The sequence below is a fragment of the Algibacter amylolyticus genome (assembly GCF_014202225.1).
Classification (GTDB): Bacteria; Bacteroidota; Bacteroidia; order Flavobacteriales; family Flavobacteriaceae; genus Algibacter_B; species Algibacter_B amylolyticus.
On the sequence record NZ_JACHGE010000010.1, the window covers coordinates 113,949 to 171,619 of the forward strand.

At 33.2% G+C, this 57,671-nt stretch carries 59 protein-coding genes and 1 tRNA gene (1 of these 60 only partly in view); 34 read left to right on the top strand and 26 right to left on the bottom strand.

Annotated features, from left to right (window positions below):
* Window positions 1-76 carry the start of an aspartyl protease family protein gene (locus tag HNQ90_RS16180; protein WP_241678371.1) on the bottom strand. Its footprint begins 1,253 nt before the window's first position, so 76 of the gene's 1,329 nt are visible here — the first part of the coding sequence; it begins with the start codon at window positions 74-76; its stop codon lies beyond the left edge, outside the window.
* Window positions 77-194: 118 nt separating this feature from the next.
* Between HNQ90_RS16180 and HNQ90_RS16185 the strand changes: the two genes are divergently transcribed.
* From HNQ90_RS16185 to HNQ90_RS16200, 4 genes are all read left to right on the top strand, one after another.
* Entirely contained in the window at window positions 195-1,385 is a 1,191-nt protein-coding gene (locus HNQ90_RS16185; RefSeq protein ID WP_144116711.1) for a pyridoxal phosphate-dependent aminotransferase, read from the top strand.
* Window positions 1,385-2,398 carry a UDP-N-acetylmuramate dehydrogenase gene (gene murB / locus HNQ90_RS16190; protein WP_144116712.1) on the top strand — a complete coding sequence of 338 codons (1,014 nt, stop codon included), beginning with the start codon at window positions 1,385-1,387 and terminating at the stop codon, window positions 2,396-2,398. Before HNQ90_RS16185 ends, murB begins: the two co-directional genes overlap by 1 nt.
* A 68-nt stretch (window positions 2,399-2,466) precedes the next feature.
* Window positions 2,467-3,000 carry an RNA polymerase sigma factor gene (locus tag HNQ90_RS16195; protein WP_144116713.1) on the top strand — a complete coding sequence of 178 codons (534 nt, stop codon included), beginning with the start codon at window positions 2,467-2,469 and terminating at the stop codon, window positions 2,998-3,000.
* Between the two features lie 8 nt (window positions 3,001-3,008).
* Window positions 3,009-3,797 (top strand): anti-sigma factor, encoded by a 789-nt coding sequence (locus HNQ90_RS16200; RefSeq protein ID WP_144116714.1) that lies wholly within the window; start codon window positions 3,009-3,011, stop codon window positions 3,795-3,797.
* 86 nt (window positions 3,798-3,883) lie between these two features.
* On the opposite strand, the gene aqpZ is transcribed toward HNQ90_RS16200, so the two are convergent.
* Window positions 3,884-4,570: an aquaporin Z gene (gene aqpZ / locus HNQ90_RS16205; RefSeq protein ID WP_144116715.1), complete on the bottom strand. Its 687-nt coding sequence runs from the start codon at window positions 4,568-4,570 to the stop codon at window positions 3,884-3,886.
* 152 nt (window positions 4,571-4,722) lie between these two features.
* Between aqpZ and HNQ90_RS16210 the strand changes: the two genes are divergently transcribed.
* From HNQ90_RS16210 to HNQ90_RS16235, 6 genes are all read left to right on the top strand, one after another.
* Complete coding sequence (locus HNQ90_RS16210) at window positions 4,723-4,926, top strand: membrane or secreted protein (protein ID WP_144116716.1); 204 nt, start codon at window positions 4,723-4,725, stop codon at window positions 4,924-4,926.
* A gap of 6 nt (window positions 4,927-4,932) precedes the next feature.
* A complete protein-coding gene (locus HNQ90_RS16215) occupies window positions 4,933-6,045 on the top strand; it encodes a glycosyltransferase (protein ID WP_144116717.1) in 1,113 nt (370 codons plus the stop codon).
* Window positions 6,036-6,581, top strand: coding sequence for an RNA polymerase sigma factor (locus HNQ90_RS16220; protein WP_144116718.1), 546 nt, complete (start codon window positions 6,036-6,038; stop codon window positions 6,579-6,581). Before HNQ90_RS16215 ends, HNQ90_RS16220 begins: the two co-directional genes overlap by 10 nt.
* Before the next feature lie 168 nt (window positions 6,582-6,749).
* The gene (gene lipA / locus HNQ90_RS16225) at window positions 6,750-7,628 is read left to right on the top strand and encodes a lipoyl synthase (protein ID WP_144116719.1); all 879 of its coding nucleotides are present in this window, start codon (window positions 6,750-6,752) and stop codon (window positions 7,626-7,628) included.
* Between the two features lie 3 nt (window positions 7,629-7,631).
* Complete coding sequence (gene gap / locus HNQ90_RS16230) at window positions 7,632-8,648, top strand: type I glyceraldehyde-3-phosphate dehydrogenase (RefSeq protein WP_144116720.1); 1,017 nt, start codon at window positions 7,632-7,634, stop codon at window positions 8,646-8,648.
* Window positions 8,649-8,676: 28 nt separating this feature from the next.
* Window positions 8,677-10,917 (top strand): ATP-binding protein, encoded by a 2,241-nt coding sequence (locus HNQ90_RS16235; protein ID WP_144116721.1) that lies wholly within the window; start codon window positions 8,677-8,679, stop codon window positions 10,915-10,917.
* On the opposite strand, the gene lpxK is transcribed toward HNQ90_RS16235, so the two are convergent.
* Complete coding sequence (gene lpxK, locus HNQ90_RS16240) at window positions 10,907-11,905, bottom strand: tetraacyldisaccharide 4'-kinase (RefSeq protein ID WP_144116722.1); 999 nt, start codon at window positions 11,903-11,905, stop codon at window positions 10,907-10,909. The genes HNQ90_RS16235 and lpxK overlap by 11 nt on opposite strands.
* Window positions 11,906-12,030: 125 nt before the next feature.
* On the opposite strand from lpxK, the gene HNQ90_RS16245 reads away from it, so the two are divergent.
* The 4 genes from HNQ90_RS16245 (at window position 12,031) to HNQ90_RS16260 (ending at window position 17,094) form a co-directional block, all read left to right on the top strand.
* Window positions 12,031-13,125: a Nif3-like dinuclear metal center hexameric protein gene (locus HNQ90_RS16245; RefSeq protein ID WP_144116723.1), complete on the top strand. Its 1,095-nt coding sequence runs from the start codon at window positions 12,031-12,033 to the stop codon at window positions 13,123-13,125.
* Window positions 13,126-13,128: 3 nt separating this feature from the next.
* The gene (locus HNQ90_RS16250; protein WP_144116724.1) at window positions 13,129-13,908 is read left to right on the top strand and encodes a zinc ribbon domain-containing protein; all 780 of its coding nucleotides are present in this window, start codon (window positions 13,129-13,131) and stop codon (window positions 13,906-13,908) included.
* Window positions 13,909-14,185: 277 nt separating this feature from the next.
* Complete coding sequence (msrA, locus tag HNQ90_RS16255; protein ID WP_144116725.1) at window positions 14,186-14,842, top strand: peptide-methionine (S)-S-oxide reductase MsrA; 657 nt, start codon at window positions 14,186-14,188, stop codon at window positions 14,840-14,842.
* Window positions 14,843-15,078: 236 nt separating this feature from the next.
* Window positions 15,079-17,094 (top strand): T9SS type A sorting domain-containing protein, encoded by a 2,016-nt coding sequence (locus HNQ90_RS16260; RefSeq protein ID WP_144116726.1) that lies wholly within the window; start codon window positions 15,079-15,081, stop codon window positions 17,092-17,094.
* Between the two features lie 29 nt (window positions 17,095-17,123).
* Here HNQ90_RS16260 and HNQ90_RS16265 read toward each other — a convergent pair whose 3' ends face one another.
* Window positions 17,124-17,924, bottom strand: a complete 801-nt coding sequence (locus HNQ90_RS16265) for a class I SAM-dependent methyltransferase (protein ID WP_144116727.1) — start codon at window positions 17,922-17,924, stop codon at window positions 17,124-17,126.
* A 33-nt stretch (window positions 17,925-17,957) separates the two neighbouring features.
* On the opposite strand from HNQ90_RS16265, the gene HNQ90_RS16270 reads away from it, so the two are divergent.
* Window positions 17,958-18,599: a hypothetical protein gene (locus HNQ90_RS16270; RefSeq protein WP_144116728.1), complete on the top strand. Its 642-nt coding sequence runs from the start codon at window positions 17,958-17,960 to the stop codon at window positions 18,597-18,599.
* A 209-nt stretch (window positions 18,600-18,808) separates the two neighbouring features.
* Here the strand turns inward: HNQ90_RS16270 and HNQ90_RS16275 are convergent, their stop codons facing one another.
* A complete protein-coding gene (locus tag HNQ90_RS16275; protein ID WP_144116729.1) occupies window positions 18,809-19,231 on the bottom strand; it encodes a (4Fe-4S)-binding protein in 423 nt (140 codons plus the stop codon).
* A 116-nt stretch (window positions 19,232-19,347) separates the two neighbouring features.
* Here HNQ90_RS16275 and kynU point away from each other — a divergent pair, with 116 nt between their 5' ends.
* The 5 genes from kynU (at window position 19,348) to HNQ90_RS16300 (ending at window position 24,889) form a co-directional block, all read left to right on the top strand.
* Window positions 19,348-20,613: a kynureninase gene (kynU, locus tag HNQ90_RS16280; protein ID WP_144116730.1), complete on the top strand. Its 1,266-nt coding sequence runs from the start codon at window positions 19,348-19,350 to the stop codon at window positions 20,611-20,613.
* 101 nt (window positions 20,614-20,714) lie between these two features.
* Window positions 20,715-22,115 carry an FAD-dependent oxidoreductase gene (locus tag HNQ90_RS16285; protein WP_144116731.1) on the top strand — a complete coding sequence of 467 codons (1,401 nt, stop codon included), beginning with the start codon at window positions 20,715-20,717 and terminating at the stop codon, window positions 22,113-22,115.
* Between the two features lie 109 nt (window positions 22,116-22,224).
* Entirely contained in the window at window positions 22,225-23,007 is a 783-nt protein-coding gene (locus HNQ90_RS16290) for an SDR family oxidoreductase (RefSeq protein WP_144116732.1), read from the top strand.
* 222 nt (window positions 23,008-23,229) lie between these two features.
* Entirely contained in the window at window positions 23,230-23,763 is a 534-nt protein-coding gene (locus HNQ90_RS16295) for a 3-hydroxyanthranilate 3,4-dioxygenase (protein ID WP_144116733.1), read from the top strand.
* A 43-nt stretch (window positions 23,764-23,806) separates the two neighbouring features.
* Window positions 23,807-24,889: an amidohydrolase family protein gene (locus HNQ90_RS16300; protein WP_144116734.1), complete on the top strand. Its 1,083-nt coding sequence runs from the start codon at window positions 23,807-23,809 to the stop codon at window positions 24,887-24,889.
* Here HNQ90_RS16300 and HNQ90_RS16305 read toward each other — a convergent pair.
* Window positions 24,886-25,647, bottom strand: coding sequence for a LytR/AlgR family response regulator transcription factor (locus HNQ90_RS16305; RefSeq protein WP_144116735.1), 762 nt, complete (start codon window positions 25,645-25,647; stop codon window positions 24,886-24,888). The genes HNQ90_RS16300 and HNQ90_RS16305 overlap by 4 nt on opposite strands.
* A gap of 1 nt (window position 25,648) precedes the next feature.
* A complete protein-coding gene (locus HNQ90_RS16310; protein ID WP_144116736.1) occupies window positions 25,649-27,652 on the bottom strand; it encodes a sensor histidine kinase in 2,004 nt (667 codons plus the stop codon).
* Between the two features lie 159 nt (window positions 27,653-27,811).
* Here HNQ90_RS16310 and HNQ90_RS16315 point away from each other — a divergent pair, with 159 nt between their 5' ends.
* Entirely contained in the window at window positions 27,812-28,456 is a 645-nt protein-coding gene (locus tag HNQ90_RS16315) for an O-methyltransferase (RefSeq protein WP_144116737.1), read from the top strand.
* Between the two features lie 41 nt (window positions 28,457-28,497).
* On the opposite strand, the gene HNQ90_RS16320 is transcribed toward HNQ90_RS16315, so the two are convergent.
* The 7 genes from HNQ90_RS16320 to HNQ90_RS16350 form a co-directional block, all read right to left on the bottom strand.
* Complete coding sequence (locus HNQ90_RS16320; RefSeq protein WP_172625882.1) at window positions 28,498-30,750, bottom strand: response regulator; 2,253 nt, start codon at window positions 30,748-30,750, stop codon at window positions 28,498-28,500.
* A 161-nt stretch (window positions 30,751-30,911) separates the two neighbouring features.
* Window positions 30,912-31,199: a Sec-independent protein translocase subunit TatA/TatB gene (locus tag HNQ90_RS16325; RefSeq protein WP_144116739.1), complete on the bottom strand. Its 288-nt coding sequence runs from the start codon at window positions 31,197-31,199 to the stop codon at window positions 30,912-30,914.
* Between the two features lie 100 nt (window positions 31,200-31,299).
* Window positions 31,300-33,564, bottom strand: a complete 2,265-nt coding sequence (locus HNQ90_RS16330) for a M1 family metallopeptidase (RefSeq protein ID WP_144116740.1) — start codon at window positions 33,562-33,564, stop codon at window positions 31,300-31,302.
* 109 nt (window positions 33,565-33,673) lie between these two features.
* Window positions 33,674-34,177 carry a DUF6702 family protein gene (locus tag HNQ90_RS16335; RefSeq protein WP_144116741.1) on the bottom strand — a complete coding sequence of 168 codons (504 nt, stop codon included), beginning with the start codon at window positions 34,175-34,177 and terminating at the stop codon, window positions 33,674-33,676.
* A 61-nt stretch (window positions 34,178-34,238) separates the two neighbouring features.
* Window positions 34,239-35,045 carry a carboxypeptidase-like regulatory domain-containing protein gene (locus HNQ90_RS16340; RefSeq protein ID WP_221279894.1) on the bottom strand — a complete coding sequence of 269 codons (807 nt, stop codon included), beginning with the start codon at window positions 35,043-35,045 and terminating at the stop codon, window positions 34,239-34,241.
* Window positions 35,032-35,844: a carboxypeptidase-like regulatory domain-containing protein gene (locus HNQ90_RS16345; protein WP_144116742.1), complete on the bottom strand. Its 813-nt coding sequence runs from the start codon at window positions 35,842-35,844 to the stop codon at window positions 35,032-35,034. The genes HNQ90_RS16340 and HNQ90_RS16345 overlap by 14 nt, the downstream gene beginning before the upstream one ends.
* A gap of 91 nt (window positions 35,845-35,935) precedes the next feature.
* A complete protein-coding gene (locus tag HNQ90_RS16350) occupies window positions 35,936-36,736 on the bottom strand; it encodes a carboxypeptidase-like regulatory domain-containing protein (RefSeq protein WP_144116743.1) in 801 nt (266 codons plus the stop codon).
* A 110-nt stretch (window positions 36,737-36,846) separates the two neighbouring features.
* Here HNQ90_RS16350 and pepE point away from each other — a divergent pair, with 110 nt between their 5' ends.
* Window positions 36,847-37,554, top strand: a complete 708-nt coding sequence (gene pepE, locus HNQ90_RS16355; protein ID WP_144116744.1) for a dipeptidase PepE — start codon at window positions 36,847-36,849, stop codon at window positions 37,552-37,554.
* Between the two features lie 151 nt (window positions 37,555-37,705).
* On the opposite strand, the gene HNQ90_RS16360 is transcribed toward pepE, so the two are convergent.
* Both HNQ90_RS16360 and HNQ90_RS16365 read right to left on the bottom strand, forming a co-directional pair.
* Window positions 37,706-37,778, bottom strand: a tRNA-Gly gene (locus tag HNQ90_RS16360).
* Between the two features lie 54 nt (window positions 37,779-37,832).
* A complete protein-coding gene (locus HNQ90_RS16365; protein WP_144116745.1) occupies window positions 37,833-38,258 on the bottom strand; it encodes a GNAT family N-acetyltransferase in 426 nt (141 codons plus the stop codon).
* A 174-nt stretch (window positions 38,259-38,432) separates the two neighbouring features.
* On the opposite strand from HNQ90_RS16365, the gene HNQ90_RS18030 reads away from it, so the two are divergent.
* Entirely contained in the window at window positions 38,433-38,783 is a 351-nt protein-coding gene (locus HNQ90_RS18030) for a GNAT family N-acetyltransferase (protein ID WP_260847855.1), read from the top strand.
* An 81-nt stretch (window positions 38,784-38,864) separates the two neighbouring features.
* Window positions 38,865-39,632 (top strand): M48 family metalloprotease, encoded by a 768-nt coding sequence (locus HNQ90_RS16375; RefSeq protein ID WP_144116747.1) that lies wholly within the window; start codon window positions 38,865-38,867, stop codon window positions 39,630-39,632.
* Between the two features lie 124 nt (window positions 39,633-39,756).
* On the opposite strand, the gene HNQ90_RS16380 is transcribed toward HNQ90_RS16375, so the two are convergent.
* Window positions 39,757-40,164 carry an ankyrin repeat domain-containing protein gene (locus HNQ90_RS16380; RefSeq protein WP_144116748.1) on the bottom strand — a complete coding sequence of 136 codons (408 nt, stop codon included), beginning with the start codon at window positions 40,162-40,164 and terminating at the stop codon, window positions 39,757-39,759.
* A 253-nt stretch (window positions 40,165-40,417) separates the two neighbouring features.
* On the opposite strand from HNQ90_RS16380, the gene gpmI reads away from it, so the two are divergent.
* Genes gpmI through HNQ90_RS16410 form a run of 6 tightly spaced genes read left to right on the top strand, consistent with a single transcriptional unit; the run spans window position 40,418 to window position 45,170 of the window.
* On the top strand, window positions 40,418-41,932 hold the full coding sequence (gene gpmI, locus HNQ90_RS16385) for a 2,3-bisphosphoglycerate-independent phosphoglycerate mutase (protein WP_144116749.1): 1,515 nt from the start codon (window positions 40,418-40,420) through the stop codon (window positions 41,930-41,932).
* 28 nt (window positions 41,933-41,960) lie between these two features.
* Entirely contained in the window at window positions 41,961-42,365 is a 405-nt protein-coding gene (locus HNQ90_RS16390; protein WP_144116750.1) for a BT0820 family HAD-type phosphatase, read from the top strand.
* Window positions 42,366-42,404: 39 nt separating this feature from the next.
* Window positions 42,405-43,223 (top strand): type I methionyl aminopeptidase, encoded by an 819-nt coding sequence (gene map / locus HNQ90_RS16395; protein ID WP_144116751.1) that lies wholly within the window; start codon window positions 42,405-42,407, stop codon window positions 43,221-43,223.
* A gap of 5 nt (window positions 43,224-43,228) precedes the next feature.
* Window positions 43,229-44,008 carry a DUF3050 domain-containing protein gene (locus HNQ90_RS16400; protein WP_144116752.1) on the top strand — a complete coding sequence of 260 codons (780 nt, stop codon included), beginning with the start codon at window positions 43,229-43,231 and terminating at the stop codon, window positions 44,006-44,008.
* A 5-nt stretch (window positions 44,009-44,013) separates the two neighbouring features.
* A complete protein-coding gene (locus HNQ90_RS16405) occupies window positions 44,014-44,778 on the top strand; it encodes a class I SAM-dependent methyltransferase (protein ID WP_144116753.1) in 765 nt (254 codons plus the stop codon).
* 23 nt (window positions 44,779-44,801) lie between these two features.
* Window positions 44,802-45,170 (top strand): DUF423 domain-containing protein, encoded by a 369-nt coding sequence (locus tag HNQ90_RS16410; protein WP_144116754.1) that lies wholly within the window; start codon window positions 44,802-44,804, stop codon window positions 45,168-45,170.
* Window positions 45,171-45,177: 7 nt separating this feature from the next.
* On the opposite strand, the gene HNQ90_RS16415 is transcribed toward HNQ90_RS16410, so the two are convergent.
* Both HNQ90_RS16415 and HNQ90_RS16420 read right to left on the bottom strand, forming a co-directional pair.
* Window positions 45,178-46,152, bottom strand: a complete 975-nt coding sequence (locus HNQ90_RS16415; protein WP_144116755.1) for an FAD:protein FMN transferase — start codon at window positions 46,150-46,152, stop codon at window positions 45,178-45,180.
* Between the two features lie 19 nt (window positions 46,153-46,171).
* Window positions 46,172-46,549 (bottom strand): Na(+)-translocating NADH-quinone reductase subunit F, encoded by a 378-nt coding sequence (locus HNQ90_RS16420; RefSeq protein ID WP_144116756.1) that lies wholly within the window; start codon window positions 46,547-46,549, stop codon window positions 46,172-46,174.
* 586 nt (window positions 46,550-47,135) lie between these two features.
* Between HNQ90_RS16420 and HNQ90_RS16425 the strand changes: the two genes are divergently transcribed.
* Window positions 47,136-47,876 carry a tetratricopeptide repeat protein gene (locus HNQ90_RS16425; RefSeq protein WP_144116757.1) on the top strand — a complete coding sequence of 247 codons (741 nt, stop codon included), beginning with the start codon at window positions 47,136-47,138 and terminating at the stop codon, window positions 47,874-47,876.
* 64 nt (window positions 47,877-47,940) lie between these two features.
* Here HNQ90_RS16425 and HNQ90_RS16430 read toward each other — a convergent pair whose 3' ends face one another.
* Window positions 47,941-48,813 (bottom strand): DUF4846 domain-containing protein, encoded by an 873-nt coding sequence (locus HNQ90_RS16430; protein WP_241678372.1) that lies wholly within the window; start codon window positions 48,811-48,813, stop codon window positions 47,941-47,943.
* 108 nt (window positions 48,814-48,921) lie between these two features.
* Between HNQ90_RS16430 and HNQ90_RS16435 the strand changes: the two genes are divergently transcribed.
* Complete coding sequence (locus HNQ90_RS16435) at window positions 48,922-49,371, top strand: Na(+)-translocating NADH-quinone reductase subunit F (RefSeq protein WP_144116758.1); 450 nt, start codon at window positions 48,922-48,924, stop codon at window positions 49,369-49,371.
* 81 nt (window positions 49,372-49,452) lie between these two features.
* Here the strand turns inward: HNQ90_RS16435 and nqrF are convergent, their stop codons facing one another.
* From nqrF to HNQ90_RS16465, 6 genes are all read right to left on the bottom strand, one after another.
* Entirely contained in the window at window positions 49,453-50,760 is a 1,308-nt protein-coding gene (gene nqrF / locus HNQ90_RS16440; protein WP_144116759.1) for an NADH:ubiquinone reductase (Na(+)-transporting) subunit F, read from the bottom strand.
* 1 nt (window position 50,761) lies between these two features.
* Window positions 50,762-51,481, bottom strand: coding sequence for an NADH:ubiquinone reductase (Na(+)-transporting) subunit E (gene nqrE, locus HNQ90_RS16445; RefSeq protein ID WP_144116760.1), 720 nt, complete (start codon window positions 51,479-51,481; stop codon window positions 50,762-50,764).
* A gap of 75 nt (window positions 51,482-51,556) precedes the next feature.
* The gene (locus HNQ90_RS16450) at window positions 51,557-52,201 is read right to left on the bottom strand and encodes an NADH:ubiquinone reductase (Na(+)-transporting) subunit D (protein ID WP_144116761.1); all 645 of its coding nucleotides are present in this window, start codon (window positions 52,199-52,201) and stop codon (window positions 51,557-51,559) included.
* A gap of 1 nt (window position 52,202) precedes the next feature.
* Window positions 52,203-52,949 (bottom strand): Na(+)-translocating NADH-quinone reductase subunit C, encoded by a 747-nt coding sequence (locus HNQ90_RS16455; RefSeq protein WP_144116762.1) that lies wholly within the window; start codon window positions 52,947-52,949, stop codon window positions 52,203-52,205.
* Between the two features lie 2 nt (window positions 52,950-52,951).
* The gene (locus HNQ90_RS16460; protein ID WP_144116763.1) at window positions 52,952-54,178 is read right to left on the bottom strand and encodes an NADH:ubiquinone reductase (Na(+)-transporting) subunit B; all 1,227 of its coding nucleotides are present in this window, start codon (window positions 54,176-54,178) and stop codon (window positions 52,952-52,954) included.
* The gene (locus HNQ90_RS16465) at window positions 54,178-55,533 is read right to left on the bottom strand and encodes a Na(+)-translocating NADH-quinone reductase subunit A (RefSeq protein WP_144116764.1); all 1,356 of its coding nucleotides are present in this window, start codon (window positions 55,531-55,533) and stop codon (window positions 54,178-54,180) included. The genes HNQ90_RS16460 and HNQ90_RS16465 overlap by 1 nt, the downstream gene beginning before the upstream one ends.
* Window positions 55,534-55,694: 161 nt before the next feature.
* On the opposite strand from HNQ90_RS16465, the gene HNQ90_RS16470 reads away from it, so the two are divergent.
* On the top strand, window positions 55,695-56,945 hold the full coding sequence (locus tag HNQ90_RS16470; RefSeq protein WP_144116765.1) for a type IX secretion system plug protein: 1,251 nt from the start codon (window positions 55,695-55,697) through the stop codon (window positions 56,943-56,945).
* A 170-nt stretch (window positions 56,946-57,115) separates the two neighbouring features.
* The gene (apaG, locus tag HNQ90_RS16475) at window positions 57,116-57,502 is read left to right on the top strand and encodes a Co2+/Mg2+ efflux protein ApaG (RefSeq protein WP_144116766.1); all 387 of its coding nucleotides are present in this window, start codon (window positions 57,116-57,118) and stop codon (window positions 57,500-57,502) included.
* Window positions 57,503-57,671: the final 169 nt, after the last annotated feature.

Below are 57,671 nucleotides of genomic sequence, written 5' to 3' on the forward strand. Positions count from 1 at the left end.
CAAACTTATTCTGGGAATAGCTTGAAACCCCAAAAACAAAGAAAATTACCACAAAAACAAAACTTTTATTCATCATTAAACCGATTAATAGCATAATCAATTTACAAATCTTTAGTTTAGCAGTATTATTTACCGCTATTTTTTTAAAAAAATTAAGATTTTTTTTATAAAATTTGTAGCTTAAAAAGAAATAAATGCCAACAATATCTAAAAAAGGGCATGATATGCCTGCTTCACCAATTCGAAAGCTTGTACCTTATGCAGAACAAGCTGTAAAAAACGGAAAAAGCATATACTACTTAAATATTGGTCAGCCTGATATAAAAACACCAGAAGTTGCATTAAATGCAGTTAAACAAAACGATATTGAAATCTTATCGTATTCAAGGTCTGAGGGCTCTGACTCTTACAGAAAAAAGTTAGCAAAATATTATAACAGTCATAATATAAAGGTAACATATGAAGATATTATAGTTACTACAGGAGCAAGTGAAGCTTTACTTTTCTTATTTAGCAGTACTATGGATCCGGGAGATGAAGTTATTATTTCAGAACCATTTTATGCTAATTATATTGCATTCTCTACAGCTTCGGGAGTTAAAGTAGTTCCCGCAATTTGTGATATAGATGATAATTTTGCACTTCCGTCGGTTAAGGCTTTTGAAAAACTAATTACCCCTAAAACTAAAGCCATTTTAATTTGCAACCCAGGAAATCCAACAGGTTACCTGTATTCTAAAGAAGAAATAGAACAACTTGCAGAAATTGCTGTTAAGCATGATTTATTTTTAGTTGCAGATGAAGTTTATAGAGAATTTGTTTATGATGGACATAAACACCACTCTATCATGGAAGAAACCAATATCGATGAGCATGCAGTAGTTATAGATTCTGTTTCAAAACGTTACAGCATGTGTGGCGCACGTGTTGGTTGCTTGGTTACTAAAAACAAACTAGTTAGAGAAACGTTTCTTAAATTTGCTCAAGCTAGATTAAGTCCACCAACCTACGCACAAATAGCTAGTGAAGCCGCTTTAGATACGCCACAAAGTTATTTTGATGATGTTATTGAAGAATATGTTGGTAGAAGAGATATACTAATTAGCGAACTTAATAAAATTGAAGGTATAAAAGTAGCCAAACCTAAAGGTGCTTTTTATTGTATTGTTGAGTTACCTATTAAGAATTCCGATCATTTTGCAAAATGGCTATTAGAAGAATTCCATATAAATAATGAAACGATAATGGTTGCACCAGCCGATGGATTTTATTCGACACCTGGCACAGGCCTAAACCAAATTAGAATTGCTTACGTACTTAATAAGGAGAGCTTAATTAAAGCTGTTTATATTTTAAAAGAAGCTTTAAAAGTTTATAAAGACTAGTGCAAATACAAAATAACATATCATTAAAGCCATACAATACTTTTGGTATTGATGCGCATGCAAAACACTTCGTTTCGGTTAATAATTTAGAGGATTTAAAACATATTCTATCTTTAAAAAACCAACCTAACAAACTTATTTTAGGAGGAGGCAGCAACATGTTGTTAACCCAAGATTTTGATGGTCTTGTTATCCGTATAAATTTAAAAGGCATAAAAATTATTTCTGAAAATGAAGATTCAGTTAAAGTACAAGCCAATGCTGGCGAAAATTGGCATGAATTTGTGCTTTGGTGTATTAATAATGATTTTGGCGGTATTGAAAACCTGTCCTTAATACCCGGTAACGTTGGCACCGCACCTATTCAAAACATTGGTGCTTATGGGGTTGAGCTAAAAGATATTTTCGAATCTTGCGAAGCCGTTGAATTAAGCACTCAAAAAATAAAGTCTTTTTATAAAGCAGATTGCAATTTTGGCTATAGAAATTCCGTTTTTAAACAAGAAGCTAAAGGAAAATTCATCATTACAAGTGTTACCTTTAAACTATCAAAAAAGGAGCACAACTTAAGTATTAATTATGGCGCAATTACCTCTCAACTAGAAGCAATGCAGGTTAGTAAACCAACCATACAAGATGTTTCAAAAGCGGTAATAAGTATTAGAGAAAGTAAGTTACCAAACCCTAAAGAGATTGGTAATAGCGGAAGTTTTTTTAAAAACCCGGTAATTTCTACAGCACATTTTAATACGTTACTTGAAAATTTTAAAGACATACCAAGTTATCCTATTTCACAGGAAGAAGTTAAAGTTCCTGCAGGTTGGTTAATTGAAAAAGCAGGCTTTAAAGGCAAATCTTTCGGAGCTTATGGTGTTCATAAAAACCAAGCATTAGTGCTTGTTAATTATGGCAATGCAAAGGGTATAGATATATTAAACCTTTCTAAATTAATCCAGAAAACGGTAATGCGTATTTTTGGTATTTCAATTGAAGCAGAAGTAAATATCTTATAATCTCAAAAGAAATTTCTAACTTTGAGAAAATATTTAGCCACTAAAAGCAACTATAAAAACTAACCATCTTGATTTCACCAATAGAAAAGCAAATAGTTACTTTACTTCAAAATAGCGATAAGAAAGCAATTAGTTTGCTTTATGAAAACTATGCTGATGCCTTATTGGGTGTTATAAAGAAAGTAATTGCAGACGATGATACGGCTCAAGATGTGCTTCAAGAAACATTTGTTAAAATTTGGCGATATGCTAAAAAATACGATGCTAGCAAAGCAAAACTATTTACTTGGTTATATAGAATTGCCTATAACTCAGCTATTGACAAAATTCGATCGCAGAAGAATAAAACCAATAATGAAGTCCAAATGGAAACTTCAACCGTATATAAAGTAACATCCAATGAACTAAATCAGGATGTTTTGGATATAAAAAAACATTTAAGTAGCTTAGATACAAAATACCAAATAGTGATTAACGCTCTCTTTTTTGAGGGCATGACGCAGCAAGAAGCTAGCGACGAATTAGAAATCCCATTGGGAACCATAAAATCAAGATTAAAAATAGGATTACGTGAATTAAAAAAAATTTACGATCCTCAATAACCAAAGTCATGAATGAGAAAATAAATACTTTTTTAAGTTCTGGCCTATTAGACAAATATCTATTAGGTGAAACCACTCCTGCAGAAGCAGAAATGGTGGAGTCTTTTATCGCAAGATACCCAGAAATCGAAAACAACTACAACATGATGCAGCACAACCTAGAAGTGGTTGCTAAAGCTAATGCTGTAGAAGCACCTAAAGCCATCTTAAATTCTATTTTAGATGAGCTAGACGATACACCTGTTGTTAATTTAAATAGTCCAAAAAAGCATAAGAAATGGTTTAAACTTAGTATTGCAGCTAGTGTTGCAGCATTAATTTTTGCTGGATCTTCTACTTATTTTTATGATCAAAATCAAAAACTACAAAGCGATACCGTAGTTGTTGATGAAGAGATTGAAGATTTAAGAAGCGACATTGCCAAAAACAATGCCATGCTAGACAAAGTAATGAGACAACTTTTAAAGCTTAATAACCCTGAAACTGAAAAGTACATTATTACAGGAAATGAGCGCGCTAAAGACTTAAAAACTGTTGCTTACATTAACCCTAAAGAAAAAACATCTATGATAGATGTGGTTTCTTTACCAGAATTACCAGAAGAACAATGCTACCAAATATGGGCAGAGTTACAAGGTAAAATGGTAAACCTAGGTATTTTGGATAAAGCAGACCGAAAATTAAGAAACATACCTTATATGGAGGATGCTCTTGCTTTAAGTATTACTATAGAGCCTAAAGGCGGTAATGCTGTAGCATCAACCGAAAACTCTGTAGCCCAAATTAGTTTGCATTAAATTACAATTTACTGAATATATTTAAGCCTCATTTTACAATGTAAAATGAGGCTTTTCTTTTTTAAAGAAATTCTAAATTCTTTATTCTAATCTTTACTGAATAATGCTTTATGTATTAAACCAGCAACTATAGCACCCGCTATTGGCGCAATCCAAAACAACCAAAGTTGACTAGTAAACTCACCTCCTGCAAATAGCGCTTGACTTGTCGAGCGAGCTGGATTAACTGATGTATTAGAAATTGGAATACTTATTAAATGAATTAATGTTAAAGCTAAGCCAATTGCCATACCAGCAAAACCTTTAGGCGCCCTTGGATAAGTGCTTCCTAAGATAATTAGTAAAAAAAACATAGTTAGCACAAACTCAGTGACTAAAACCGATATCATTCCATAACCTCCAGGAGACAATTCGCCATAGCCATTGGCCGCAAAACCACCAATATCGGTAAAATCAGATTTCCCGGAAACAATTAAATATAATACGCCTGCTGCAGCTATAGCCCCAAAAATTTGAGAAACAATATAACCTAATAAATCTTTAGCCTCAAATTTCCCTCCAGCCCACAAACCCAATGAAACGGCAGGATTGAAATGCCCTCCAGAAACATGACCAACAGCATAAGCCATAGTCAAAACAGTAAGACCAAAGGCTAACGACACTCCTACAAAACCAATTCCTAGCTCAGGAAATCCGGCTGCAAAAATAGCACTACCACAACCTCCAAAAACAAGCCAAAAGGTTCCAAAAAACTCTGCGAATAATTTTTTCATAATTATAAAATTTTATTTAGTTAATGAAATCAAACATGTAAACATCTTATTATAAGACCCTAAGATATATAATAGTCACATAAGTTTACCTGACAATTCTTTTAAAAACTATAAACTAAAATCTTATCTTTGCACAAATAATTACACTCTCAATGAAACTTTTTTTAATTACCATTGTACTTTTAGGAATAGGAATAGCTGGAATAGCTATTAAAATTTGGGCTAAAAAAGACGGTAAATTTGCCGGTACTTGCGCTAGCCAAAACCCGATGCTTAATAAAGAAGGAGAATCTTGCGGTTTTTGTGGAAAAACCCCTGACCAATATAGCGACTGTAACGAACCTCAACATTCCTAAAACTTTATGGGGTTTCTTGATTTTGTATTCTACGGTTTTATAGCCGTAGTAATTATTCAAGTTATTTTTTATCTTTTTTTATTTGGAAGTTTTACGTTCTTAAAACAAAACAAAAGTACAGCTAAAAACTTAGCTGTTTCCGTTATAATTTGTGCTAAAAACGAAGCCGAAAACTTAAAAAAATTCCTTCCATCCATCATAAATCAAGATTATAAAAATTTCGAAATAGTTTTAATTAATGATGCTTCATCAGATGACACCTTGGATGTTATAGAGCATTTTGCCAATGTACATAGCATTATTAAAGTCGTTAATGTTAAAAGTATTGAAGCCTTTTGGGGAAATAAAAAATACGCATTAACTTTAGGTATAAAAGCTGCAAAAAACGACTACCTTTTATTTACAGATGCCGATTGCAAACCTGTGTCTAAATATTGGATACAAGACATGACAGCTCATTTTGACAGTAAAAAATCGATAGTTTTGGGTTATGGCGCCTATGCTAAAATTAAAAATTCGTTTTTAAATAAACTCATCCGTTTCGAAACTTTTATTACTGCCATAAACTATTTTTCGTTTGCAAAAGTGGGATTGCCCTATATGGGCGTAGGGCGCAATTTAGCGTATACTAAAAAAGCTTTTTTCGATGCAAATGGCTTTATAAACCATATAAAAATTAGATCTGGTGATGACGATTTGTTTATAAACCAAATCGCAACTTCACAAAACACAGCAATCAGTTTTAACAAAAATAGTTTTACAGAATCCATTCCAAAAACAACCTATAAAAACTGGTTTAAACAAAAAAGGCGACACGTATCTACCGCCAAACACTATAAAATGAAGCACAAAGTGTTACTTACACTTTTATATGTTTCAGCTTTTTTATTTTGGCTATTTGCTATAACTTTACTAACACCATTATTTAATTGGCAGATTGTATTAGCTTTATTACTTTTTAGAATTGTAACTCAATATATAATTTTAGGAATGGCATCAAAAAAACTAGGAGAGACAGATTTATTGCTATTACTTCCTTTTTTAGAAATCTTTTTAATTATAGCCCAATTAACTATATTTATAAATAATATAATATCAAAACCTAATCATTGGAAATAGAGGAAGCTATTTTGCGAGCCAAAAAAAATGACCAAAAAGCATTTAATTACTTATTAGATACTTATTGGGATAACGTTTATGGTTTTCAATTGAAGCGAACAGAAAATGAAAATGATGCCGAGGATATTACTATTCAAACCTTCTCTAAAGCATTCGATAAAATTAATACTTTCGATGAAAACTATACTTTTAAAACATGGCTAATAACCATATCGAAGAATATTCATATCGACTTATTAAGAAAAGAAAAAAACTCCATTGCTCAAGTTATTTCAAAAGATAACCGAGAACTATTTCAGGTTTTAGATGAAACACCTTCCGCAGAAGATAAATTAATTACCGATCAAAATTTAGCCAAATTACTACGCGACATTAAAAAGCTAAAACCACATTATCAAGAAATTATAAACTTACGCTATTTTCAAGAGTTTACTTATAAAGAAATTTCAACCGAACTTAATGAACCTATGAGTAATGTTAAAGTAAAATTACTTAGGGCAAAAAAGCTATTAGCTGAAATAATTAGAGGAAAGTAATCAAACTAAACACATCGTCATTTAACGTTATTAAAGTCTCCCTCAGCCCGCGGAATCCTTGAACCGTTTTTAGCATCCCAAAAAAATTAAATAGTACAGGTTTGCAAACCAAGTTGGACAACTATTTAAAAGAATACTTTGTATCTTTGCTATCTACATTTTAGAGATATGAATACCGAAACAAAATCGAATATATTACCAGAACGAATAGCTAAACCAAAATGGTTACGTGTAAAGCTTCCAACAGGAAAAAAATATACGGAGCTTAGAGGTTTAGTAGATAAATATAGCCTAAATACTATTTGTACTTCTGGAAGTTGTCCAAATATGGGCGAATGTTGGGGAGAAGGTACTGCCACATTTATGATTTTAGGAAACGTTTGCACACGCTCTTGCGGATTTTGTGGTGTAAAAACAGGCCGACCAGAAACGGTAGATTGGGATGAGCCAGAAAAAGTTGCACGATCTATAAAAATTATGCAAATTAAACATGCTGTTTTAACAAGTGTTGATCGTGATGATTTAAAGGATATGGGAAGCATAATGTGGGCAGAAACGGTTAAGTCGGTTAGAAGAATGAACCCAAACACAACACTTGAAACACTTATACCAGATTTTCAAGGAATTGAAAAACATATTGATAGAATTATTGACGTTGCGCCAGAAGTAGTATCTCATAACATTGAAACCGTACGCAGATTAACACGTGAGGTTAGAATACAAGCTCAATACGACCGTAGTATGGGTGTTTTAAAATATTTAAAACAACAAGGACAACGCAGAACAAAATCTGGGATTATGCTTGGTTTAGGCGAAACCAGAGAAGAAGTTATTGAAACGCTACACGACCTTAAAGCTAATGATGTTGATGTTGTTACTATTGGTCAATACTTACAGCCTAGTAAAAAGCATTTACCAGTAAAGCAATTTATTAATCCAGATCAATTTAAGGAGTACGAAGAAATTGGATTAGAATTAGGTTTCCGTCATGTTGAAAGTAGCGCATTAGTAAGGTCATCTTACAAGGCACAAAAACACATAAATTAATATATGATTAATGTTGCCATAAATGGTTTTGGCAGAATTGGTAGACGCGTTTTTAAACTACTACAAAACCATGAAACTATTCAGGTTGTTGCTATAAATGACTTAGCCGATGCTAAAACGTTAAGCCACTTACTTAAGTACGATAGTGTACACGGTGTTTTTAATGCAGATATTTCACATGATGAAAACTGTATTATTGTTAACCAAAAACGTATTTCACTATTAAATGAAAACCACCCGAGTAATATTAACTGGAAACCATTTAATATTGATTATGTAATTGAAGCTTCCGGAAAATTTAAAACAACTGCCGATTTGCAGTACCACATAACTAATGGAGCTAAACAAGTTGTATTAAGTGTACCTCCTCTAGAAGACGATATTAAAACTATAGTATTAGGTGTAAACGATTCCAGTATTGATGGTAGCGAAACCATAATATCAAACGCATCGTGCACCACTAATAATGCGGCACCCATGATTGATGTAATCAATAAACTATGTGGTATTAATCAAGCTTATATTACAACGGTACACTCCTACACTACCGATCAAAGTTTACACGACCAACCCCATAGAGATTTACGACGCGCTAGAGCCGCAAGTCAATCTATAGTGCCAACAACAACAGGCGCAGCAAAAGCATTAACTAAAATTTTCCCGGAACTCTCCAATGTAATTGGTGGTTGTGGTATTCGAGTTCCAGTTATAAACGGTTCGTTAACCGATATTACATTTAATGTAAAGAAAGCTGTAAGTATAGAAGATATTAATAATGCCTTTAAATTGGCTGCCAATAAAAATTATAAAGGCGTTATAGAATATACAGAAGATCCAATCGTTTCTATTGATATAGTTGGAAACCCTCACTCTTGTATTTTTGATTCGCAAATGACCTCTGTAATTGGAAATATGGTGAAAATTATAGGGTGGTATGACAATGAAACAGGGTATTCACAAAGAATCATCGACTTAATATGTAATTTATCGGCAAAAAAGTGTCTTTTATCGATAAAATAATTATATTTGTCAGCGCTATTAACATAAAATGCCTAGAACAAGAAACTTTATATTCATTTTTTACCTACTCCTCAGTATCACTGTTTGTGGACAACAAACTATTGAAGAGGATCCTGAATTGGTACAAAACAACATTAATTATTGGATTGTACAATCTAAACTTGAGCTTGAAAATTTCAATTATTTTAAGGCTAAAAAAAACCTAGACAAAGCATTAGAGCTAGCTACAAAAGCCGAAAACAAAAAAAGTCTTGGTATTATTTATGCCGTTAAAGGTAAAATTGAACTTGTAATAGAAGAAGAAGATAACGCCATAAAATCGCTTAATAAAGCGATTGAAATCCAGCGCATTATAAACGACAATGCAAACCTTGGAACTTCATACAAAACGTTTGGCGATGTTTATTTAGCAAAAAAAGATTACTATTCGGCACTGGACTCTTATACGGCAGCAAAATCAAAATTTCAAGAAGAAGATTTAAATCTTGAGTTAGCTGAAACGCTACTAGCCGAAGGTAAAACATACTACGAGCTAAAAAATTATAAAAACGCTAGAGATATTATTGAGCAAGCCCTAGCTATGGCTAAAAAGTACGACTTTTATAATCTACAAAGCGAAGCCTTAATTAATCACGCTAAAGTTTACAACAAATTAAGTAACGACGAAAAAGCTTTAGAAGCCGTTTTAGAAGGACTGCGAATAGCAAAACACTACAAACAAACTAATGTTAGCAATCAAGGTTTACTTATTGCTAGTGATTTATACAATAACTTAGGAAACTATAAGCTTTCTAGGGACTATTTACAGAAACACATACATTTATCAGACTCTATTAGAAGTCTTACAAAAATTAAGTCTTCAAGAACTCAAAAAACAGAATTTAGACTTAACGCTGAAATAGAAAAAAACAATGAAATCGTTCAAAAATTAGAAAAAGCAGAAGACGATAAAAACCTAAATGCTTTTATATCTATTTTAAGTGTTGCTTTAATTACTATTCTAGCACTTTTAACCTTATCGCTTTATAAAAACAATAACATTAGGCTTAAGACTAATAATATGCTTCATAAAAAAAATGGAGAACTTATTATTGCTAAAGAAAAAGCCGAATTGGCATCAAAAACTAAAGCAAACTTTTTATCAACCGTAACACACGAACTTAGAACACCATTATATGCAGTTACAGGTCTTAGTAATATGTTGCTAGACGAAAACCCTAGGCCAGAACAAGTACAGCATTTAAAATCGCTTAAATTTTCTGGAGATTATCTTTTAACATTCATAAACGATATCCTTCAAATAAATAAAATTGAAGCTAATAAAGTTGATGTTGAACCTGAATCATTCAGCTTAAAAAAGAAAATAAAGAACATTATTTTAGCGCTTAACAATTCAGCCTTAGATAATAATGTAAAAATTCATTTAGAATACGAAAAAGAACTTCCTGAATTCTTTATTGCCGATCAATTAAAGATTTCTCAGATTTTAATAAACCTAGTTGGTAATTCAATTAAATTCACCAAAAACGGAGATATCTGGATTCGTGTTTATAAAATTGAAGAAGAAGGCAAAATATACACACTTCGTTTTGAGGTAGAAGATAATGGTATTGGTATTAGTCAAGAAAAGCAAGACCATATGTTCGAAAGTTTCTCTCAAGGATCTATTCAAATTAATCGGAAATACGGTGGCACTGGTTTAGGTCTTTCTATTGTAAAAGGTTTAATTGATATTTTAAAGGGTAAAATTTACGTAAAAAGTGAATTAAAGAAAGGAACAACATTCTACTTTGAAATTCCTTTAGAGCAAACAAACATTAAAGAAGCAGAAGAAACAAAAGTGGCATATTTTGATGGTAACACAGACGATATAGATTTATCGAAAGTTAAAATCCTGGTTGTTGAAGACAATAAAATCAACCAAATGATTACCAAAAAGATTTTAACTAAGATGGAACTTAAATGCGATATCGTGGACAATGGTGAAGAAGCCGTTGAAAGAATTCGTAATAATGATTATAATATTATCCTTATGGATATTCACATGCCAGGTATAAGTGGTATGGAAGCTACCAAGCGTGTTAGAGAGTTTGATAAAGACCTTACCATTTTTGCTTTAACAGCAGTAACCATTGAGGATAAAATGCAAGAATTTGACGAAGCTGGTTTTACAGACATTATCCCTAAACCATTTAAGCAAGAAGAGTTCGAGAAAAAACTTTACAACGCCTTAACAAATAAAAATAAAGCGCCAGAAGCTAATGCTTAACAAAGGCTTTAATTAGAGTATTTAATTTATCTGCGTCATCAATATTAACCGCAATAGGTAAGTAAAATAATTTCTCTTTTAAACTATCGTATTGTTTCAGTCTCATGTAGTCTTTTTCGGTGGTAACTATAACCTCCTTTTGCGCTAAATTTTCGATATCATTTAATGTGAAATTATAATGATCTTTAAAATTTAAATGTTCAAACTTCAAGTTTTTTTCATTCAAATAATTCACCAATGGTTTCGCATTTGCTATACCTGTAACCAAAGTAAAAGGTACTAAGTTTTCAATATATTCGGTTTTATCTGCAGCTATTACAGATTTAGCATAATCAATAGTGCTAAAAAAAACATGTTGATGCGTTTCAGGGCTAATACGTTTTACAATATTACTTTTTTCACTTGCATTTAAACCTTTAGGGCATTTGGTAACTATAATAACATCGGCTCTTTTCGATCCACTTCTTGGTTCTCTTAAATTACCAGTAGGCAAAACAATATCCTTAAAAAAAGGATTCGCATACGTAGATAATAAAACATTAAATCCAGCACTAACCTTTCTGTGCTGATACGCATCATCTAGCAGTATAACATCAGGCTTTTCATTTTGCAGTATTTCAATACCATGTTTCCTATCTGCATCAACAGCAACTAGAATAGAATCCTTAAACTTAGTATAAAACTGAAAAGGCTCATCGCCAATAGTATCTGCCGTCGCTGCTGTATTTGCTAATTGAAAGCCTTCTGTTTTACGTTTATACCCTCGACTTAGCGTAGCAACTTTAAAATCATCTTTTAAAAGTCTAATTAAATATTCAATCATTGGTGTTTTTCCCGTGCCACCAGCACTCAAATTACCAACACAAATAACAGGCAACTTATACGACTTCGATTTTTTAATACCTAAATCGTATAATTTATTTCGCAACCAAGTCACCATGAAATAAATGGGAACAACGGGGAATAATAATTTTCTAATAATATTCATTACTGCGAAATTGTATTTAAGCTCGAAATATAATTATTAAATCAAAGAAGATGTAATAACACGCTAAAAATAATTAGTTAAGGTGAAAGTAATTATTTTATCTTTGAATTTAAACACAAATTAATATGATTATACAGGACGTTATAAATCATTTAGAAGCGTTGGCACCTTTAGCTTACGCCGAAGATTTCGATAATGTTGGCCTTTTAGTAGGCAATAAATCCAACAAAGTAACAGGAATACTAGTTACCTTAGACACTCTCGAAGCTGTTGTAGACGAGGCCATTGAGGCTAACTGCAACATGATTGTAAGCTTCCACCCTATTATTTTTAAAGGCTTAAAAAAAATAACAGGCAAAAATTATGTGGAGCGTGTAGTTTTAAAAGCCATAAAACATGATATAGCTATTTTTAGTATCCATACAGCCTTAGATAATGCGCAGCATGGTGTAAACGACATGATTTGCAACCAATTACAACTCACAAACAAACGCATTTTAATACCGCAAAGCGCTACCATAAAAAAACTAACCACCTACGTGCCCAAAAAAGAAGCCAACCAACTAAGAACAGCCCTGTTTAACGCAGGAGCAGGTAACATTGGTAATTATTCCAATTGCAGTTTTAATGTAGAAGGTCAAGGCACTTACAAAGGCAATGAAGATGCTAACCCAACCCTAGGCAAAAAAGGAGAAAACCACACCGAAACCGAAACAAAAATTACGGTAACCTTCGCAAAACACCTGCAAAACAACATTTTATCCACACTGTTTAAAACCCATTCTTACGAGGAAGTAGCCTATGAAATTACAACCATAGAGAACAAAAACCAGAATATTGGTATTGGTATGATTGGCGAATTTGCCCAATCCATGCACGAAAATCAGTTTTTAAACCATTTAAAAACAAAAATGAATACAAAATGCGTAAGGCATTCCGCATTATTAAATAAAAACATAAAACGCGTGGCGGTTTTGGGCGGCTCCGGAAGTTTTGCCATTAACGCAGCTAAAACCGCTGGTGCTGATGCTTTTATAACCGCCGATTTAAAATATCACGATTTTTTTTCAGCCGAAAACACCATACTTTTGGCAGATATTGGACATTACGAAAGCGAGCAATACACAAAAAATCTTTTAGTAGCTTATCTTACAAAAAAAATTACTAATTTTGCAATCATTTTATCAAAGATAAATACCAATCCTGTTAAGTATTTTTAAAGTATGGCTAAAAAGAAAGAAGTAACTGTTGAAGAGCGTTTAAGAGCTTTATACGATTTACAACTCATCGATTCACGAATTGATGAAATTAGAAATGTTCGTGGAGAACTTCCTTTAGAAGTTCGAGATTTAGAAGATGAAGTTGCTGGGTTAAACATAAGATTAGAAAAACTTATATCTAATTTAGAAGTAGTAGATAACGATATCGTTGCGAAGAAAAACTCAATCGAGGAATCTAAAGCTTTAATAAAAAAATATAGCGAGCAACAAAAAAACGTTAGAAATAACAGAGAATTCAACTCTCTTACTAAAGAAGTAGAATTTCAAGAATTAGAAATTGAATTAGCTGAAAAGCACATTAAAGAATTCAAAGCACAAATAGAGCAGAAAAAAGTTGTAATTTCTGAAACTAAAGAGCGTTTAAAAGAGCGTGAAAACCACCTAAAGCACAAAAAGAGTGAGTTAGATGCTATTTTAGCAGAAACCGAAAAAGAAGAACAAGCTTTAATAGGTAAGTCTGAAGATTACAAAAAGCAAATCGAAGAGCGTTTAGTTAAAGCATATACTAGAATTAGAACAAACGTAAAGAACGGATTAGCAGTTGTTGCCATCGAAAGAGGAGCATCTGGAGGATCATTCTTCACCATTCCACCACAAGTACAGGTAGAAATTGCTTCACGTAAAAAAGTAATTACAGATGAGCATAGCGGACGTATTTTAGTCGATGCAGAATTAGCTGAAGAGCAAAAAGCAAAAATGGCAAAAATGTTTTCTAAACTATAAGTCATTTTAAATACACATAATTAAGCCTTCAATTAATTTTGAAGGCTTTTTTTATACCTAATAATTTGGGCGTTACCCTAGGGTCGGGCTTTCCACTACAAGTCCTCGCACCTCCTTTGTCGGGCTGTGGGCTTTTCGTTGCAATCCCTAACGCGGGTTAGTTTGCTGTTGATAATCCTTAGCTTCTAGTTTGCACATACCAATAAAATTTTAAAACAACATTAACAAAAACCATTTAAGGTTTCATACATTTATACGTCTAAACAAAGAAAAATTAATGAAAAACATCATTCCAATATTAGCCTTAACCCTGTTTTTTAGTTGCCAAAATTCAGCACAAACATCAAAAAAACAAGACGCCGTTATAAATGCAGACCCCATTGAAGTCCCTATAAAAAACGGAAAAGCTAAAGCTTACTTTGCTAGTGGATGCTTTTGGTGCTTAGAAGCCATTTACGAAAGCGTAAAAGGCGTTGAGGAATCGATCTCAGGATATTCCGGCGGACATACCAAAAACCCTACCTACACCTCAAGCAACACAGGAAAAACAGGACATGCCGAAGCTGTAGAAATTATTTACGACCCAAAAATTGTGAGTTTTGAAACCTTAGTCGATGTTTATTTTGCATCGCAAAACGTAACCCAAGTAAACGGACAAGGTAACGACCGCGGGTCGCAATACCGCTCTATACTTTTTTACCAAAACGAAGCACAAAAGCAAATCATATTAAAGAAAAAAGAAGCATTAGCAAAAAAGTTAAATGTAACAATTGCAGCCGAAGTGTATCCTTTTCAAAAATTCTGGATAGCCGAAGACTATCATCAAAATTACGAACGCTTACACCCAAACCACCCATATATACAAAATGTATCGGTACCAAGATTAAATCGATTTAAAGCAAAAATGCCAGAAGTTTTAAAAGACAAGCATTAGCATTTAGTTTAACACAAATAGTTTCTTAAAACCTCGCAAAACTGGCCAATAAGCTATTTTTTCGAGGTTATTTTATTTAATATTACATAACATACCAATTACACCCCCTAATTGTGCCAATTCCTCCCTCTTAAATATCAAAATTTAGCGGTTCCTTTAAAATCAGATTTTTTACCACCACTTGCTTTAACAGTATAAAGCTTAAAAAATCTATTATTAACAACCTAAACTAAATTATGACATTTAAAACCACCATTATCTTTACCCTATGCTGCTATTGGATTATTTTAAACTTAAACGCACAAACCTCATCTAACATAACCATTAATTACGCCCAAGATTTAGGAGAATCCAGGCAAGTAGCTAGTGGCTTACTACATGGTATAAGTGCAACCCATCCTGCCCAATATTTAATAGATGGCATAACAATTAAAGCTATAAGAGGTGCAGACTACTACCCTAACTTACCAAGTTATTTCGAGCAACCAACCTACGACAGGGCTATTGCAACAAACGCTAAATTAATGATAGGCTTATATTACCATAGAGACCCAGATCAATTTTACCCAAGCGAAAGCACTTACGAGGCTTGGTCAAACATTTGTAAAGACATTTATAACGAAGCACAAACTAGAAATCTAGATGTGTATAGTTGGATTACCTGGAACGAACCACGCTTACAATGGGGAAACAGCGCAAGCAATAGACTCCGTTATTTTAAAGCCCACGACGTGGCTTACAAAGCCGTAAAGTCTATAAGCCAACAGGCCAAAATCCAAGCCCCAGAAGACCATGCTTACAATTTTGGGTTTATGCAAGAGTTCCTAACGTTTTGCAAAACCAACAACTGCTTACCCGATGTTTTAGCGTGGCACGAGCTGTCTGACAACCCAATAAATATAGAAGCGCATTGTTTAGAACTAAAAACCTGGATGGAAAACAACGATATTGAACCTATGCCTATGGCTGTAACAGAATACCAAGGATCCTCATACTCCAACAATAACACCTCTATACCAGGTGTAAATGTGTATTATTTAGCTTCGATGGAAAGAGCTATAGCGCATGGCTTTGAATACGGCCTGCATTCCTGCTGGACTCGCACAGGAGAAGACCCAGATTTTATAGCAACCCTTGCAGATATGGCAGATCGAGACCACGCCAACTTACCTAGAGGTCTTTGGTGGAATTACAATGCATATAAGAACATGACAGGAAGAAAAGTTGGTGTAAGCATTATTGGTGCGAACTCAGATGCTATTGCTAGTAGCGACGAACAAATGAAACGTTCGGTTATTTTAATTGGTACAAGAAACTACACCACGCCCCATGATGTAGCGATAACCCTAAACAATATACCCGAATATTTAAAGCATAACAATAAAGTAAACATTAGAGTAGAACTTATTACGGATGCTATGATATTAACAAATCCTGAAACCGTAATTACTAACAATTATACTGTAAACAACAATTCGGTGTCATTAGTCTTACCACAAATGGCTGGTAAAACCGCTTATGCCATATATGTGTCGCCGGCAACCAATGATGCTAACATAACAACCTACCAAGCCGAAAACCTTACCGTTAAAAGAACTTACACCACAGGAACACCACATTACACCATAAATGAGACTAACGCTAGTGATGGAGCCGCTGCAGTTTTAGAGGCTAATGCAATTGGAGATTTTGTGGAATACACCATACCATCGCCCGGAGCCGGTGTATATAATTTAAAAGCTTTGCTTAAAGGCGCTACAAGCCATGGTTTTGTGCAATTATACATTAATGGAAAAGCAACTTGCCCGCCAGAAGATTTTTACAATCCCACAACAGGCTATTACACAAACGACTTTGGTAATATTGAAATAGGACCTAACGACTTAAATTTAAAATTTGAGGTAGTTGGCAAACACCCTAATTCATCAAACTACACGATGTTTTTTGACAAATTCGATTTAACATTATTAGGCAATACACCAACTGCAAGTGCAACCGACTTTTCCAAAAACAACAATTTAAAAATTTACCCTAACCCAACAAATAGCACCTTAACCATTGAAACAAAAAACATAACTTTCGATGCAAATTCTAAACTTCACCTATACGATAATACAGGTCGCGTAATAATTTCAAAAACACATACAAACAAAGTAAACCACCTAGATATAAGCAACTTATCACCTGGTATTTATTTTATAAAAGTTACTAATACGCACAAAACTTTAATAAAACGAATTACCAAAAAATAAAATAACTCTACTTTTTACTTTGAAGGCTGCTACATTTTTGATGCCTTCAAAGTAAAAATTAAAGGATACAATTTATCGTTGCTTACAAACATCCCAGAATCCGTTTTTGTTAAATTTGGCAACACATCATAAGGGCTTTCATCAAACTCCTTTAGATATTCTATTTGCAATCCAGCATCGGTTAAAGCATTAATCACTTCGCTTAAACCATGGTTCCAACCATATTCTTTACTTATCATTTTAGAGTTTTGGTTAGCATATGTGCCTTCATATTCTTCATAAATAACCTCGTCTTGCATATAACCATATCGCATTACGGGTTTATCATTTAAATAATCGAACATCCATACTATCGGATGAAATTCAGCTATAAAAAATATACCTCCTTTTTTTAAACGTTCAGCAATCATTTTGCCCCAAGGTTTTAAATCTGGCAACCACCCTATAACGCCATAAGTAGTATAAACAATATCGAATTCTTCCTTTACAAATTCCGAAGTATCCAAAACATTACAACAAACAAATTCTGCGTCAAGCTTTAATTCATCATTTAATTGTTTTGCTAGCTTTATACCCTCATCACTCAAATCGACACCTGTGCACTTGGCTCCCATCCTGCTCCAACTCAAAGTATCTTGCCCAAAATGACATTGTAAATGCAATAGCGATTTTCCTTTTACATCTTTTAAAGCCTCTAATTCATAAGGCATTAAAGAGGATTTCCCGTTTTTAAAGGCTTCTAAATCATACATATCACTTTTAGCATGAGTTTTTACTTTTTCATTCCAGGTGCTTTTATTCGTATTAAAATATTTATCGTAGTTACTCATTTCCAAATGATATCTTTGTAAAAACTCTAAATTATGAAAAAAATATTAGTAGCCGTTTGCCTAATTGCATTTAGCCTTTCCTGTAAACAAAAGGAAGAAAAAGCTATAAAAGAAATAAGTATAGCTCAAAAAATAGCTAATGCACATGGGTTTGAAAATTGGAATACTGTTTCTGAAATTCAGTTTACCTTTTTTAATAAAAGAAGTTGGGTTTGGAAACCAAAAACTAACGCTGTTACGCTAATTACTGAGAAAGACACGATAAACTATAATAGAAAAGCCTTAGATAGTTTATCTGTAAAAGCCGATAGAGCATTTATAAATGATAAATTTTGGTTACTTATACCGTTTCAATTGGTTTGGGATCAAGGCACTACAATATCTAAACAAACTACAGCACAATCACCAATACACAAAATACAGCTTAATAAAATAACGCTTACCTACCCAGATACTGGCGGTTATACACCAGGTGATGCTTACGATATTTATTATGATAACGATTTTATAATTAAAGAATGGGCCTTTAGAAAAGGAAATGCCAATACCACTGGACTTATAAACACGTTTGAAAACCACCAAGATTTTTATGGCATTAAAATAGCATTAGATCATAAAAAGGCAGAAGGCAACTGGAATTTAACCTTAACAGGCATAAAAATTAAAAAAGAGTAATTTTTTTATTAACTAAAACATCTAAACTACAGTTTACCACGTATATAAACTATAAGAGTTATTTTTCCGCTATATGCGTCTATATATATTAAAGCGCTTCAATCAAAGGTTGAAGCGCTTTTCCTTTTTAACGAAAATCTACTTACGACATAGCTAGTCCTTTATAATTTGTGGTTATAATATTCTACAATAAAATTTAAATCCCTGTTTTAGCCTTTAAACTCAACCTTAACATGTTCGCCATCGCAATACGGTTTATTGTTTGATTTCCCGCATCTGCAAAAAGCAGTGGTTTTACTTTTAATTTCGGTCCCGCCATCTTTCTTTAATACCTTAAGAACCCCATAAACCAATAATGGTCCGTTTTCTAAAACCTCAACTTTAGTTTCCGCAATTTCAGTACTAACAGCATCTTTTTCAGCGTTCAAATAATAACTTAAAGCACCAGTAGGGCATTGTTTTACTTGATTTATTATAGCATCAGTTTTAGCAGCGTCAATTTTAACCCAAGGTCTTAATCTTGGTCGAAATACTTCTGGCAACCCTTTGGCACAAATTGCAGAATGAATACACTTTTCTGCTTCCCAAACCACGGTAGTTTCTCCGTTTGAATATTCTTTTATTTTAGCCATAACTAAAAGTTTTTATTAAATATACAAAAAAATAGTGCCTTTTAAACTTCTATAATTCGGGTTCATTCCTAAATTTATATTCCTTATTTTTGTTAGAAACCGAAAACTAAATCACTTTGTTCAACTACAAATTAGGTCTTGATTACGCTTTACTACAGGACCAAACCGATCTATTAAAAACGTACCGAGATCAGTTTCACATCCCTAAAGATAAGCAGGGAAACCCTTGGATTTACATGACAGGAAACTCACTAGGACTGCAACCCAAACAAACGTCAACTTACGTAAACCAAGAGTTAAAAGATTGGGCAAATTTAGGTGTTGAAGGACATTTTGAGGCGAAAAATCCGTGGTTACCATATCATGAGTTTTTAACCGAAAACATGGCTAAAGTTGTAGGCGCAAAACCTATTGAGGTGATTGTTATGAATACGCTAACGGCCAACTTACACTTTATGATGGTATCGTTTTACAAGCCTACCAAAACACGATACAAGATTCTTATTGAAAGTGATGCTTTTCCTTCTGATAAATATGCCGTAGAGTCGCAACTTCGCCATCATGGGTTCGATGATAAAGAAGGTGTTGTGTTATGGAAACCAAGACAAGGTGAAGACTTACTAAACTATGAAGATTTAGAACATATCCTTAAAGAACAAGGCGATGAAATTGCGCTTATAATGATTGGCGGTGTTAACTATTATACCGGTCAGTTTTTCGATTTACAACGTATTACAAACCTAGGCCACAAACATGGTTGTAATGTCGGTTTTGATTGCGCCCACGGCGCAGGAAACGTAGCATTAAACCTCCATGATTCCGGAGCAGATTTTGCCGTTTGGTGTACTTATAAATATTTAAATTCTGGCCCAGGAAGTTTAGGTGGCTGCTTTGTACATGAGCGTCATGTTCACAAAAAAGACTTAAACCGTTTTACAGGATGGTGGAGCCATAATAAGCAAACACGTTTTAGAATGCGCGATGAGTTCGACCAAATGCCTGGTGCCGAAGGTTGGCAATTAAGTAACCCCCCCATTTTATCGATGGCAGCAATAAGGGCCTCGTTAGATATGTTTAATGAAGTTGGATTTGAAAACCTCATTAAAAAATCTAAAAAATTAACAAGCTATTTCGAGTTTTTAATTAAGCAATTAGGCGAGGACACTATTAAAATTATTACGCCAAGTAACCCAGACGAACGCGGTTGCCAACTATCTATTCAAGTGAAAAACGCAGATAAAACATTACACAATAAATTAACCGAAGCTGGTATAATTAGCGACTGGAGAGAACCCGATGTTATTAGGTGCGCTCCTGTTCCGCTTTATAATTCATTTGAAGATGTGTATCGATTGGTTGAGAAGTTGAAAGAAATAACATAAGAGCACAAATACCTTTATTTATTTTAATGAATAATGGAAGGCCGATAATAACAACACATACTAAAATCATAAGGTTCTCGAGAAGGGGAAGAATGACAAAGATGAAAGATACGCAACAAAACATATTAATTATAGGCGCTGGATTATGCGGTTCACTTCTAGCCTTACGTTTGGCACAAAGAGGCTTTAACGTAAACGTTTACGAAATGCGCCCAGATTTACGAAAAGTAGATATTTCTGCAGGACGCTCTATTAATTTAGCTTTTTCAGATCGCGGCAATAAAGCCATGAAATTAGTTGGTTTAGAAGATAAAGTAAAAGCACTTTGCATCCCTATGAATGGCCGCATGATTCATGATACACATGGCAATACCTTCCAATCTAACTATAGCGGTAGGGATTATGAATACATCAATTCCATTTCGCGTGGCGATTTAAATGCTTTACTTTTAGATGAAGCCGAAAAACATGACAAGGTAAATATTCAATTTAATTGCAAATGTAAATCTGTTAATTTTAAAAATACAACGGCTCTTTTTAAAGGTTATATTACAAAAAAAGAATTTATTGAGGATGCCGATGTTATAATCGCAACAGATGGCGCAGGTTCTGCATTGCGTAAAAGTTATTATTTAGGAAAAAAATTCTTGTTTAGTTTCTCGCAAGCTTATTTAACCCATGGTTATAAGGAATTAAGTATTTTACCAAAACCAAATGGCGATTTTAAAGCCTATAAAAACGCGCTTCATATATGGCCTCGTGGCAGTTTTATGCTTATAGCCTTACCAAATTTAGATGGTAGTTTTACCGTAACACTATTTTTAAGTTATGAAGAAGGCCAATACAATTTTAACAATTTAACTACCAAGGAACGAGTTCTAGAATTTTTCCAAAACGAATTTCCAGATGCCTTAGCTTTAATGCCAAACCTTTTAGACGACTTTTTTACTAACCCTACATCGCCTTTGGGTACTATAAAATGTTCGCCATGGCACTACAAAGGCAATACATTATTAATGGGCGATGCCGCTCATGCTATTGTTCCTTTTTACGGTCAAGGTATGAATGCTTCCTTTGAAGATGTTGTGGAGCTAGACCAAGTACTAGATCAAAGTTTAAAAGATTGGGAAACCATTTTTAAAACTTACGAAAGCAACCGTAAAAAAGACACCGATGCCATTGCAGATTTAGCTATCGATAATTTTCATGAAATGAAAGGTCATGTTAATCAGGCCATATTTCAAGAAAAGCGTAAATTAGAAATGGCCTTAGAAAAAGAATTCCCAAATGAATATGCTTCAAAATACTCTTTAGTAACATTTAATGAACATATAGGTTACAGAGAAGCAATGTTAAAAGGACGAGCACAAGACAAAGCTATTTTAAATTTACTAACCGATGGCTTAATTACTAGCAATGACGATTTAAAGCTCGTTTTAAATCGAGTAAAGCAAGAAACCGAAGCCATTCTAGAACATGATAGAATAGCTGGATTAACATAAACAGAAAACTTAGCCTTCCTAAAAAAAGGAACAGTTGGCTTTAAACAACAAAAACTCAAATTCCCACTTTGAGTTTCTCTCCTTTGGGAGAGGTTAAGAGGAGATAATCATGGATTTAAAATTAAATAATAAATACGCATTAGTTTGCGGAAGTACACAAGGCATAGGTAAAGCCACAGCAATAGCTTTGGCCAACGAAGGTGTTCATGTAACCCTTGTAGCTAGAAACAGAGAAAAACTAAAAGCTGTTTTAGCCGAATTACCAAACCATAGAAACCATAATTACATTGTTGCAGATTTTCTAAACCCAAGAGAACTACAAGAGCAACTAATTAAATTTATTGAAAAAGAACACGGCTTCCATATTGTTATAAATAATACAGGAGGCCCAAGAAGTGGAGAAATTTTAACAGCTAGCTTAGAAGCTTTTGAAAATGCATTTACCATGCATCTTAAATGCAATCATTTAATAGCTCAAGCTACCATTCCGTTTATGAAAGAAGAAGGTTTTGGTCGTATTATTAATGTGATTTCTACGTCGGTAAAAGAGCCAATTCCTGGTTTAGGTGTTAGCAATACTATTAGAGGTGCTGTTGGCAATTGGAGTAAAACTTTAGCTACCGAAGTAGCTGAATTTGGTATTACAGTAAACAACGTACTTCCTGGTTTTACAGAAACCGAACGTTTAAACGAAATAATTAAAATTAAAGCGAACATTGAGAACCGTGCTTTAGAAGATATGGCTGAAATAATGAAAAATTACACGCCTGCTAAACGTTTTGCTAAACCGGAAGAAACTGCTAGCGTTATTACCTTTTTAGCTAGTACGCCTGCTGCTTATGTTAATGGTGTTAATGTTCCTGTTGATGGTGGACGAACCAAATCTTTGTAATAATTTAACCTTTATAACTTTAATAGAATTTGAGCGGTTTGTATATTAGTAACGAATTTGCGTTAAGGATAGAAGCGGCATCCTTTTTTATGAATTTTAGAGTATTTGGTAAACGGTAATTTTCTATAATTAATTGTTTTAAATTAGATACTATACAAGTGAAACATAAAAAAGATATAGCGGATAGCCTGACCCCTGTGGTAACGCCCAAAACATAAAACTATGAGTAACCTAACATCGCCTATAAATTTTAAAGCTTGGATTGAAGAAAATAGACACCTTTTAAAACCACCAGTTGGAAATAAAGTGGTGTGGAAAGATGGTGATTTTATTGTTATGGTTGTTGGTGGGCCGAATAACAGAAAGGATTATCATTATAATGAAACGCCAGAGTTTTTCTATCAAGTTGAAGGTGATATTGTATTAAAAATTATTGATAAAGGCACGCCTAAGGATGTCCATATTAAGGAAGGTGATATTTATTTGCTACCTCCAAAAGTGCCACATTCTCCGCAACGTGGAGCTAACACTGTTGGCTTGGTTATTGAATACAAACGACCAGAAGGTATGCGCGATGCGCTACTTTGGTTTTGCGAAAATTGCGTAACCAAACTTTATGAAGAGGATTTTACAGTTGAAAATATTGAAACCGATATGCCTAAAATATTCGATAAATATTATGGCGATAAGGAAAAACGAAGCTGCCCTAATTGTGGTGAGGTTATGCAACCGCCACAAAAGGTTAAAATTGATTAAAATTATAAACTTTTAAAGATTCCTGACCTCTCAGGACCTATACATGAAACGTAAATTACGAATAAACGGTCATTCTCATTTACTACCTTACCCGGAGCAAATTCCTGAATTTATGCGTGAAAAAGGCATTTTTTGGGTGGATAAGGATAGAAAATTTATGCTTCAAAAGGATTGGAAACGCCCTGTTACAGATTCCAGTTTTTTCTTAGATGAAAAGTTAGAATGGATGGAGCGTAATAAGTTAGATCATGCTGTGGTTTTAAATTTATCGCAACTTTATGGTAATGGTTTACGCGTTGAGGAAATGAAAAAAGCTTTGCGTTTTCAAAACGATTTTAACGCAAAAATGCAGCAAGAAAACCCAAGTAAATTTACTTGCGGCTTTGTGGTGCACCCTGCATTTATAAGAAGTGCGTGTTGGGAAATTGAACGTTGTGTAGAACAGTTAGGACTTCAATTACTTTGCCTTCCCACCCATTACATGGATACTATTGGCACATGGCGTTGTATTTTTGATGAAGAGAATGAGCCTATTTTTGAATTGGCAGATAAATATAATTTGGCTGTTGAAGTTCACCCTTACGATGGCGAAAAGTTTATTAAACTAGAGAATACCTCCTGGCGTTTTCACCTTATTTGGATGCTTGCCCAATGTGGCGATGCATATCATTTTTTTACACTTAATGGCTACCAAGATAAATTCCCGAATATGCGAACTTGTTTTGCTCATGGTGGACAGTTAGCACAAATTAACTTAGGCAGACGTATTCAAGGTTTTGATGGCAGACCCGATTTATTTGAAGGCAAACACCACCCAAGAAAAGCCGTAGGACATAAAAACATATTTTTTGACACGCTAGTGCATGATACAGGTGGATTAGAGTTACTTATTAGAAATCATGGCTCTAAACAGGTTATTATGGGGCTTGATGACCCTTACCCGTTAGGCGAAATGGAAAGCGATAAACAATCGTCGTACCCAGGAAAAATACTAGACTTAGCTGTTGACAGAAAAATTATTAATGAAACTGAGTACGATGATATTTGGGAAAATAACGTTATACAATGGCTGTGTGGTGATGACGAAAGCGCCAAAGAAAAATTGATTAAAAGAATTTTAAGTTAAACCTGCAACCATATTTTAATTTTGTCGGAATAACTCCTGCCGGAAGTTACACTAAACAATCCTTTATTATTCAGTTTAAAAATAAATCGACTGTTGAAATATTTCTGAACTTCTTCAACATAATTCGTATTAATTATAAATGCCCGATGAACTCTTAAAAAGTAATCGGGTAACTGTGTTTCAAGTTGGGTTAACGATTTTTCGGTTAAAAAAACACCTTTATTTGTAACTATACTCACGTATTTATCATTGGCTTCAAAATATATGATATCCTCTAATTTTATAAAAATCAGTTTATCATCTTTTTTTACGGTTATTGAGGTCATTAGCTTTTCCTTCTTTTTAGCCGATAATTCTCTAACAACTTTTAAAATATCTTGTGAAGCATCTTTGTTATTGAATAATCTCAACTTAGCAATGGTTTTCTCCAAGCGTTCCAAACGCACAGGTTTTACCAAATAATCCACACTATTCGTTTCAAAAGCCTTTAGAGCATACTCGTCGTGCGCTGTACAAAATACAATTAACGGTATTTTATCTAATGCTTCGATTAATTCAAATCCATTGATTACTGGCATCTCAATATCCAAAAAAATAAGGTCTGGTTTTAAAACCTCAATCTGTTGTTTAGCCTCACCGCCATTTATTGAAAACCCAACAACATTAATGCTCTCAGGAAAATTTAAAAGCAACTTTTCTAAACGTTTTCTGGCTAAAGGCTCATCGTCAATTATTAAGGTTGAATACGATTTATTCATCTTAATTTATATTTTTTATTGTGATTACTATTTCTTTTTTAGGTGTATTAGTCCAACTTAAATCTGCGTTTTCCCCATAACTTAAACGTAACAAATCGAAAACCGTTTGCAAGCCATGACCACTAACCAATCCATCTGGGAAATCAGGACCATTATCATGGACCGTTATAGCAATATCTGAATTATTTCTAACAATTTTCAATTCAATCTCTCCATTATTTCCAATTTTAGAAATACCGTGCTTTACAGCGTTTTCAATAATTGGTTGAATAAGAAACATTGGAATTTCTATAGCTTCCAAACTTTCATCAACACTAATATTGAAAGATAAGCGGTCTCCAAAACGAATTTGTTCTACTTCCAGATAATTTTTAACCATTTCTACCTCATCGCCAATGGTACTGTTCTTTTTTCCTTTACGGTTGATGGTGTATTTAAATAAATCGGATAAAGACAATGCCATTTTCTCTGTTTTTTCAGAATCCGTTTGTGCTAAACTTGCTATAGAATTTAAGGCATTATATAAAAAATGTGGATTTATTTGAGATTGTAATAATCTGACTTCAGCTTGAGCATTGGCTGCTTTTAGCGTACTTAATTCTATGTCTTTTTGTTTCACTAAGTTTTCTGAAAAGTGATCTAGGTATAATAAAACACCTCGTCCTAATGAAAATAGAAAAGCCCATGTAACAGGAGAGCGAAATCCTAAAAAATAATCATAAGATTTAATCCAGTTAATATGATAAATTTTATTCCATTCAATATCGGATAATATGATTGGAAATAAAAACGCTGGAACTAAAAAAACGAACAATGTGAAACTTGTTTTTAATACCAATTGAGTAGTAAAACTCATTTCTCTTTTAACAATATACTTATCAAATAGCCATAAAAAGAGTGCAATAAGAACTACACTTGTAAACCAAACCAAATAGCTAAACCAAAATTTTTCTTGATTAAAAGGTTTTCCCGTATTAAAAAAATAACTGTCAACAAAATTCATTTCAATAATACATATATAGCCTATGAAAATAGGCACAAAATAGCTTAAATATTGAAATCGATATTGTCTCTTGTACAGAATACCAAAAGATAAAAAAAAGAATACCATAGTCAAAATAGCACGCGTCCAATTGGCCAATAGCTTAGTTTTTTCTTTATCTACAAGATTATCAGCAGACCACCTTGGATATGCCTTAAACATATAATTTCTATAATCTTCAACCAAAGTTGGTGAATAGAATTTTTGCAGTAAAAACTTATCATATTCAGTAAAATCAAGATGCCATGAAGACGCTTTATTACTATTCAGCATCGCTCCTACAACTTCAAACTCACGATTAGTTCTTTCCTTAAACAGGTTTGCACATGATATCATTCTAACTAAATAGAACCTCATCATTTCCATTCTTTCTTTTACAGTTTGGCTTTTATGAAACTTAAAAGTAAATTGTCGACTATTTGAGACATAATTTCTTTTTTTGACAAGTGGACCTCTTGTTCGTCTATTTACCAATTTCGATCCAAAATAATTAAGACTAGCCGTTTTCAAGAACCTTTCATCATATAATTTATAGGCTTCTTTTTTTGATTCTACTTCTGTAATCCAAAGAGTTAAAGCACGCCCCTTTAGTTTAGAAAACTTGACCCCGTTTACTTCTTTGGGATCATCACTTTGAGAAACTCTTAATGAACTAGCACCTGTGTAGTTTCTAAAATAATCAATATCCTTGTCGGGTAATACGCCCCTTAGCTCATCAAAAACAGACATTAAAGCTGTACTGTCTGGAGAATGAGCATTTACTAATTCAATTAATATAGGCCCCGAATAACTATGAAAATTTTGAGTTTCGCATTCAAAAAGTCGTTCCTTTACATATTCCCATTTATCATCCTTTGGTAAATCTGGATTGTTGTTCTTACGGTTTTGACTTTTACTAGAACCTGATATTACAATAACAGGAATACTTATAAGAATAAGAGCAAGTAAAATGAATCTTTTCATGATTGTAAATTTAACTATTTATAAAGCTCAAAGAAACTTGTTAAGATTTAATATTGAAACTGATTTCTGACGAACTGCATATATAGTTTCTAAATTGCATTGAAATTAAAGCAGATATATTAAAAAGTGATACTTTTGATAATCTTAACAATTTAATTAATGCATTTTATAACAGAAGAATTAGACAATTACGTGGTTGCCCATTCTGAAAACGAACCAGAATTACTACAACAACTTACGAGAGAAACCTACCAGAAAATTTTACAACCTAGAATGTTAAGTGGGCATTATCAAGGCAGGATTTTAAGCATAATTTCTAAATTGGTAAACCCTAAAAACATTTTAGAAATTGGAACATACACAGGCTATTCGGCATTATGTTTAGCAGAAGGCATGCAAAATACTGGAGAATTACATACCATTGATATTAATGAAGAACTAGTAGATTTTCAGAGGAAATATTTTGATAAATCTAATTACGGACATCAAATTAAACAGCATTTAGGAAACGCTTTGGATATTATTCCTAAACTCGATGCAACTTTTGATTTGGTTTTTATTGATGCCGATAAGGTGAACTACTCTAATTATTTTAATGTTATTATAGATAAGTTAAATACTGGCGGTATTATTTTATCGGATAACGTATTGTGGAGTGGTAAAGTGCTTGATACCACCTTTAAAAAGGACGATGTATCTACGCCAGAATTAATTAAGTATAATGCGCTTTTAAAAGAGGATAAACGTGTAGAAACGGTTTTATTACCTATTAGAGATGGCTTGACTATTAGTAGAAAGTTATAAACGAAAGTAGGGCGTAACACCTATAAAAAACAAAGGGCTAACTATGATGAAAATTTTATAACGCGAATACCATCATCATTACCCTTAGTCTTACTTATTTCAATTAATTTGTTAATAGTATTAAAGAACAAATCATTATCAAATGGTTTGGTAATAATATCATCAAAACCTTTATCGAGTTTATTTAACATTAGCTCATCTTTACTAGACGCCGTTAAAGCTATTATTGGAATTTGATTATTAAACTCTCTAATCTTTAAAGTAGCCTCGTTTCCATCCATTAAAGGCATATTAATATCCATTAAAATTAAATCGTATGTGTTGTTTTTAAATGCTTTTAAAGCCTCTAAACCATTCTCAACAATATCATACTGAAAGTTCTCTTTTTTGAGCAAATTACCCGTAACAATTTGGTTTATTTTATTATCCTCCGCTATTAATATTCTTAAGCTCTCCGGACTATAAGAAGTTAAAACATCTTCATCTTTTTCACTTTTTATTTGCTCGATAGCGTTGGTATCTATTTTAAAACTTACCACAAAACTGAAAGTAGAACCAACACCCAATTCACTTTCAAGCTCAATGGTACTATTAAATAATTTAACGATTTTACTAGCTATAGAAAGCCCTAAACCTGCACCTTGATAACCCGTATTAGAATTTTCGTTTAGTTGAATAAAATTATCAAAAATAGAACCTTGTTTCTCCTTAGAAATTCCTGGACCGTCATCTACAACCTCGAAGGCAATCAATACCTTTTCGCTATCTATTTCCTTAAAATTAGCTTTAATGGAAATATTTCCATTTTGGGTAAACTTTATACTATTACCTATTAAATTGAATAAAACCTGAGACAACCTTAATTTATCGCATAGGATAAATTCCGGAATACGCTCGTCAATAAAAATATGCATTTGGTTATTAGACTCACCTAAACTATAATCAAAAGAATCTGTTACGTTTTGAATGAGTGATCTTAAATGCACCGTCGTATTATTAATTTCTAGCTTTTTAGACTCAATCTTACTGACCTGCAACACATCGTTTATTAGGTTTAGTAAATAATCGCCAGAATACTTTAGTGATTTTAAATATTTAACATTAGCCTCGTCTAGATTACTATTTTCTAGCATTATAGATGTTAATCCCACAACACCATATAGTGGTGTTCTTAATTCGTGAGATACGTTAGAAATAAATTTAGATTTTAATTCTGAAGATTTTAAAGCATCATTTTTAGCAATTTCTAGTTCAGCATTTTGTTGCTTCAGAACATCTGAAAGTCGACGTTTCGCTACATAGTATTTGTATAAAATAAGCAGAGTAGCTAATAATAAAATTAAGGCTATAATAATTATTAAGTTGATTTTTTTGACTTTATCGGCAATTTTTAATTGGTATAACTTCTCGCTATTTGCCAATTGAGCTTCATTTTTATACGTTGCTAATAAAAACCTAGATTTATAAATAGCGTTTTCTTTTACTTTTTCTTTATTTAAAAACTCATCTTTAAACTCATCATATTTTAGCAATGCTAAATACGCTTGTTCTTCGCTATCTGTGGCGGAATACGAAAGTGATAAACTTTTATAAATCTTACTTAAAAGCAACGAAGTATCGTCGTTCGTAGCATGCTCCCTGTTTAAAAAATCAATGGCTTTGTTAAACTTTTCGTTCGCATTATTATAAAGTTCCTTTTTAAAAAAATTAACGCCGTATATGTAATTGAAGTAACCTGTTTGATAATTATTAGAAAACGTCTCCTTATTAATAATATCCTCAGCACGTAAAAGATTGACTTGGGCTTCCTCTAAGAAATCATTTTCTATGTAGAATTCGGCTAGACCTATTCGTATTTTAACCAATAAGTTTTCATATTGACTTAGGTTATAATTCTCATTAGCCAAATATTGGTTTTTAGAGATATGGTCTAAAGCATTTTTAAATAAATCAATAGTTGTTTGCGATTCGTTTTCATCTTTGGTAAGTGTAGCCAAATTTAAATAAGCGTTGGCTATTAAATAGTTGTCTTTTATAGCCTTAGCGGCTTTTAACATGGATGAGTAAGAATCTTTGGCATTTGCATTTTCATGCATTAAGCGGTAAATATTTCCTAAATTTAAATTAGAAATGGCTATACCATAATTATCACTTATGGAATCTGCTATTTTTTTAGCTGTATTAAAGCCATTAAACGCTTTAACTATTTTACTTTCATTATAAGATTTTAAAGCCGAAGAGTTAATACTGTCAATTTGCTTTATAGCCTCCCTTTCATTTTGACTATATGTCAAAAAAGTAAGCGAACAAAAAAACAATAATAGGCTTTTTTTCATTTTGAAATACATTAACGATTTGGGATTTTCAAGATACCCCTAAATGCACCATATAGCTTAAAAACTCGTTAAACCAACAATAAAACACGATGAAACGCATACCCCCAATCGACAAAATACTAAAATTTTCGTTTTACTGAACCTGTGAAATCTTCTAAATCTTCTTTTACTTTATCCAATTCCTTTTTAACATCCTTGGTAATACTTGTGTCGATTCCGCTTTTTTCGGCCGTTTTTGTTATTTCGTGTTTTATATCGTTAGTGGCATCCTTAAGGGTTCGCATACCTTGACCTAAGCCACGAGCTATTTCGGGCAACTTATCTGCCCCAAAAACCATAATAGCGATAAACAGGATAAATGCTATTTCCCCGCCGCTAATAAATAAGAATGTTACTTGTAATATCACAGCACAAATATACTAAGTTGTTTTTATTATTCCATTTAAAATTAATGGAATAAAAAAGCCGATTTTAAAAAAAATCGGCTTTCACAAAAATTAATTTCTATTAATTATTTACTTTATTCTTAAAAGCATCAAATTTATTATCCTCAGCTTTTCTAGGCCAAGAATTATTAGATGTATCAACATCCGCCGTTTCTAGGTCTGGATCAATAGCTAAGCCCGTAATACGCTTGTTTGTTTTAAACACTTTACTAACCTCCTTATCATTATACCTCCAAATTTGCGCAGGATACGTTTTTCTTTCGGTTGTTCCATCTTCATAAGTAATATCTAAAATAATAGGCATTACTAATCCTCCTGGTTTCTCAAAAACAACTTCGTAAAAATACTTAGGTGCCGCTGATTTCAACTTTGCTTTTTCAGCTTCTGGCAAGCTAGCAATATAGTCTGTTAAAAATTTAAAATCCGATACGCCTTTTGCATCTTGAGGTATATCTCCATTTTCAGCTTCGGCATAATACACTAAACGATCTTTAAAATCGTCTAAATTCATATTATACTTTTTAGCTGTTTCTTTGGCCGTTTCTGTTGGCTTATCGGTTAAGTAAAACTGCTTAACTTCTTTAACTCCAATATCTGTGTAATCTGTAGTGTAAAACCAACCTCTCCAAAACCAATCTAAATCCATTGCCGAAGCATCTTCCATGGTTCTGAAAAAATCTGCAGGTGTTGGGTGTTTAAACATCCAACGTTGCGAATAAGTTCTAAAAGCATAATCGAACAATTCTGGCCCCATTATAGTTTGTCTTAACATGTATAAACCTGCTGCCGGTTTAGTATAGGCATTAGGACCAAATTGATATACATAATCGCCATGAGACATTATTGGAGAAATATGACTTTGATCGCCTCCCATGTAATCTACAATATCTTTAGGTAGGTTTCCTGTTATAAAATTAGGATCGTAATCTAATTCTGCAAGCGTTTCAACAAACGAATTTAAACCTTCGTCCATCCAAGTCCATTGGCGCTCATCACTATTTACAATCATAGGAAAGAAGTTGTGTCCTACCTCATGAGTAATAACACCTATCATACCTCTTTTTAATCGTTCAGAATAACTTCCATCAGGATCTGGTCTTCCGTAGTTAAAACAAATCATTGGATATTCCATACCCTGTCTTTCTGAATGTACAGATATAGCTTTACTATAAGGATAATCGAAAGTTAGTTTAGAATACTCCTCTAAAGTATTAGCAACCACACGTGTAGAATGCTCTTCCCATAATGGATTTCCTTCTTTTGGATAAAGGGAAATAGCCATTACAGTTTTACCATTAATATTAACTGCCATAGCATCCCAAATATATTTTCTTGAAGATGCAAATGCATAGTCTCTTACTTTTTCTGCTTTAAAATGCCATGTTTTTTCTTTTGTACTTCTTGATTTACCTGCCGCAACAGACTCCTCTTCAGTAACAATAAAAACAGGATCTTTAAATGATTTTTCTGCTAATTTTAAACGTTTTTGATGCTCTTTAGATAAAACATCTTTTGGATTTTGTAATTCTCCGGTTGCTTCTAAAATATGATCTGCAGGCGCTGTAATTTTTACATCATAATTTCCAAATTCTAAAGCAAACTCACTACGACCCCAGAATTGCATATTCTGCCATCCTTCAACATTATCATAAACACAAAGTCTTGGAAAAAACTGCGCAATAGTGTAGTTGTTATTTCCATCAGGAAAAGTTTCTAAACCAGAACGACCACCATCAACATTAATGTCGTTAATATTATAATGCCACTTAATACTGAATTTAAATACAGCACCTGGCGCTAAAGGTTTTGGTAAATTAATACGCATCATGGTGCGGTTTATGGAATGTGATAATGGGGACCCATCGTCATTTTTTACATATTCAATATTAAAACCACCATCAAAACGTTCTTTTAAGTTGTTTTTAGTAAACATAGTTGGACCGTTAAAAGGCGTTTTAAAACTTTCAGGATTGGCATCTGGTGTTTTAGAATCTTTAGCACGCATATTTTGGTCTAACTGTATCCATAAATACTCCAAATGGTCTTTAGAGTTATTATGATATGTTATTTTCTCGTCGCCAAAAATTTGGTTTGTATTTTCATCCAAACGGATGTTCATTACATAATCTACCTGCTGTTGCGTGTAAGCATGACCTGGAGCACCCGAAGCATTTCGTGTTTCGTTTGGGGTTGCCAAAAGGTCTTTCATTTGTCTAAACTTGTTTTGATCTGTGTGTCCCTGCGGTTTTTCATTATTTTGCTCTTGAGCAAAAACACCTGAAAAAAGGAATACAAAAGATAAGAATAGATAAGCGTGCTTTTTCATATTAGTTTTTAGTTTTATTAGAAAAAAATGTGTCTTTCGTAATTTTCGTTAGAAGATTGTTACAAAATGTCGTCGAAAATACTAAATTATACAATCAATTTACATTGTTTTAGTTAAAATTTAACAATGCACTAGTATTATTTGAAGTTAAAATAAAACTTTTAGTTTTAGAATTAATTTTAGTTTTTACGATATTTTGCTGATCCTCTTGATAATCTAATAAAATGGAATTGGTAATTGAAAGCACATCAATATACTTTACATGCTCCACTTCAAGATAACACCTTACAATATCGCCATCATAGGCTTTACCTATAAAATTAAATAAAACAGGTTTATCGTTAATTTTTATTTTCAATTTAGATTGCAGATAGATATTCATTAAAGAATCAGTTTCTTTAGGCTCATCCTTTACTGCTAATATGATATTTTTATCATAATTTGACCGCAGTACGCTTTCAAAATCGTCAATAAAAATTCTAGAAATTATTTGGAGAGATTCCTTTTCCTTTACGTAATTAACTTGCGTAACGCTTATATAATATTTATGCATTGTAGTAAATGCAAAAAGCGGAAGCACTAAAAGAATGATTAAATATTTAAAAACCTTCATGATTAAAATTTATAGACCACTAAATTACTTTATTGGAAATCAAAAAGCATTCCGAAGTTAATTAATTTTTATTGTCTTCTAAATTAGCTAGGTATTGCTTGTACTTCATTCTTAAAAAAATTAAAGCCTTAAAGTCTGTTTGGTTTTTACAATGCTTAACAAAATTAGGATCGTCTGCACAAAAGTAGAAAAAATCGGCTTGTAAGCTTTCGTCTAAAGGGTTTGAAGCAAAAAAATCACTAGCCAACCTACCTTTTATAGTTTGCATTAAAGATTCTTTTTCTTCAATTTTAACTCTATTTTTCAGCATTTTGGTTCTGCCTGTAATAGCATTAATTAAAGGCGCAATAGAAACCGAACCTCCTACTCCTCCTAAAGAACCTCCTGCTTTTGGACTAAACTTAGAGGCTTCACTTAAACGGCGTTCGCTTTGCGTAGCAGGCGTACCTGTAAAACCAGGAATACCAACATCGTAAAAATCAATAGGCGCATTGGCATCCATATTTCTAATATCAGAAAACAAATCGCCCGTTAATATTTTACCAACAATAACCTCGTCTAGTTCGTTAATATGCTCATTTAAAGTTACAAAAATAGCCTCGTTATCTATTATGGTTTGCGTTACAACAACCTCTTTTAGTTTGTATTGTATGGAAGAAAACGTTAATGTATCGCTTAATTTTGCAGGAATTTTAAAGTGACCATCTATATCTGTTATGGTAAAAGCTTGCGCCGTATTATTAATAACATGAATGTTTTCTATATCACCATTACTTGCTATCCTACCCAATAACTCTATGGTTTGAGAAAATGCCTCTTGAAATCCAAATACGCCAACAACTACCAAGAGCGTTTTAATTTTTAACATGCTGAGTTTTTAAAAATTGTTCTTTTTGCTTTACTAAAAACTCTATAAGTAGAATTCTATTTTCGTCCTTAAAAAGGTCTGGCTCAATACCATTATTTTCAACAAAAGCAACATAGGCATTAAGCTTATCTTCAGGGATTTCAAAAAGTTCTTTAAGGTCGTTTAAAGAATACACACTAAATATATCCTTTGGCTTTTGGTAGTTATCGCCAACAAACACCTCTTTGGTAAGTTTTAAATCCTTTTTAGATTTTGTTAAAAATTTTAGAATTTTAAATAAATCGGGCTGGTATTTTCTTGCCCCAGGATCGATTACAGATGTTAAATGATCTTGAATTACAGAATTATCAAATGCCTTATCTACATTATACTCAAAATCGACATCCATATTTCCCATATCGAGAATCATAGGTTTTACGGTTTTAACTTGAGCAATATCTGTACCCATATTTCCTGTTAACCCAGACGAGAGTGTTACGGCATCCAACTGGTTAACTTGTTCTACTAGTTGTATTTTTAGTGCTTTTGATGCTATTATAACTTCATCAATAGTAACGTGTACCGTTTGGAATTGTAATGCCGAAATTTCTATTATATCATTTAAAGCTACATGTAACTTAAATCGTCCTTCAACATCTGTAATCGTCCCTTTGTTAGACGATTTATTAAAAACCGTTACCGCCTCAATATCATTGTTTTTTGATAGCAAGACGCCACTAACCTCTACCCTGTTAATAGCTTGACTATAACCAGGAAGTGCTAGTAAAATAAGAAATACAAAAAGTAATGTTCTACTCAAATTGAATTAATTAGAGCATAAAGAACGGATATCAATTCTTAAATAAAATACAAATAGCTTTTAATGTTTTGTTAAAAACTAAAAGATGAATTTAGTTTTTAGAATCTAAAAACGCTATACTTTTCTTGTTTAGTAGCTCAAGAAAATCCATTTCCTTACCATAGTTAAGTAGCGAAAAATCGAAGTTATCACTTTGCACGTATTGTATAAACTCCTCAACACGATGTTCTGGAATATTAAAGTTATCAATTAAAAATTCCGACCCAAAATAATATTTAACAGCCTCAATTGGCACATCGGGTACACCAGCCTTCTCCTTATCTTTAACTCCGCTTCTAAATAAAGGTAATAACAATTGGTCTACAACATTAACAATATTTAAACCATTAATCATGGGTAAATGTTGCCTATCAATTGCAATATTTTTGGTTGCAGTTTTATAATCCTTTTCAAAATTATATTCTTTACTGTTTTTAACCCCAAAATATAAAGCATCTAATTGCGGCTTAAAAGGCGTTGTATCTTCTAAATCTTGACTTAAATTACCCGAAAGCCCGTCTTTAATAACAATAACCTCATCTAGTTTATTAATCTCTTCAATTAAAAAGAGTTTCATTTTTCTAGATTTCATTATAGCTTCATTAACCTTAAAACTAATATTTTGATACTGCAATGCACTAACTTCAATATTATCATTTAAAGTTACTTTTAAAACAAACTCTCCTTTGTTATCAGTAATGGTTCCCACATTTGCCGACGCATTAAAAATAGTAATTCCAGACACATCACTACCCTCAACAATAAGTTTTCCAGATACTTCTATTCTATTCGTATTTTGTGCCACTACATTTAGGGCACTTAAAAAAGTTAAAAAGAGAATAAATTTTTTCATATTTTTTTACTTTGAAAATACCACTTTTAATTCAATTTTTAAAACAAATTAAACGAAATCTTTACCAAAACCAATTATTGATTAGTTTTACAAAAAACACCAATTATGTCATGCGAAATATAATTATAGCAAGCACATCTACCATCTACGGTAGCGGATATTTAGAATATATTACCCAACCCCTAAACGTCCTTTTTAAAAACGCAAAAACCATCCTTTTTATCCCCTATGCACGACCTGGTGGCATATCGCACGACGCTTATTCAGATATTGCAAAACAAGCATTTGCCAATCTAAATAAACAAGTAATAGGCATCCATGAATTTAAAAATCCTATCGAGGCCATAACCAATGCCCAAGCTATTTTTGTTGGCGGCGGCAACACCTTTGTACTTGCAAACCAGCTCCACAAAAACAATTTAATAACCCAACTTAAACAGGTAGTACAAAACGGCACGCCCTATTTAGGCACTAGTGCTGGCAGCAATATTTGCGGCCTAAGCATAAAAACCACCAACGATATGCCCATTGTATATCCGCCAAATTTTAACGCCTTAGGCTTGGTGCCTTTTAATATAAACCCACATTATTTGGACCCCGACCCAAACAGTAAACACAAAGGCGAAACGCGCGCAACCCGCATAAAAGAATTCCACCATTACAACACTCAACCCGTAATTGGGCTAAGAGAAGGCAGCTGGTTAGAAGTAAAAAACGATTCCATTATATTAAAAGGTGACCTAACAGCACGAATTTTCGAATACAACAAAACACCTTACGAAGTAACTCCAGAAACCGAGCTTAATCAATTAAAATAATTTGGGCGTGCCCCAAGGGTCGGGCTATTCGCTACAAGTCCTCGCACTTCCTTCGTCAGGCTGTGGGCTTTCCACTACTATCCCTCACGCGGGCAAAACTGCCAAAACCAATGCATAAAAAAAAGCTTCATCGTTATGATGAAGCTTTTTGAGCGAGAGACCAGGTTCGAACTGGCGACATTCAGCTTGGAAGGCTGACGCTCTACCAACTGAGCTACTCTCGCCTTTTTTAATTCCGAGTGCAAATATATAAACAGTTTCCGCTTCTGCAAGAAAATTTAAAGCTTTTTTATAAAATGATACCCTAAAATTTTAAAGTCTTCATTAAAATAAAACTTATGCGACTGATAATTAGAAACATAAGTATTTAATTCCATAGTCTCAAAACCTTTACCCAACACGTAATTATAGATCCATTCAAAAAACAGCTTCCCTAAACCTTGCCCTCTATACGCATCATCAATAAAAACATGATCTGGCTCTACACTTCTGCCAGAGTAATGCCTTGTGCAATACCATAATCCGCAAACTCCAACAAGTTTATCGCCATCATAAATTACTGCGCATTCATAGTTTTGCACAATCATTTCATTAAAACGTTGTTCTAAAATAGTTTCAGACACCTTATAATCATTCAACTTATAAACCAAAGGGATTATTAAATTAATGTTTTCATTTTCTAAAATTTTAAATTCAAAAGCCATAAACTACATTTCAATTAAGGTAATACTTTTCAAAAATAGTTTTAAATTTGATAAGCTAACACAAAAACTTAATACACCATCAACCCTAACCTAAACATAAAGCAAATAAGCGCCCAAGAAACGCATGCTGTTCGTCATCCCATTTTAAGAGCAGGAAAACCTATAGAATCCTGTATTCTTCCAGGCGATGATTTAAAAACCACGCTCCACTTCGGGCTTTTTACAAACGATAATTTAATTGGCGTTTGCTCGTTCTTTAAAAATTCAAACCCTAATGTACCTTCCACAAACCAATATCAATTGCGAGGTATGGCTATTTTAAAAACCTACCAAGGTCAAGGTTTTGGAAAAGTTATTTTAAGCCATGGCGAAAAATTTCTAGGTAAAAAGAGCATAAAAATAATTTGGTGCAATGCTAGAGAAGTGGCCGTTCCTTTTTACCAAAACAACAATTATATGCCAATAGGTAATGCATTTAATATTAAAGATATTGGTTTACACTACGTTATGTATAAAATCCTTTAAAGCAAAGTGACGAAACTAAAAATTAGGGGTCATAACTTTATACGCTAAAATTTTGTAATTTTAGTTACTAAATAATTCAAAATGAGAAGTAAAAATCTTAAATTCCGATTACTTATTGGTGTAGCAATAGCCTTATTTTTTGTATTTAAAAGATGCAGCCAAAGAGAAGAAAACCCATATACTGGACGTATGCAAACCATATCTATGGCTGCCGATGAGGAAATTGCTATCGGCTTACAAAGCGCTCCACAAATGGCACAACAACACGGAGGTTTACACCCTAACACACAATACCAAGCACTAGTTGATAACGTTGGCAACAAGTTAGTAAACAACAGTATAGCTAGACAAACACCATATAAATACGAATTCCATTTATTAGCAGACCCTAATACCATTAATGCTTTTGCTTTACCTGGCGGTCAAATATTTATAACACATGCTCTTTTTTCTAAACTCGAAAACGAAGATCAGCTTGCTGGTGTGTTAGGTCATGAAATTGGTCACGTTTTAGGCCGCCATAGCGCAGAACGTATTGCCGAAAGTGAGTATTGGCAAGGTTTAGCCACTGCTGGCTCTGTTGGTGCAGATATGGGAGGATTAGTAAGTGGAATTGGTCAAAACACCTTATTAACAAATGGAAGAGACGATGAGTTGGAAAGCGATGAACTTGGTGTAAAATTTATGCTTAAAGCGGGATACAACCCTAGAGAAATGATAGGTGTAATGGAAATTTTGAAAGCTGCAGCAGGCCCCAATCGTGTTCCAGAAATGCAAAGTACGCATCCAGATCCGGATAACAGAATTGAAAAAATAGAAGAAGCTATCGAGAAATATAAAAATCAATAACTAAAAAAAATTGATTGAAATTAGAAACACATCTAATCTTGTCTTAAAAATATAAATAAAAAAGCCTCGAAAATCGAGGCTTTTTTTTGTGAGTGACTAACTCAAATAATTATATGTTTTATAATTATTTTCTCTTTTTAGCTTTTTTAGCATCATCCAATGCTTTAACTAATATAACTTCGGCATCTATAGCTCCATGTAATTTTGCATATTTTAATGCTGTTTTATTCTTATCGCACTTGGCTTTTAAATTAGCACCATGTTTAATAAGAAGCTCTAAAATATCAGTTCTGTTAAACTTAGCGGCATACATAATAGGTGTCATACCATTTGATTTTTCATTAACATCTGCACCTCTGCTAATTAATTTTTGTACCGTTTCTAAATCGCCTTTAGCAATAGAAACACAAAATGAATTCACTTTAAAATAAGGTGCAGCCTCATAACTTACGTTAGTATCTACTGGTGTTGCATTTACAATTACTAATGAAAAGCATAATGCGATTGCGGAAATAATGATTGATTTTTTCATGATGAAAGATTTTAATTTTGATTATTGATTTATGTTTTTTGATATACTTAAGAGACGACGCAAAACATTAAATGTTACAGAAAAAAGTATCTAAAAATAATTTTAACGTTTGTTTCACACATTTTTAACGAAATCGTTTTCTTAAAAAATTAATTGTAGAAACCTTAATAAATAAGGCTTTTCAGAAATACTTTAGGTTCAATTAATAGTAAGTTTCTTATCTTTGTCTAGTTTTAAAATTTTAAGAAAAAAGATGAACAAAAAAGTTATTTTAATGATTCTTGACGGTTGGGGAAACTCTCCAGACCCAAAAGTTTCTGCTATCGATCATGCCAACACTCCATTTATAGATTCTTTATATACTAAATACCCTTATGCAACCCTTCGTACAGATGGTTTACATGTTGGATTACCCGAAGGCCAAATGGGTAATAGTGAAGTTGGACACATGAATTTAGGTGCTGGTAGAATTGTATACCAAGATTTAGCAAAAATTAATTTAGCTATTGAACAGGATACCTTAAAAGATGAAAAAGTGTTAGTTGACGCTTTAAAATATGCATCAGATAACAATAAGAACGTTCACTTTTTAGGTTTATTAAGTGATGGTGGTGTTCATGCACATACCAAACACTTAAAAGGTTTTATTGACGCAGCCAATAAAGCAGGCGTTAATTCTTTTGTACATGCTTTTACAGATGGTAGAGATGTAGACCCTAAATCGGGTAAAGGTTATGTTGAAGATTTAGAAAACTATATCGAAGGCACTAAAACTAAAATAGCAACTATTACTGGTCGTTATTACGCCATGGATAGAGATAACCGTTGGGAACGTGTGCATTTAGCTTACGATGCTATTGTAAATGGAGTTGGTACTAAAACAGCAAACCCAACAGAAAATATCCAAGCTAATTATGATAACGATGTTACCGACGAGTTTATTAAACCACTTATCGTTACAGATAGTAGCAACGAACCTGTAGCAAAAGTAGAAAAGGATGATGTTGTTATCTTTTTTAACTTTAGAACAGATAGAGGTCGGGAATTAACCGAAATGTTAAATCAAAAAGACTTTCCAGAATACAACACGAAAAAAATTGACTTATACTACGTAACAATCACGAATTATAGTGATGCATTTAAAGGCATTAAAGTCATTTTTAATAAAGATAATATTACAGAAACACTTGGTGAGGTACTTTCTAAAGCTGGTAAAAAACAAATTAGAATTGCTGAAACTGAAAAATACCCACATGTTACGTTTTTCTTTTCTGGTGGACAAGAAACACCTTTTGAGGGCGAATCTCGTATTCTTAAAAACTCACCAAAAGTAGCGACTTACGATTTAAAACCGGAGATGAGTGCTTACGAATTAAAGGACGCGCTTGTACCAGAACTAAAAAAAGGAGATGTTGATTTTGTTTGCTTAAACTTTGCAAACGGCGATATGGTAGGACATACTGGTGTTATGGAAGCAGCAATAAAAGCTTGTGAGGCTGTAGATGCTTGCGTTAAGGATGTGGTAACTACCGGTTTAGAAAATGGGTATACTACACTACTTATTGCAGATCACGGAAATTGTGAAACTATGATTAACCCTGATGGATCACCTAACACAGCACATACAACAAACCCTGTTCCTGTTATTTTAATTGATAACGACCTTACTGAAATTAAAGATGGTGTTTTAGGAGATATGGCTCCAACCATTTTAAAACTTATGAATGTTGAACAACCTGCTGCTATGACTCAGCATGCGTTGGTATAATGAAGCACAGAATTTTATTTATTAAAAAATGAATTTTAACGAAAAACTTATTATTGCAGTCGACTTTGACGGAACAATAGTTGAAGATGCTTACCCAAGAATAGGCAAGCCTATGCTATTTGCTTTTGCGACTTTAAAAAAACTGCAAGAGGATGGGCATCGTCTCATTTTATGGACCTATAGATGTGGTAGTAAACTTGATGAAGCTGTTAAGTTTTGTGAAGATAACGGAATTCGTTTTTATGCTGTAAATAAAAGTTTTGCCGAAGAGGAATACACTAATGATGTGAGCAGAAAAATTAATGCCGATTTATTTATTGACGATAGAAATATTGGGGGTTTCCCTGGTTGGGGTCAAGTATATCAAACGTTAACAAACTCTGCACCTCCAGCTGCTGAAAAGAAGAAAGGATTTTTCGGCTTATTTAAGTAGCATCACTTTAAGTATCTTTGAACCCTATTTATTTTATTTATGATTATTGTTAAAACCAAAGAAGAAATAGAGTTAATGCGCGAGAGTGCATTAATCGTGTCTAAAACCTTAGGCGAAATAGCAAAAGCTATTAAGCCAGGTGTTACCACACTAGAATTAGATAAATTAGCCGAAACTTGCGTTAGAGATCACGGTGCTATTCCTGGTTTTTTAGGGTTATATGATTTCCCTAATACGCTATGTATGAGTCCTAATCAACAAGTGGTACATGGTATTCCAAACGGAACGCCATTGGCTGAAGGCGATATCATATCTATTGATTGTGGCGCTCTAAAAAATGGCTTTTACGGCGATCATGCTTACACCTTTGCTGTAGGTGAGATTGATGCTGAAACCGAAAAACTTTTACAGATTACCAAAGAATCTTTATACGTAGGTATTAAAGAATTTAAAGTAAACAATCGTGTTGGCGATGTTGGATATGCCATTCAAAAATATTGTGAAGATCATGGTTATGGCGTTGTTAGAGAACTCGTAGGTCATGGTTTAGGAGCTAAAATGCATGAAGATCCAGAAATGCCAAACTATGGTAAACGTGGTAGAGGTAAAAAGTTTGTAGAAGGTATGGTGGTTGCCATTGAACCTATGATTAACATGGGAACACATCGCATTAAACAACATAGAGATGGTTGGACAATTACGACTTTAGACAATAAACCATCTGCTCATTTTGAGCATGATGTTGCCTTAGTTGACGGTAAACCAGAACTACTTTCAACGTTTGCTTATATCTATGAAGCTTTAGGTATTGAAAGTAATGAAGAAGAGGAATTTAGACAAAACGCCTTAATCTTATAACATAGATGACCGTAGAACTTTTAGAAAAAGAGTTAGCACCATTAAGAGCAGAATTAAACAATCATAAATTATATAGCGCTTTATCTTCCATAGAAGATATAAAAATTTTCATGCAGCAGCACGTATTTGCTGTTTGGGATTTTATGTCTTTATTAAAGGCGTTTCAAAACAATTTAACCACTACTACGTTACCGTGGGTTCCTGCAGCAAATCCTTCCACCGCACGTTTTATTAATGAAATAGTGTTAGGAGAAGAGAGTGATGTTAATGAATTAGGACAACCTAAAAGTCATTACGAAATGTATTTAGATGCGATGCGTCAAATTGATGCAAATACATCTCAAATTAAAGATTTTGTTTCTTACATTCGAGACAAACACTCCATTGAAAACGCTGGACATAAGGCAGGTTTAAATGTAGCTACCTTAGAATTTATTTCGTTTACCTTTTCTATAATTGCCAGTAACGAGGCACATAAAATAGCTTCTGCTTTTACATTTGGACGAGAGGATTTAATTCCAGATATGTTTTTTCAAATTATAAATCAATCTCAAACAAACGAAAACTCCTATAGTAAATTAACGTATTATTTAAAGCGTCATATTGAATTAGATGGCGATGAACATGGCCCTTTATCATTAAAAATGATTGAAGAATTATGTGGTAACGATTCAACAAAATGGGAAGAGGTTTTTGAAGTTGCTAAAGATGCTTTAAAGCAACGTATTACACTATGGGATAGCATTTATAATTTAATTTCTAATACCATTGCCGTAGAAGCATAACGTCCTTGAAAAAACTTTTTAAATTAATATTAAATATTATTCCAAGACCATTATTAATTAGGTTGAGTTATGTAGCGCGTCCTATTTTAGCGGTCTTTTTAAAAGGAAATACATTTACAGACCCTATTGATGGTAAGAGTTTTAAAACCTTTTTATCTTATGGTTATGGTACGCAACGAGACAATGTACTTTCACCTTCTACCCTATCTTTAGAGCGCCATAGATTACTGTGGCTATATTTAAAAAATGAAACTGATTTTTTTACGGCTCAAAAAAGTGTGCTTCATTTTGCTCCAGAACAATGTTTTTTAAAGCGTTTTCGAAAACTAAAAAACTTAAATTACACTACAACAGATCTACTATCTCCTATTGCAGATGTAAAGGCAGATATTTGTAATCTTCCTTTTGAAGATAATAGTTATGATATTATTTTATGCAATCATGTTTTAGAACATATACCGGATGATACCAAAGCTATGCAGGAACTTTTTAGAGTTATGAAACCCGGTGGTTATGGTATTTTTCAAATTCCACAAGATTTAAATCGGGCATCTACGTTTGAAGATGATTCTATAACCGATAAAAAGGAACGCGCAAAAATATTTGGCCAATACGACCATGTTCGTGTTTACGGCCGCGACTATTTTGATAAACTTCGAAGTATTGGTTTTAAAGTTAAAGAGGTGGATTATACCGCTTCGCTTTCCGCGGAAGCGATAACAAAATATTGCTTAGCTAAAGGCGAAATTATTCCTGTAGTTTACAAATAACATAGTTTTTAAAACTAAATAAAATGACACAACACATCATACTTGCTACAGGAGCTATTTTTGGAATGCTCTCTGTTATTTTTGGAGCTTTTGGTGCTCATGCTTTAAAGAAAATTTTGTCGGGCGAGCAACTACAAAGTTTTGAGGTTGGGGTAAAGTACCAAATGTATCACGCCATAGTTTTACTTGCTTTAGGATTAAATCCTGAATATACCACTAGCGCAATATATGTCTGCTTCACACTAGGAATCATCCTTTTTTCTTTTAGTATTTATGGTTTAATACTATCGGATGCTAAAGGTAAAAAAATGCGGTTTTTAGGACCAATAACACCCATTGGCGGCTTGTTATTAGTAGCCGGATGGTTGCTACTACTACTTAATGTACTTTAAAATCAAGTTACTCTGGAAATCCGTTAAGCGATAAAGTTTCTAGTTTATTCTCATCGTTTTCGAAAATTAAAAATACTTTTAGCTCTGGATGCTTTTCTAAAAATGTTTTTATTCTATCGATACCCATAGCTTTAAAAGCCGTAGCATAAGCATCAGCAGTCATACAAGATTTTGCTATTACCGATATACTAAGCAAGTTCGTTTTACTAGGATAACCCGTTTCGGTATCGATAATATGAGCATATCTATTACCAGCTTCGTCTATTTTAAATTTTCTATAGGTGCCAGATGTTGCCATGGCTTCGTCTGTTAAAGTAACGGCTCTTAAAATAACTTGTTCTCCTTCAAAATTAGGCTCCTCGACCCCAACTTTCCAAGCACTTTGCTTTTTTGTATTGATGCCCTTAGCTCTTATTTCTCCACCAATTTCAACTAAATAGTTTTCAATATTTTTTGACTCAAGAAATTCACTAACCACATCAACCGCATAGCCCTTAGCAATAGCATTAAACTCTAAATATACGTTTGGGTTAGATTTTCGTATAGTGTTTTCGTACCTATATGTTTTATCGTAACCCACATATTGCATTAAACTGTCAATTTTTAGGCTATCTACTTTTTCAATAATATTTTCTGCCCCAAATTTCCATGCATTAACTACATTGCCAATTGTAGGATCGAAAGCACCTTCAGTTTTACCAAAGATTTCTTTTGATGCATCGTACACCTTCATAAAATGACCATCGACTTCAAAAGCTTCATTTCTATTTAATTTTGATATATCCGAATTGGTTTGATAGGTAGATAACGATTTATTAATAACCGCAAACAAGCTATCCAATTGTGTTTTATAAATTCTATTAGAATTATGAATTATGGAATAACTCGTTCCAAATACAGAACCAGTTAAGGTGTTATTTTTAGTTTCTTTTTTACAAGAGAAAACAAGAGCAAGTAATACTATAATTACTATTTTTTTCATAAAAAATTAAGGTCCTTTTCTAATTTAAATTGGTTTCTAAAACCTGAATACCATTGTACTCTAATAAATAATCTTGATTTAAATAAATGGGATGTTTTTCACCCTCAGGATTACCAATGCCAACGCCGGCATATAACACCTTAGCATCTTTGTCTCTAGCATGTTTCTTAAAAGATTCCATCCAAACCACGTCGTAATTATTAGGGTTTTCAGGTAAAACTACAGCACGAACAATTACAAAAAAGTATTGTTTATTTTTATCTATACAAACAAATTGCGGGTGCTTTTTAAGTTTGCTATTTATAGCTATAAACTCGAAACCACGCTGCTCTAAATCTTTACCAACATGATTCATGGCGAGGTTATGCAATTCTTGTTCTGTTAAAGGTTTACTCATGCCACAAAAATAATATAATTGTTTAGAGTGTTAATGAGATTTAACGTTGTTTCGATATAGAGTTAAATATGTCCTTTAAAACACAAATTGCCAGAATAACTTCGCTTCATTGCGTTAAAAAAATTAACAAATATTGATTTTTATGTGATAATTACGATGGCAATTGCTAATCCCCACAAAGATTACAAAAACAAAAATATTAATATGATGAAGACAATAAAATAGTACAGCAATTTCGTTATACACCTTTTAAACACTCTTTCTTACCATGAGAAAAAACGATAATGTAGTATATAAACGAAATATTAGTCATTTGATAGTTTAGTATTTGATGTAAAACGAATTAGTTGTATATTTCTTACAATCCTTAAAAAGAAGCAATAACAGAGATAAACTAAAAACATACTGAATTGTAACGGATAATAATTAGCCACTTTAAAACCAATTGATAAGCAACTTTAATTTAGTAATTACAAAAATGTCTATTACATTATTATTCAAAAATTGAAGTAAACCGTACTCGTAAAAAAAACTATCGTCCAATGAAAAAATCACTTATTATAATAGTAGCCCAAATAATTAAATATTGAAAGATAAGAGCAACATATCGCAAGAGTTACTAGAAGTTATAGAGCGCTACATAAATGGTGATTTAACGACCCAAGAATTGAAAGATTTTAATCAACTTCTTGATCTTGACCCTGAATTTAAAATTCAGGTTGAAGATTTTAAAACCATGTTGGAAGGCAATAAAAAACAATCCTTAAAAAAACAGCTTGATAGTTTAAATAAAGAGGTGCCTGAGAGTAAAGCTAAAAAACAGCCCAAGAAAAACGAAAAATTTTCAAATATTAGAAAGTTAGCCGCAGCCTTAGCTATTGTAATAGCTGTTACAGGAATTTGGTATTTTAGTACACCCATAAACGAAAAAATTTATACAAACCATTTTAAACCAGATCCTGGACTTCCAACAACCACCAATAATTTTAGTAATGTAAAATTTTATGATGGCATGGTAAATTACAACCAAGGCGACTACAATTTAGCCATAACAAATTGGAGCACTTTGCAACAAAGAAACCACGAAAACGACACTTTAAACTATTATATAGGAGTTGCACACTTAGCTAATAAAAATATAATTGAAGCTATACCTTATTTAGAACATTCAATTGAAGCGGAAGATAGTTTCACTTTTTTGGATAGAGCTTACCTGTATTTAGGCTTAGCTTATTTAAAAGAAGGCAACATTGAATTAGCTAAAAAATATTTAAATATAAGTGAAACACAAACTGCCAAAAACATATTATTAGAATTGAAACCTTAAAATTGCTTTAGTAATTAATAGCTATTCATAGTTTATATTTAACGGTAAGTCTAAACTTTTTTAATTATTTAAACCTTACAAATTTAGAGCTACCGAACGTGTAATTGGAAACAGGAATTATCGCATCATTTTCTAAGTAATACCAAGGTGAAATATTAGAGTTTTCCAAATTTTTAACTAAATGAACACTTTGGGCAGGTGTATTGCCCTGAAACAGTAAAAACAACTTCTCCCCTTTATTATTTATAACTTCATCGCAAATCATAACAATATGACCTGGAGAGCCGCCTTTTATAAGCATATCGCCTATCTTTAAATTTGTAGCATCAGTAATTTTTGGAAGTTCATTATAAAGGGACAAGGTTCCAGAATACATATAAATTAAATTCAAATACTTATAAAAATTTGCTTTGGAATTATTTTTTGAAGCTGTTTTATGAAACGATACCTTATTACCTTGTACTTTTGGCCTATAACCATCAGCATATTTAGACCACGAGCAATAATGGCCGCTAGTAAAATTAAAACCAATTTCATATTGCCTGTTTTGCTCCCAAAGGTATTCGCTACGAATTCTAATTAATGCATCTGCACATTGTTGCAAACCATTTTTTGGAACAGGAATTTCTAAAACTCCAATATGCCCACCTTGCCAGAAATACGCAGTGTTATCATAATTAATAATTTTGGTTCCGAAGGGTTTTAGTTGGTAATTACGTAGGTATTCTTGAAAGGAACCTTTAGGATAATGTACCCTTTTATACCCATAAGGAATATTAACTCTAGATTTTATTGTTAAACTATCCCTATTAATTAAACTTGGTTTTTTTAAAGCTGAAGCAAAAGTATTTATTGTTTTCTTAACTGGTTTAAACTGCATAAATACAACACCTAATAACACTAAAACAATAGAAACTCTTATAATATTTTTCATCATTAAAATAACGTTGCTAGAGTATTACTTCGTATTTCAGAGATAAAACTTTAAGAGTAATTTAATAATTGAACCATAATATTTTATTAACTTTAAGTAAAACTCTACGTTATGAAAACTACAGCTCGTCTAGAATCGGCATTAAAAAAGCTATATACAGCTTTTCACAATAATACATTAAACCCAGAATGTTGTAGGCAATGTGCCGTTGGAAATATTTTAAATAATATGGATTTCTGGAAGCATTTATCAGATTCTCATGGAGATTTAGCACTGAACTATGTTGGGAAAATACATGAAACTTTAGGACGTAAATTTAATGGCTATGCGCCCTCGGAATTACTTAAAATCGAACATATATTCCTGAATGCTTGTGGTTATAAATTACCACTACATTATAGAAATGAAAAACCCAAAAACCCAACGGATAAGGATGTTTTGTTTAACGGTCTTACAGCAGTAATAACTTATTTATGTGAATTAGATGAAGTCGCTAATGTTATGGACTACACAAAACTATTGGAGATTGAAAATGGAACTCCAAAATATGCTTTGAGTTAACCGATATAAAACTAAAATTATATTATAAAAAAAACCAACACATTATGTGTTGGTTTTTTATTTATATTAAAACACTTTAGACTATCCTCCAAAGTCATCAAATCGAATATGCTCATCTGGAATTCCAAAATCTTCACCCATTTTCTGAACGGCTTTGTTCATTAATGGAGGTCCACAGAAATATAATTCTATATCTTCTGGCGATTCGTGTTTACTTAAATAGTTGTCTATTACACAATTGTGAATAAACCCTACGAATCCATCACCCGGAGCATCTATATCTTCTTTTACCTTCCAGTTATCTTCTTCCATAGGTTCAGATAAAGCTAAGTAAAATTTGAAATTAGGAAACTCTTTTTCTAATTGTTCAAAATGATCTAAGTAGAATAACTCACGTTTAGAACGTCCACCGTACCAATATGTAACTTTTCTACCTGTTTTTAAGGTTTTGAATAGGTGATATAAGTGCGAACGCATTGGCGCCATACCTGCTCCACCACCAACGTAAAGCATTTCGCTATCAGACTCATTAATGAAGAACTCACCATAAGGTCCTGAAATTGTTACTTTATCTCCTGGTTTTTGATTAAAAATATAAGACGATGCTACACCTGGATTTACATCCATCCATCCGTTTTTAGCACGATCCCATGGCGGACAAGCCACACGTACGTTTAGCATAATTTCACGTCCTTCAGCAGGATAAGAAGCCATTGAATAAGCTCTTTCTACTGTTTCGGTGTTTTTCATTACTAAAGGCCATAAACCAAATTTGTCCCATTCTGTTTGAAACTTATCTGGAGTTTCATGTTCTTCTGGGTGAGCTGTAATATCCATATCAGAATATTTAACTTCACATGGTGGGATTTCAATTTGAATATATCCACCTGCTTTGTAACCCATATCTTCAGGAATTTCAACAACAAACTCTTTAATAAAAGAGGCTACGTTATAATTACGCACTACTGTTGCTTCCCATTTTTTAATACCAAATACTTCTTCAGGAATGGTAATATTCATGTCTTGTTTTACCTTAACCTGACAAGATAAACGCGCTCCTTGTTGTAATTCTTTTCTTGAAAAGTGAGGTGTTTCTGTTGGTAAAGCCTCACCTCCACCTGATAATACATGACACTCACATTGTATACAAGTTCCACCACCACCACAAGCAGATGGTAAGAATATTTTTTGCGCACCTAGAGTTGATAGTAAACTACCACCCGATGCCACTTCTATTTCACGTTCGCCATTAATTGTAATTTTTACTGGTCCTGATGGCGATAATTTTTGTTTTACAAAAAGTAACAAACTAACAAGTATCAACGTAATTACTAAAAACGCTGCAACTGTTACTATAATTGTTCCTGATGTTCCTGCTGCTAAAATCATATTACTTTACTATTTTAGTATTATCAGCTAATTCCTTAGCCTTTTCAGTTTGTAATTCGTCAACTTGTTTAGCTGTTTCTGTTGCTGGTTGCTCCTCTTCATCACCTCCTGTTAACATACCACCAAAACTTAAAAAACCAATACCCATTAAACCTGTAATGATAAAGGTAATTCCTAACCCTCTTAAAGGTGCTGGCACATTACTATATCTAATTTTTTCACGAATAGCAGCAATTGCTAAAATGGCTAAAAACCATCCTATTCCTGAAGATATACCGTAGTTAAAGGCTAAACCTAAAGTTTCAATTTCACGAGATTGCATAAATAACGAACCACCTAAAATGGCACAGTTTACAGCAATAAGAGGTAAAAAGATACCTAAAGAGTTATACAGTGATGGAGAAAACTTCTCTACTACAATCTCTACTAATTGTACCATAGTTGCAATAGTAGCGATAAACATGATGAACGAAAGAAAACTTAAATCGTAATCTACATATTCTTCACCTAACCACTTTAAAGCTCCTGGTTGTAATAAATACTGATCTAATAACCAGTTTAATGGTACTGTAATTGCTAATACAAATATAACTGCTGCTCCTAAACCAACCGCAGTTGCTACCTTTTTAGATACGGCTAAGTAAGAGCACATTCCAAGGAATACTGCAAATACCATGTTATCTATAAAAATCGATTTAAAAAATAATTCTATATGTTCCATATATATTTAAGTTTTCAGTCTAAGTCTCAGTTTACAGTTACTCACTGCCTACCGCGACTGCAAACTGCATACTAATTAATCTTCTATTAATGCTTTATTTCTACTACGTTGAACCCAGATAATTAATCCTACTACTATAAGAGCCATAGGAGGCATTAACATAAATCCATTGTTTTCGTAACCAATAGCGTACACTCCTGTTTTCTCGATAGGATCTCCAAGTACAGGAATACCAAATAAAGTTCCCGAACCTAATAACTCTCTAAAGAAACCAACAATTATAAGAATAACTGCATATCCTAAAGCGTTACCAATACCATCTAAGAAGGATTTCCACGGGCCATTAGCCAAAGCAAAAGCCTCAAAACGTCCCATAATTATACAGTTGGTAATAATTAAACCAACAAATACAGAAAGTGTTTTACTTAATTCGTAAGCAAATGCTTTTAACACTTGATCTACTACAATTACTAAAGCAGCAACTACAATAAGTTGAACAATAATTCTAATTTTTGATGGAATGATATTTCTCATTAAAGAGATTACAACATTACCTACACTTAACACAAATAACACAGCAATTCCCATTACTAGAGATGCTTTAAGCTCTGCAGTAATTGCTAATGCAGAACAAATACCTAATACTTGAATGGTAATTGGGTTGTTATCTGCTAACGGGTCTGTTATTAACTTCGCATCTTTTTTTGAAAGTAGTCCCATATTATTTTAAAGTTTTAAAGTAAGGTAAATACAATTTTAAATCTTTCTTGATCATGGCAGAAACACCATCACCAGTAATAGTTGCACCAGCTAAGGCATCAACTTCATAATCGTCTTTTATTTCGTTTTTAGGATCGTTATTACCTTTAGCAACCGAGATACCTTTAAATACTCCAGCTTCGGTTAATAAACGTTCGCCATAAAAATCGTCCATAAAATAACGTTGTTTTATGTTTGCTCCTAAACCAGGAGTTTCACCTGCGTGATCAAAAAACGTACCTTGAACAACCATATCTTTATCTAGAGCAACATAACCCCAAATGGCATCCCAAAGTCCTTTTCCTCTTATTGGTGCTATATAAAATGTTTTACCATCTTTTTCGCCAACAAATAATGGTAAACGTCTTGTACCTCCGTTTTTACCTTTTGCTTGTTCTTTTTTAATATCAATTAAGTAAGCTTTATCATCTTCTTTAGCTACACCATTTTCAATAACTAATTGTTTTGTGATGTATTTAGAAAATTGTTCTGCTACTTTATCTGTTCCAATAAAAGCGATATCGCCAGTACCTTCATTTTCGTTAACGCCCATAGCATACAGAATATTCTGTTGCTTTTCCATACGTTTATTCTCGTCAATATTAGGTCTTAACGATGATGCCGTAAACGCTAATAATGAACCTACAACTAATACCATTGCAACAGCAAAGATTATAGTATATGAGTTTTTATCTGTATTAACTGCCATAATTATGCTGTTTTAACTTTTACACGTTTCATTCTTTTCTTCACGTTACCTTGTACCACGTAGTGATCGATAGTTGGTGCAAACACATTCATTAATAGAATGGCTAACATAACACCTTCTGGATACGCTGGGTTGAATACACGAATCATAATAGAAATAAATCCTACCAAGAAACCGTAAATCCATTTTCCTTTGTTTGTTTGCGAAGCCGTTACAGGATCGGTAGCCATAAACACGGTACCAAAAGCAAAACCACCAATTATTAAGTGTTCCCAAAAAGGAGCGCTCATTAATCCGTAAAAATTACTGCTTTCTGTTATCCATCCTGAAGCTACCACTTGATTAAAGATTAATCCCATTACAATAGCACCAATTACAGATGATAACATGATTCTCCAGCTTCCTATTTTAGCAAATACTAGAAATAAACCACCAAGTATAATAAGTAAGGTAGATGTTTCTCCTACAGAACCAGGAATAAATCCTAAGAACATATCGGCAGTAGAGTAAGCCACTTCTTTACTTTGAGCTAAAGCCCCTAAAATAGTTTCTCCAGAAATAGCATCTAGGTTTTGACCCGCAGCAATAGCTTGATCTCTTTCAACCGCACCATGTACCCAAACTTTATCACCACTCATCCAAGTTGGATAAGCAAAGAATAAAAAGGCTCTAATGGTTAAAGCTGGATTAAGAATATTCATTCCTGTACCTCCAAAAACTTCTTTACCAATAACAACACCAAATACAACTGCAACTGCTAACATCCATAAAGGAATATCAATTGGTACAATAAGAGGCACTAACATTCCTGTTACTAAATACCCTTCTTCTACTTCGTGTTTATTAATAATTGCGAAAATAAATTCGATAAGTAAACCAACACCATATGATACAATTACTAATGGAATGATTTTCCAGAAACCAACCATAAAATTATCTAGTGTCCAAAACTCTGCACTAAAAAGACCTCCTGTTACAGATTGAATTTCGCCCAAAGCTAAGTGATGCTGATATCCTGCATTAAACATACCAAATAATAAACATGGCACCATAGCCATAATTACCGTGTTCATGGTACGCTTTAAATCGTCGGCTGCCTTAATATGAGTACCATTATGTGTGGTCTCGTTTGGCAAGTATAGAAACGTATGAAGCGCATTAAAGGCAGGAGCCATTTTTTTACTTCTATACTTTCTTTTTAATATGTGTAATTTATTTTTTAAACTCATTACCCTATTTCTTTAATCATTAAGTCTAAACCTTCTCGTATAATTTTTTGATGTGGTTGTTTAGACACACATACAAACTCAGTTAAAGCAAAATCTTCAGGCGCTACTTCGTACATTCCTAAAGCTTCCATTTCGTCTAAATCTTGATACATACAAGCCTTTAATATTTGCATAGGGAAGATATCCAAAGGAAAAACCTCTTCGTAAGTTCCTGTAGTTACAAACGCTCTATGCTCACCATTTGTATTGGTGTTTAGGTCGTACTTTTTCTTTGGGTTTAACCAAGAAAACGTTAATGCTCTAGAGGTAGACACTTTATTAAATACTGGCTTATTCCATCCAAATAACTCATAATCATCGCCTTCAGGAATTACAGAAACCACGTTGCTGTAAAAATCTAAACTTCCATCAGGACGAATTTGTTTTCCTGTTAAAACATTACCAGAAATAATACGATCGTTACCTCCTTTAGATACGCCTTTATCGTAAATTAAAGTTGCAATTTCGCTACCAGCAATTGTTTTAAAGTATCTTGGTTTCTCTACTGAAGACCCTACTAAAGCTACAATACGCTCAGCATTAAATTTTCCAGTTAAAAGCAACTCTCCTATAACAACAAGGTCTTGAGCGTTAACCGTCCAAACTACTTCTCCTTTATTAACAGGATCTACTTTATTAATTAGAGTACCAACATTACCAGATGGGTGTGGTCCAGAAACCTTATGTAAAGTTATACCGTTTAATCCTGCTAGTGGCGAATTTGCATTCTTACCAACAGACACGTGTACTTTACCTTCGGTTAACTTTCCTAAAGCAGAAACAGCAGCTTGCAATTCGGCTTCTTTACCCTTTAAGGTAAAGTCCAAATCGGCAGCTAATGGTGCACTTGCATACCCCGAAATAAATATCGCTTTTGGCGATGATGCAGGGTTAGCAATAACATCATACGGTCTTTGCTTTACAAATGGCCAACAGCCAGCAGCAAGCAAATGTGCCTTAACAGCTTCCGGTTTTGCGGCATCCACGTTAAACACTCCGAAGTCCTCAAAAGCTTGAGCTTTATCGGCTTGAATCTTAATGGCATCGATACGCCTTTTTGGTCCACGAACCACCTCAACTATTTTACCTGAAACTGGCGATAAAAATTTTATTGCTTCTTCAGATTTATCGAAAAACAAGACACCTCCAGCCTTAACTGTAGTCCCTTCTTTTGCAACAAGTTTTGGTATTACGCCGTGAAAATCTTCTGGCCTTATGGTGCAGTAGTTACTAATAACTGCCTGTTCAACAGTTTTTTCAGCTTCACCAACAAGTTTAATGTCCAGACCTTTTTTGATACGAATGTCGTTTGACATATTTATTTTATTGAAATTAGTTGTCTAAAAATCGGTGCAAAAATACGAATAAATAGCGAATTTGATAAGCAAATTAAGTCTTGAATGTTATTTATATTTATTCTAAATAAAAGATTTATCTTAGGCACAAAATTTGCTTATATTTACACAAAACACGCAGAATGTCTTTCAAGTTTACCTTATTACTCCTTTGTTTTATTACTGCTGGATCACTTTACAGTCAAGTAGAAGAAGTGAATCCTCCAGAGCACATAAAGTCTATTACTTTTAAAAGTAGCAGTAGCGATTTGGGCGAACTTCCTGTAATCGAACTAGGAAACACCTTTTATTTAGAGTTTGATGCCTTGGTAGACGACGAACCCGATTTTTACTATAAAATTGAACATTTTGATTACAACTGGAAACGCTCTGTCCTTATTAAATCTGAATTCATGCTCGGTTTCGATAATTTTAGAATTCAAGATTACACCAACTCGTTTAATACCTTTCAAATGTATTCGCATTACAAGTTGTCCATTCCTAACGAGCAAACCAAACAACTAAAAGTTTCGGGTAACTACATGATTTCAATTTACGACTCTTATAATGAGTTGGTATTTTCAAGAAAATTCATGATTTATGAAAATATGGTTACACCAGGAATAGCCATTAAAAGATCTAGAGATATTAGCAATATAGAAACCACACAAACCGTAGATATTGAGATTGCTACAGGACCACAGGTTAATAACCCACAGCAAACAGTAAAAGCTTTAATTATTCAAAACAGCAATTTAAACACAGTTATTTCAAACCTAAAACCGCAATACACTTTGGGCAACACCTTAATATATCGTTACACTAAGGAAACTGCTTTTCCAGGAGGAAACGAATATTTATTTGTAGAAACTAAAGATGTTAGAGCCGCCACAAACCGCATACAATCCATAGCACTAGAAGACCTTTACCAGTCCTATTTATTTACCGATGTTGCAAGGGCCGATGTACCGTACACCTACAACCCAGACATTAATGGTAAATTTAAAATTGTCGCTATAGACAAGGACGATGTTTCCATAGAGGCCGATTACCTCGACTTACATTTTACTTTACAGTACCCAGAAATGTATAATGGCGAGCACATTTACATTTATGGTAATTACAACAATTACGCGCTAGATGAAACTAATAAAATGACTTTTGACCCTGATAGAGAAATCTATAAAAAATCCATGAGACTAAAACAAGGTTTTTATAACTATAAATATGTAGTAGTAAATAAAGACGGTACTTTAAATGAAGGTGCCATAAGTGGCAACTTTTGGCAAACCGAAAACAGCTATAAAGTTTTGGTTTATTACAGAAATTTAGGTGCCCGTTACGATCGTATTATAGGTTATAACGAGGTATCATCGACCAACATAACCAACTAAATCGCATAAAACACGCAAAATGCCGTTACTATTTTTAATAGCAATTGGTTATTTAACAAATTTTGATGTCTAAAATTGCATTTCATCTAATTTTTACATCAAACTCACTAAAATTTACATTAACCGCTTAATATTTATTATTTTAGCAACCGTTAACACTTTGCACACCAATGGTTCAACAAGTTACAAAAGGAATAAAAATTTCGGTCGAGACCACTTTCGAAGGTTCATTTTATAAAAACTATAAAATACAATACGCCTTTGGATACACGATTACAATCGAAAACCAGAGTAAAGACTCTGTACAACTTTATGCGCGCCATTGGGAAATTTTAGACGCATTAAACAACGTAGAGACTGTTTCTGGCGAAGGCGTTATTGGTAAAAAACCAGTGTTAAAACCAGGCGAATCGCACACCTACTCATCAGGATGTTTACTAACATCACCTTTTGGCGCTATGCAAGGTCATTACAGCATGGTAAACTTTACAACCACTCAAAAATTTAAAGTTACCATCCCAACATTTAAGTTAAGCGCACCTTTTGCTATAAACTAAAAAAGTATTGCAAATCACACTTTTGTGTAGTGTAGCAATCTCCAAAAAGATCCATATTTACAGCACTATATTATTTGGGCGTTACCACAAGGGTCGGGCTTTCCGCTATATCTTTTTTTTAAGGTTAAAGCGAGGAGTGAGTCACATTGCTAACTATTTAATATTTAGT

Excerpts from the sequence above, each read along its gene's own strand:
- HNQ90_RS16365 (WP_144116745.1), bottom strand. The coding sequence starts at position 38,258 with ATGGCTTTTGAATTTAAAATTTTAGAAAATGAAAACATTAATTTAATA.
- apaG (WP_144116766.1), top strand. The coding sequence starts at position 57,116 with ATGGTTCAACAAGTTACAAAAGGAATAAAAATTTCGGTCGAGACCACT.
- lipA (WP_144116719.1), top strand. The coding sequence starts at position 6,750 with ATGAATACCGAAACAAAATCGAATATATTACCAGAACGAATAGCTAAA.
- HNQ90_RS16420 (WP_144116756.1), bottom strand. The coding sequence starts at position 46,549 with ATGAGTAAACCTTTAACAGAACAAGAATTGCATAACCTCGCCATGAAT.
- nqrF (WP_144116759.1), bottom strand. The coding sequence starts at position 50,760 with ATGATTTTAGCAGCAGGAACATCAGGAACAATTATAGTAACAGTTGCA.
- HNQ90_RS16330 (WP_144116740.1), bottom strand. The coding sequence starts at position 33,564 with ATGAAAAAGCACGCTTATCTATTCTTATCTTTTGTATTCCTTTTTTCA.
- HNQ90_RS16315 (WP_144116737.1), top strand. The coding sequence starts at position 27,812 with ATGCATTTTATAACAGAAGAATTAGACAATTACGTGGTTGCCCATTCT.
- HNQ90_RS16305 (WP_144116735.1), bottom strand. The coding sequence starts at position 25,647 with ATGAATAAATCGTATTCAACCTTAATAATTGACGATGAGCCTTTAGCC.
- HNQ90_RS16245 (WP_144116723.1), top strand. The coding sequence starts at position 12,031 with ATGATTATACAGGACGTTATAAATCATTTAGAAGCGTTGGCACCTTTA.
- HNQ90_RS16470 (WP_144116765.1), top strand. The coding sequence starts at position 55,695 with ATGTCTTTCAAGTTTACCTTATTACTCCTTTGTTTTATTACTGCTGGA.
- HNQ90_RS16250 (WP_144116724.1), top strand. The coding sequence starts at position 13,129 with ATGGCTAAAAAGAAAGAAGTAACTGTTGAAGAGCGTTTAAGAGCTTTA.
- HNQ90_RS16310 (WP_144116736.1), bottom strand. The coding sequence starts at position 27,652 with ATGAAAAGATTCATTTTACTTGCTCTTATTCTTATAAGTATTCCTGTT.
- HNQ90_RS16290 (WP_144116732.1), top strand. The coding sequence starts at position 22,225 with ATGGATTTAAAATTAAATAATAAATACGCATTAGTTTGCGGAAGTACA.
- HNQ90_RS16415 (WP_144116755.1), bottom strand. The coding sequence starts at position 46,152 with ATGAAAAAAATAGTAATTATAGTATTACTTGCTCTTGTTTTCTCTTGT.
- HNQ90_RS16335 (WP_144116741.1), bottom strand. The coding sequence starts at position 34,177 with ATGAAGGTTTTTAAATATTTAATCATTCTTTTAGTGCTTCCGCTTTTT.
- map (WP_144116751.1), top strand. The coding sequence starts at position 42,405 with ATGATTATTGTTAAAACCAAAGAAGAAATAGAGTTAATGCGCGAGAGT.
- gap (WP_144116720.1), top strand. The coding sequence starts at position 7,632 with ATGATTAATGTTGCCATAAATGGTTTTGGCAGAATTGGTAGACGCGTT.
- aqpZ (WP_144116715.1), bottom strand. The coding sequence starts at position 4,570 with ATGAAAAAATTATTCGCAGAGTTTTTTGGAACCTTTTGGCTTGTTTTT.
- HNQ90_RS16185 (WP_144116711.1), top strand. The coding sequence starts at position 195 with ATGCCAACAATATCTAAAAAAGGGCATGATATGCCTGCTTCACCAATT.
- lpxK (WP_144116722.1), bottom strand. The coding sequence starts at position 11,905 with ATGAATATTATTAGAAAATTATTATTCCCCGTTGTTCCCATTTATTTC.
- HNQ90_RS16285 (WP_144116731.1), top strand. The coding sequence starts at position 20,715 with ATGAAAGATACGCAACAAAACATATTAATTATAGGCGCTGGATTATGC.
- pepE (WP_144116744.1), top strand. The coding sequence starts at position 36,847 with ATGCGAAATATAATTATAGCAAGCACATCTACCATCTACGGTAGCGGA.
- nqrE (WP_144116760.1), bottom strand. The coding sequence starts at position 51,481 with ATGGAACATATAGAATTATTTTTTAAATCGATTTTTATAGATAACATG.
- HNQ90_RS16295 (WP_144116733.1), top strand. The coding sequence starts at position 23,230 with ATGAGTAACCTAACATCGCCTATAAATTTTAAAGCTTGGATTGAAGAA.
- HNQ90_RS16300 (WP_144116734.1), top strand. The coding sequence starts at position 23,807 with ATGAAACGTAAATTACGAATAAACGGTCATTCTCATTTACTACCTTAC.
- gpmI (WP_144116749.1), top strand. The coding sequence starts at position 40,418 with ATGAACAAAAAAGTTATTTTAATGATTCTTGACGGTTGGGGAAACTCT.
- HNQ90_RS16455 (WP_144116762.1), bottom strand. The coding sequence starts at position 52,949 with ATGGCAGTTAATACAGATAAAAACTCATATACTATAATCTTTGCTGTT.
- HNQ90_RS16375 (WP_144116747.1), top strand. The coding sequence starts at position 38,865 with ATGAGAAGTAAAAATCTTAAATTCCGATTACTTATTGGTGTAGCAATA.
- HNQ90_RS16260 (WP_144116726.1), top strand. The coding sequence starts at position 15,079 with ATGACATTTAAAACCACCATTATCTTTACCCTATGCTGCTATTGGATT.
- HNQ90_RS16210 (WP_144116716.1), top strand. The coding sequence starts at position 4,723 with ATGAAACTTTTTTTAATTACCATTGTACTTTTAGGAATAGGAATAGCT.
- HNQ90_RS16275 (WP_144116729.1), bottom strand. The coding sequence starts at position 19,231 with ATGGCTAAAATAAAAGAATATTCAAACGGAGAAACTACCGTGGTTTGG.
- HNQ90_RS16350 (WP_144116743.1), bottom strand. The coding sequence starts at position 36,736 with ATGAAAAAATTTATTCTCTTTTTAACTTTTTTAAGTGCCCTAAATGTA.
- HNQ90_RS16235 (WP_144116721.1), top strand. The coding sequence starts at position 8,677 with ATGCCTAGAACAAGAAACTTTATATTCATTTTTTACCTACTCCTCAGT.
- msrA (WP_144116725.1), top strand. The coding sequence starts at position 14,186 with ATGAAAAACATCATTCCAATATTAGCCTTAACCCTGTTTTTTAGTTGC.
- HNQ90_RS16460 (WP_144116763.1), bottom strand. The coding sequence starts at position 54,178 with ATGAGTTTAAAAAATAAATTACACATATTAAAAAGAAAGTATAGAAGT.
- HNQ90_RS16215 (WP_144116717.1), top strand. The coding sequence starts at position 4,933 with ATGGGGTTTCTTGATTTTGTATTCTACGGTTTTATAGCCGTAGTAATT.
- HNQ90_RS16450 (WP_144116761.1), bottom strand. The coding sequence starts at position 52,201 with ATGGGACTACTTTCAAAAAAAGATGCGAAGTTAATAACAGACCCGTTA.
- HNQ90_RS16400 (WP_144116752.1), top strand. The coding sequence starts at position 43,229 with ATGACCGTAGAACTTTTAGAAAAAGAGTTAGCACCATTAAGAGCAGAA.
- HNQ90_RS16435 (WP_144116758.1), top strand. The coding sequence starts at position 48,922 with ATGAAAACTACAGCTCGTCTAGAATCGGCATTAAAAAAGCTATATACA.
- HNQ90_RS16200 (WP_144116714.1), top strand. The coding sequence starts at position 3,009 with ATGAATGAGAAAATAAATACTTTTTTAAGTTCTGGCCTATTAGACAAA.
- HNQ90_RS16340 (WP_221279894.1), bottom strand. The coding sequence starts at position 35,045 with ATGTTAAAAATTAAAACGCTCTTGGTAGTTGTTGGCGTATTTGGATTT.
- HNQ90_RS16265 (WP_144116727.1), bottom strand. The coding sequence starts at position 17,924 with ATGAGTAACTACGATAAATATTTTAATACGAATAAAAGCACCTGGAAT.
- HNQ90_RS16390 (WP_144116750.1), top strand. The coding sequence starts at position 41,961 with ATGAATTTTAACGAAAAACTTATTATTGCAGTCGACTTTGACGGAACA.
- HNQ90_RS16380 (WP_144116748.1), bottom strand. The coding sequence starts at position 40,164 with ATGAAAAAATCAATCATTATTTCCGCAATCGCATTATGCTTTTCATTA.
- HNQ90_RS16465 (WP_144116764.1), bottom strand. The coding sequence starts at position 55,533 with ATGTCAAACGACATTCGTATCAAAAAAGGTCTGGACATTAAACTTGTT.
- HNQ90_RS16410 (WP_144116754.1), top strand. The coding sequence starts at position 44,802 with ATGACACAACACATCATACTTGCTACAGGAGCTATTTTTGGAATGCTC.
- HNQ90_RS16270 (WP_144116728.1), top strand. The coding sequence starts at position 17,958 with ATGAAAAAAATATTAGTAGCCGTTTGCCTAATTGCATTTAGCCTTTCC.
- HNQ90_RS16430 (WP_241678372.1), bottom strand. The coding sequence starts at position 48,813 with ATGATGAAAAATATTATAAGAGTTTCTATTGTTTTAGTGTTATTAGGT.